This is a genomic window from Micromonospora sp. CPCC 205539, assembly GCF_036906815.1.
Taxonomy (GTDB): domain Bacteria; phylum Actinomycetota; class Actinomycetes; order Mycobacteriales; family Micromonosporaceae; genus Micromonospora.
In genome coordinates this window covers 1-44,523 of the sequence record NZ_JBAKHW010000044.1, presented here as the reverse complement: position 1 = coordinate 44,523, position 44,523 = coordinate 1, and the positions used below count along the sequence as shown (strand labels likewise).

The window sequence follows — 44,523 nt, the reverse complement described above, 5'->3', positions numbered from 1 at the left end:
GGGCGGGGAGGGGCGGGGGGCGGGCGTCGAGGGGCGGGGAGGGCGGGGCGGGCGGGGCGGTCAGGGCACTGGCACCAACTCTGGGGTGGGTGCCGGCGGCTCGGTGGGGGTTGGCGTCTCGCGTCGACGCAGGAAGCGCGGGGCCCACCAGTTGGCGTCACCGAGCATGGTCATCAGCGCCGGCAGCACCACTCCCCGGATGATCGTGGCGTCCAGCAGGATCGCCGCCGCGAGGCCGATGCCGAGCTGCTTCATGTCGATGGTGCTCAGCGTGGCGAAGATCGAGAACACTCCGACCATCACGATCGCCGCACTGCTCACCACGCCGGCCGACGAGGTGATCCCGTACGCCACCGCGTCCCGGTTGGACCTGCCGGCCCGCATCCCCTCCCGGATCCGACTCACCACGAAGACGTGGTAGTCCATCGAGAGGCCGAAGAGCACCACGAAGAGGAACAGCGGCAGCCAGGACACGATCGCGCCCATCGAGGTGAAACCGAGCAGTCCCTCCGCCCAACTGCCCTGGAAGATCAACACCAGCAGCCCGTACGCGGCGCCCGCGGAGAGCAGGTTCAGCGCGATGGAGCTGGCCGCCACCACCACCGATCGGAACGTCAGCACCATGACCAGGAACGTCAGCACCAGCACGAAGCTCATCACCAGCGGCAACTTGTCCCGGACGTGCTGTGCGTAGTCCTGGCTGTCGGCCACGCTGCCGCCGACCGCGTACTCGATGCCCGGGATGGCCCGCAGCTCGGCCGGGACCAGGTCGTCGCGCAGCTTGTCCAGCGACTGCACCGACCGGTCGTCGCGGCTGGCGTACGGGGTCGCGACGTCCAGCACCGACACCCGCCGGTCGGCCGACACCTTGATCTTCGGGCCGTCCGCCTCGGCCGGGGCGAACAGCGGGTCACCGGCGGCCCGGCCGGCCAGGTCGGTGAGCGCGGCGCGGACCCGGTCGGCCTGTTCGGCCGGCGCCCGGACGGCCACCACGTGATTGGTGCCGGTGCTCGGGAAGGCGGCGGTGAGCCGGTCGTACGCCTGCATCGCCGGGGTGGTGCGCGGTAGGTCCTCCATGCCGGGGAACTTCAGCTTCATGCCGAGTGCCGGCGCGGCCAGTGCGAGCAGCAGCCCGACCGAGATGACCAGGGTCGGCACCGGGGCGCGCAGCGCGGGGCGGAGCACCGCCGGCCAGAAGCGCGGTCCACGCTGCTCGCCGTGCCGGCCGGTACGCGGCGCGGTCAGCCGCCAGAGCAGCGGCACCCGGGGCCGGTCGACCCAGCGGCCCAGCTTGGCCAGCAGGGCGGGCAGCACGGTCAGCGAGCCGGTCACCGCGACCGCGACCACCAGGATCGAGCCCACGGCGAGTGACGAGAAGACCACGTCACCGGCGAGCAGCAGACCGGCCATCGAGATGATCACGGCGAGGCCGGACACCACCACGGCGTGCCCGGACGTCTCCGCGGCGATCTCCACCGCGTCCAGGCCGGAGCGGCCCTTGGCGCGTTCCTCCCGTTCCCGGCGGACGTAGAACAGCGAGTAGTCGACCCCGACCGCCATGCCGATCAACAGGATCACGGGGGCCGTCGTGTCGGTGGCCGGCACCAGGTGCGAGGCGAGAGTGGACAGACCCATCGCGGCGGCGACCGAGGAGAGCGCCAAGAGCACCGGCACGCTGGCGGCGATCAGCGCGCCGAACGCGATGATCAGGATGGCCAGGGTGACCGGCAGACTGAGCAATTCGGCACGCTGGAAGTCCTTGCCCAGGGTGTCGTCGAGGGCCTGGCCGATCGACGGTCCGCCGACCTGCTCGACACGCAGCTGCGGATGTGCGGCCTGCACACCGGCGGTCGCGTCGCGTAGCGGCTGCACCCGGTCGGAGGCGGTATCCGGGTCGCCGGACATGGTGATCGGCAACAGCAGCGCCGCGCCGTCCCGGGCGGGGACCGGCTGACCGATCTCGGCGACCCCGGTGACGGTACGCAGCCGGGCCGCCGCATCGTCGGCCGCCGCCCTGGCCGCCGCCGGGTCCAACGCGCCGCCCCGAGCAGTGATCAGGACGTTCTCCACGGCCGGGTCGGTGAAGGCGCCACCGTCCACGATCAGGCCGGCGCGGCCCGCCTCGCCGATCGCCTGGTCGCCGCTGGTGGCCTCGTTGAGGCCGGCGGCGTTGCCGCCGACGAAGCACACCGCCACGAACACGGCCCAGAGCGCGATCGCCCGCCACGGGTGCTCGGCGCTCCACCGCGCCATCCGCACCGTCACCGGTCTAGCCCCCATCTCGGGTCCCCCTGTCACGTCAGCCCCCTGTCAACGGTGCTGACGCTAGGGACGTGACGAGGCGATCACATCGGGGATCGGCCCCGGCCATCCCCGGAACCGGCCCAGCCAGGAAGGAGGGTCGGCCGGAGGGGCACGACGGGCATCAACCCGCGAATCGGACGGACGCCGGGGTCGACCCCGGAGCGTTCGGCCGCGACCCGCCGGCAGGGACCCGGAGATGGGTCGGGGTCATCCCCGAAGGGACCCCCGAGGGCGGGGCTGGCAGGTCGGGCAGCTGTACGAGGAACGGTTCATGAACGCCTCACGGCGGACCGGCGCGCCGCAGCGCCGGCAGGGCTCGCCCTCCCGGCCGTAGACGTTCAACGCCCGGTCGAAGTAGCCGCTCTCGCCGTTCACGTTGACGTAGAGGGCGTCGAAGCTGGTGCCGCCCTGCTTGATCGCCTCGCCGAGCACGTCGCGGACGTGACCGAGCAGGCGCTGCGCGGCCGGGCCGGTCAGCGCGTCGGTGGGGCGGCCGCCGTGCAGGCCGGCGCGCCAGAGCGCCTCGTCGGCGTAGATGTTGCCCACGCCGGAGATCAGGGTCTGATCGAGGAGGGCTCGTTTCACCTCGGTCCGCTTGCGGCGCAGCGCGGCGACGAAGGCCGCGTCGGAGAACTCCGGGTCCATCGGGTCCCGGGCGATGTGCGCGATCTCCTCGGGCAGCTCGGCGCCACCCTCGCTGACCGAGAGCCCACCGAACGTGCGCTGGTCGACGAAGCGCAGCTCCGGCCCGTCGTCGGCGAAGCGGAACCGCACCCGCAGGTGGGTCTCGTCCGGGGTGCCGGGAGGCTGGAGCAGCAGCTGACCGGACATGCCGAGGTGCCCGATCACCGCGTCGCCGCTGTCCAGCGGCAACCACAGATACTTCCCCCGGCGGCGGACGTCCACCACGGTCCGGCCGGCGAGCACGTCGGCGAAGTGCACACCGCCGGGGATGTGCCGGCGGACCGCGCGGGGATGCCGGACCTCCACGGAGGCGATCCGCCGACCCACGACCCACTGGGCCAGCCCCTGCCGGACGGTCTCCACCTCGGGCAGCTCAGGCACCGCTCAGCCCCGCCTCCTGGTCGTCCGTGGCGGCGGTGGGCTCGGTGCGGGCGGGCCGGCCATTGCCGTTGTCGGTGTGTGGGCGGGCGACGCCACCGGTCGGGCCCGTGCCATTGACCGGGGACTGCTCCGAAGCGACGTCGGCCGGCATGACCTCCGCCACGTGGTCGGCCTGCTCGGCCTGAGCCGCCTGCTCGGCCGGGTCGGCCTTGCCGTCCTGCTCGGTCTTGTCCTGGTCGGCCTTGCCGTCCTGCTCGGCCTTGTCCTGATCGGCCTTGTCGTTCTGCTCGGCGAGCATCCGCCAGGCCGCCTCGGCAGCCCGCTGCTCGGCCTCCTTCTTGCTGCGACCCTCGGCGCCGCCGTACCGGTTGCCGGCCACCACCACCCAGGCGGTGAACGTCTTGAGGTGGTCCGGTCCGGTGCCCTCGATCCGGTACTCCGGCACGCCGAGCCCGAGCGCCGCGGTCAACTCCTGGAGGCTGGTCTTCCAGTCCAGGGCGGCGCCCCGGCCGGCCGACTCGGCCATCAGCGGGTCGAAGAGTCGGTGGATGACGATCCCGGCGGTGTCCAGCCCGTACTGGAGGTAGATCGCGCCGAGCAGCGCCTCCAGGGTATCGGCGAGGATGCTCGCCTTGTCCCGGCCGCCGGTGGTCTCCTCGCCCTTGCCGAGCAGCAGGTACGCGCCGAGGCCGTCCGGGCCGAGGCCACGGGCCACGTCGGCGAGCGCCCGCATGTTGACCACGCTGGCCCGCAACTTGGCCAACTGCCCCTCGGGCAGGTCCGGGTGGTTGTGGAAGAGCGCCGTGGTGATCACCACGCCGAGCACCGAGTCGCCCAGGAACTCCAGCCGCTCGTTCGTGGGCAGGCCACCGTTCTCGTACGCGTACGAGCGGTGGGTCAGCGCGCGTTCCAGCAGGTCGGGTTCCAAGCTGACGCCGAACGCGGCTTCCAGGTGACCGACGGACGCCCGCCGCCGCTTGTCGTTGCTCATGATGTGCGTACCTCGGTGTCGGTGATGCGGTCGGTGCGGTCCGTCGTGGCGTCGCCGTCGAGCAACGCGCAGATCAGGTCTGTGGCACGCCGCCGCCACAGGTGGGCGGCGAGGGCGATGCCGGAGGCGACGTCGTCGGCCTGGGCGGCGCCGTGGCAGACGACCACCGTCCCGGCGACGCCGAGCAGAGCGGCGGCGCGGGGGGCGCCACCGCTGGCCGGCGGGCCACCGGCCATCGCGTACGCGCCCTCGATCGCCTTGAGCAGCACGTTACCGGTGAAGCCGTCGGTGACCACCACATCGGCGCGCGCGCCGAGGGCCACGTCGTACCCCTCGACCAGGCCGACGTAGCGCGCCCCACGGGGCAGCGGCTCGGCGGCGAGCAGTGGGTCGGTGGCCCGGCGGACCCGGTCGCCCTTGCCGGCCTCGGTGCCGACCGACAGCAGCCCGACCCGCGGTTCGGCGATGGAATGCGCCACAGCGGCGTACGCGGCGCCGAGCACGGCGTGCCGGACGAGGGTGGCCGGACGGGGCTCCAGCGAGCCGCCGACGTCGAGCAGGACGACCGACCCGGCGACGGCGGGCAGGGTGGCAGCCAGGGCGGGATGGCGGATCTCCGGCCAGCGGCCCAGGCCGAGCACGGCCGCGGTGACGGTGGCTCCGGTGGCACCGGCGGAGACCAGCGCGTCGGCGGTCCCGTCGCGGACTGCGGTGACCGCGGACCGAACGGTGCTCTCGGCGCGGGCGGCGCTGGGATGGTCGGCCATGCCGACAACGTCCCGGACGGGCCGGACCGTGATCCGGGCACGCTCGCTCGGATCGAGGGCAGCGATCAGCCCGTCGGCGACCTCGGTCGGGCCGACGAGTAGCAGATGCAGGTCGGGATCAGCACGCACGGCCCGCAGAGCGCCGTCAACCACGACGGCGGGAGCGTCGTCCCCGCCGAGGAGGTCAACGGCGATCCGCGCGGTGCCCGGCTCCACCGGAACGCCGACCGGAGTGGGCCGGGCGGTGTCGGAGGGAGCCGGGGCACCGGGCGAATGCCAGGGTGCGCGCGCCGCCCGACCCGGGGTCGGGGGCGTCACTCGGCGTCCAGGTCAGACCTCGATGACCTGGCGGCCGTTGTAGGTGCCGCAGACGGAGCAGGCGGCGTGCGGCAGCTTCGGGGACTTGCACTGCGGGCACGCGACGGTCGCGACCACGGTCGCCTTCCAGTTCGCCCGGCGGGACCGGGTGTTGCTGCGCGACATCTTGCGCTTCGGGACGGCCACGGTTCTTACTCCTCTGTACGGGTCAGTTGCGACAGGCCCGCCCAACGCGGGTCGATCTGCTGGTGACTGTGGTCGGCCGGCAGATCGTCCCAGTGCGCCCCGCATTCGGGGCACAGTCCAGGGCAGTCCTCCCGGCAGAGCGGGTTGGTCGGCAGCGTGAGCACCAACGCGTCCCGCAGCGCCGGCTCCAGGTCGATCAGATCGCCCTGCATCCGGCCCACCTCGTCCTCGTCGGTCGTGGCGTCCGTGGTGCTGTCCTCATATGCGTACAGCTCCTGGATCGTCACGGCCTTCGAGTCGTCGATCTCGCGTAGACAACGGCCGCACTCGCCCTGAACGGGACCGGTGATGGTCCCAGTAACGAGCACGCCCTCGGACACCGACTGCAACCTCAGATCGAGGTCGAGGTCCGCGCCCTCCGGCACGCTGATCAACTCCACACCGAGGTCCGCCGGTGCCGGCACGACCCGCTGGACCGTACGCAACGCACCAGGTCGGCGCGGCAGCTCCCTCGTGTCGAGGACCAGCGGCGACCTGGGGTTGAGTGTCGATGGCGAGTGTTTGGGCATAGTCAGACTCCGGCCGGTGAGAGGCCGACAAAAAGGTTACCTGGGCGACCGCCGGACCGTCGAACCGGGGGCGACGCCGGACCCGAATGTCGGCTGGTGAGGTGCCGCTCAGAAGGGTAGCGGGCGTTCCGCCTCATCCCCAGCGAAGGTGCCGATCTCCCGCAGTGCGTGCATCTTGTCCCGGCCGCGCTCGATCGAGGCCAGCGCCCGGGTGAGGAACTGCTCGAAGTTGGCCAGGGCGGTGTCGACGTAGTCGTCGACCTCCTCGCGCAGGCGCTGGGCCTCGGCCCGCGCCTCGGCGATGATCCGGGCGCCCTCGTGCTCGGCGGACACAGTGATCTCGTTCACCGAGACCAGGCGGGCGTGTTCTGCCTCACCCTCGCTGATGATCCGGTCTGCCTCGCGCTTGCCGGCGTCCATGATCTTGTCGCGCTCCTCGAGGAGTGCGGCGGCGCGGCGCAGGTCGGCGGGGAGGTCGGCGCGCATCTCGTCGAGGATCGCGATCACCTCACCCCGGTCGAGCATGCAGTTGTTCCGCGACATCGGGACGGAGCGGGCCTGCTCCACCATGGCGATCAGTTCGTCGATGCGATCGAGCGGGTCCACCGGTACCTCACTCCCCTGTCGTTCGTCGGCCGACCTCAATGATGCGGGCTACGGCCGGTTCCCCGCTCGACCAATCATGTCGTGCCCGAACCACACCTGCCTGATCCACCCCGGCCCGGCGCGTCGCGTTGCCGTCAGCCCGCGCCGATCTTGCACTTGTCGCCGGGGCGAAGCGCTCAAAAGGGGCGATCGAGCGACCGGAACTGCAAGATCGCGGGAGAAGGGGCGCGGGAGGGTCAGTGCCGGGGGCCCAGGCGGGACTGGAGGGCCTCGCGGACCCGGTCGGGGACGTGGGCGGAGATGTCGCCACCCCACTTGGCCACGTCCTTGACCAGACTCGAGGAGAGGAACGAGTAGAGCGGGTTGGTCGGCATGAACAGCGTCTCGACCCCGGCCAGCCCGATGTTCATCTGGGCCATCTGCAACTCGTAGTCGAAGTCGCTGACCGCCCGCAGGCCCTTGATCAGCACGCTCGCCTGCTGGGCCCGACAGAAGTCGACCAGCAGCCCACGGAACGACTCGACCCGTACGTTGCCGTACGAGGCGGTCACCTCGCGGAGCATGTCGATCCGCTCCTCGACAGTGAAGAGGCCACTCTTCGACTGGTTGATGAGCACGCCGACGATCACCTCGTCGAAGAGCCGGCTGGCTCGGCCGATGATGTCGAGGTGTCCATTGGTGACCGGATCGAACGAGCCGGGACACACCGCACGTCTCATGATCGGCGACCGTACCAAAGGGTGGTCTCCCCGTAACGGCGACTGCGCTCGGCGGTGATCCCGTCCACCCATTCGACCGGGCCGCTACGGGTGGACCGCTCCACCACCACCAGCGCGTCGGCCGCCAGCCAGCCACCGTCGACCAGCGCGGCCAGCAGCGCGGTGATCTCCTCGGCCGGGACGGCGTACGGCGGGTCGGCGAAGACCACGTCGTACGGCCCACCATCCGGACCGGCGGCCAGTACGGTGGCTGCCCTGCCGGTGACGAGACGGGCGGCCGAGCCGGCCCGCAGCGTCGCCACGTTCTCCCGGATCACCCGGGCCGCCCGGGGGTCGGACTCGACCAGCAGCACGTGCCGGGCACCTCGGGAGAGCGCCTCCAGCCCGACCGCACCGGAGCCGGCGTACAGGTCGGCGAAGCGGGCACCATCGAGATCGACCTCGGCCTGGACGGCGCTGAACAGCGCCTCGCGGACCCGGTCGGAGGTGGGTCGGGTGCCGGCGCCGGGCGGCGCGGCGATCCGTCGGCCGCCGAGCGTGCCGGCCACGATCCGGGTCACCGTCTCCTCCTGCTCATGCCGACGACGCTACGCGACCCATCGGACCTGCCGGACGACGCGGTCCGTACCAGCGTGGCGATGACATGATCACGTTTCGTATATCAATGATCTCAAATTCATAACACTCCTCTTAGCGAAGAATGAGCGCTGTAACACGCGAGGCGATCTCGCTAGGGTCGGCCGGGTGCCGGCGGCAAACCGCCGGCCCTCGGCTCGGGAGGGCACCCCTACATGCGGACGTGCAGTTGACCGTCCACTGTCGCTCCCGTGCCACGCCCCTGAACGCTTCAGCACTCCAGGAGTACCCGTGATCCGTCCCAAGCTGTCGCTCAGGCGACCGCTGGCCGTCCTGGGAGCCGCCCTCATCGGCCTCACCGGGGTCGTCGCGGTGGCCACCCCGGCCAGCGCGCACCACACGACTATCACCGCTACCGCCGACTGTGACCGGCTCACCGGCGAGCGCGTGATCACCTGGAAGGTGGTAAACAGCGAGGACAACAAGGACGCGACGCTCCAGAAGGTCACCACCGAGCCCGATGCCCCGGTGAACGTGCCCGTCGAGGGTGCCGCCCCGGTCGCGCTGGAGGGCACCGTCATCGCCAAGAGCGGCTCGGTGACGGCCGTCGAGCGAGTGCCGGGCAACACCGCCAAGGCCACCCTCAAGGTGTACGCCGAGTGGCTGGTCGACGGTAAGAAGACCGCGTCGAGCACCAACGATGGCGAGATCAACCTCGCTGCCGACAAGGCCTGCGCCCCGGCTCCGACGTGTGTCGACGCCGACAAGGCCACCTACAGCCACACCTTCGACGGCCCGAAGGGCACCGCCACCGTCAAGCTCGAGGGTGACAAGCCGCTCTGCGGCGAGGGCAAGCAGTGGTTCACGCTGGTGTCGTACTTCGCGCCGCGGCCGCAGTTCGCCACCCCGCAGTACGTCTACGGCACGCCGGACAGCGACTGGATCGGCGGCACCCAGCGCGAGATCACGCTGAACGTCGAGATCCCCAACTGCCACACCCAGGTTGACCTGATCTGGGGTGACAAGGAGCAGGTCATCGACCCGCTGGTCGAGGGCGGCAAGCGGTACGACAACAAGAAGCTCGGCTCGCCGGGCGCCCCGGGCAACCGGTCCAAGGGCCCGCAGGGCTGGTACAACGGCGGCGACAAGAGCTGCACCACGCCGGCCACGACCTTCGCGTCCAAGTGCGACGGTTCGGTGGCGGTCTCGCTGACCAACGACGGCAAGACCAGCAAGTACCCGGTCGAGTTCGAGGTCAAGGGTGAGAACGGCTTCACCAAGAAGGTCTCCGTCGAGGCCGGCAAGGCCGACAACAGCATCGTGGTTCCGGCCGCTGACGCCGGCAAGATCGAGGTGCTGGTCGACGGCAAGGTGCTCGACAAGGGCACGTACTCGTGGCAGCGCCCCGAGGACTGCCCGCTGCCGGCCGTCACCACCAAGGCCGACTGCAAGAACTTCACCCTCACCGTGACCAACCCCGAGGGTGGTCTCCCGGTCAAGGCGACGTTCACCTACGAGTCCAAGACCGAGACCCGTACGGTCGCGGCCGGTGGTTCCGAGACGGTGACCTTCAAGGCCGGTAAGGCCAAGTCGGCGCTCGTCGCTCTGCCGGACCTGGACCTCGAGCTGGAGGCGGTCTACGCGCCGAAGGACTGCGGTGGCACCGGCGGCGGCGGCCCGAGCCTCCCGGTCACCGGTGCGGCGGCGGGCGGCATCGCCGCCGGCGCGGTCGCCCTGCTGATCGCGGGCGCGGTGCTCTTCGTCATCGCCCGTCGGCGTCGGGTGACCTTCACCGCCTGACCTGACCTGCGCTGAACCCGAGGGCGCGTCGACCATCCGGTCGGCGCGCCCTCGGTCATTTTCCGCTCGGCGGTCACCGTCGTCACGGTTTAGTCACGGGCTGCGGTCGGCACCCCCGGACGGGCAGCACCGATACACCACCGTCACTACCGTCAGTTGACGAACCGGCCCGCCGGCGTCCGATCCCAGCCCGCACCGACATGGCCGGCTCTTCCCGTGAGGCACCGCCACCACGACAGGAGAGCCCATGAGCAACCACCCAGCACTGGCCCGCCGCACACTCGGCGTCCTCGCCACCACGCTCCTCGCCTGCACCGGGGCGCTCGCCGTGGGTGCCCCGGCGAGCGCCCACCACACCGCCGTCCAGGGCGAGGCGAGCTGCGTCAACGGCAGTTACCGAATCCAGTGGACGGTCCGCAGCGAGAGCGCCCCGCCCGATGCCACGCGCTTCCGGCTCGTGTCGGTCGCGTCCAGGCCGACCGGCAGCAAGGTCAGCGCCATCGCGACCAGCCCGGCAGGCCAGTTCCCCCACTCGGTGGCCGATCCGGTCGTCGGCGTGCAGACCGTCCCCGGCAGCGCCACCGAGGCCCGCCTGACCGTCCGCGCCCAGTGGGACAACGGCCACACCGAGGACAGCACCCACGAAGGTGTCGTGGCGCTCGCCGGCACCTGCGCCGACAAGGGAGGCCCGACCGGGCCCACGGCGACCTTCACCTCGGTCTGCGCGAGCGCGATCGACGTGCGCCTGACCAACCCGCCGAAGGCACCCGCGACCCAGATCGTCCTCGCCTCGGTCCCCGCCGGCAGCTTCTCGCAGACCGTGGCACTGGGTTCCGGCGAAAAGAAGACCGTGCGCTTTCCGGTCGAGGGCTGGGACGGGGTCAGCGTGACCGTCGCGGGCACCAGCGAGCCGCTCGCCACGTACCGCTGGCAGGACCCGGGCAACTGCGCATCCGCCAGGGTCACCACCCGCTCCACCTGTGACACGTTCACGGTGGTCCTCACCGACCCGCCCAACGGCGACAGGTGGACGGTCACCTTTCCCCCCCGCGTACGGGAAGGCCCGTAAGCGGACCGTCAAGCCCGGTCAGACCATCGAGGAGACCTTCGCGGGCCGGGAGGGTCAGACCGTCACCGCCGGGTACGACTACTGGGACCCGGAGGCCGACGTCTTCGGCCCGTGGGAGTGGGAGCAGCCCGCCGACTGCGGCGGCAGCGGTGGTGGACTGCCGACGACCGGCGCACCCGCGGCCGGCATGGCGGCCGGCGCCGGCCTGCTGCTGAGCGCCGGTGGCGCGCTCTACCTGTTGGCCCGCCGCCGCCGAATCCGCTTCAACGCCTGACCGCAACCGCAACCGTGCTGACGCTCGGTCCGCCCGTTGTCTCGCGGGTCGGACCGGGCGTCAGCCCTTCTCCAGGTACTCCGCGCGGTCCTCGTCGACCAGGGCCGTGACCGACGCGGCCAGCGCCGGATTCTGCGTGAGCTCCGGATCCGCCTCGACCAGGGCGATCGCCTCGGCGCGGGCGTCACGGATCAGGTCGGCATCGCGCAGCAGGGACAGCAGCCGCAGGTGCGAGCGGCGCCCGGACTGGGTGGCGCCCAGCACGTCGCCCTCGCGGCGTTGCTCCAGATCCAGCTCGGCGAGCTTGAACCCGTCGCTGGTTGACGCGACCGCGTCCAGCCGCTCCCGGGCCGACGAGCCCTCGGCGGCCTCGCTGACCAGCAGGCAGAGCCCGGCGGCGGCACCCCGGCCGACCCGGCCGCGTAGCTGGTGCAGCTGGGAGACACCGAACCGGTCGGCGTCCAGCACGATCATCACGGTGGCGTTCGGGACGTCCACGCCGACCTCGACCACGGTGGTCGCCACCAGCACGTCGATGTCACCGGCGGCGAACGAACGCATGACCGCATCCTTCTCGTCGGCGGGCAACCGGCCGTGCAGGACGCCGATCCGCAGCCCGTGCAGCGGCCCCTCGGCCAGCAGCGGAGCAACCTCGCTCACGGCCAGCGGCGGCCGGCGCCCGTTGTCGTCCTCGGGCGGTGGCTCCTCCTCCGAGCCGGGGCCGTCGCCGATTCGCGGGCACACCACGTACGCCTGGTGCCCGGCGGCCACCTCCTCGCGGACCCGGCGCCAGGCCCGGTCCAGGAAGGCCGGCTTCTCGGCGGCCGGTACCACGTGCGAGGCGATCGGCGAGCGGCCCCGGGGCAGCTGGGAGAGCGTGGAGATCTCCAGATCGCCGTAGACGGTCATCGCCACCGTGCGCGGGATCGGGGTGGCCGTCATCACGAGCACGTGCGGCGGCTGGTCGGCCTTGGCGCGCAGCGCGTCGCGCTGCTCCACCCCGAACCGGTGCTGCTCGTCGACCACCACCAGGCCGAGGTCGGCGAAGTCCACACCCTCGTAGAGCAGCGCGTGGGTGCCGAGCACGATGCCGGCCGCACCGCTGGCCACCTCGGCGAGCGCACGGCGGCGGGCCGCCGCGCCCAGCGAGCCGGTGACCAGCTCCACCCGGGTGGCGTGCTCGGCGGAATCCAGCTCGCCGGCCCGCCCGAGCGGCCCCAGCAGGTCGAGCATGCCGCGGTGGTGCTGCGCGGCCAGCACCTCGGTGGGCGCCAGCAGCGCCGCCTGGCCGCCCGCGTCGACCACCTGGAGCATCGCCCGCAGTGCCACCACCGTCTTGCCCGAGCCCACCTCGCCCTGCAACAGCCGGTGCATCGGGTGCGGGGCGGCCAGGTCCGCGGCGACCTCCACACCGACGTCGCGCTGGCCCTCGGTCAGCTCGTACGGCAGTCGGGCGTCGAACGCGGCCAGCAGGCCACCGGCACGAGCCGGGCGGGACCGGGCCGGCCAGTCGGCGGCGCGGTGCTTGCGCTGCACCAGGGTCAACTGGACGGCGAACGCCTCGTCCCACTTGAGCCGCCGCCGCGCCCGGTACAGCTCCTCCTTGCTGGACGGCCGGTGGATCTCCCGCAGCGCGGTGCCGAGGTCGACCAACTTGCGGCTGGCCCGCACGCTGGCCGGCACCGGGTCCTCCGGTGGGGTGAACGTGTCCAGCACGATCCGTACGCAGCGGGCGATCACCCAGGTCGGCACCGCCGCGGCGGCCGGGTAGACGGGGATCAGCGCGCCGGCGAACTCCTCGATCTCGTCGCTGACCGCGGCCTCACCCTCGCCACCCTCGCCGAGCAGGACGTACTCCGGGCCGTTGAGCTGACGCTTGCCCCGGAACTCGGTGACCTTGCCCGCGAACATGCCCCACCGGCCCGGCCGTAGCTCCCGCTCGCGCCAGGCCTGGTTGCCGAAGAAGGTCAGCGTCAGCAGCCCACCGGAGCCGTCGCCGACGGTCACCTCCAGTAGGTTGCCCCGGCGTTGGCGCATCGGGCGCACGGCGGTGCGCTGCACCTGGGCCAGCACGGTGACCTGCTCGCCGACGTCCAGGGCGCGGATGTCGGTGTGCTCGCCGCGCTCGTCGTAGCGGCGCGGGAAGTGGTAGACCAGGTCACCCGCGGTGAGCAGGTCGAGGTGGTCGGCCAGTGCCTTGGCCGTCTTGTCCCCGACCAGCTTCTTCAACGGGGTGTCCACCGTGGCCGCTTCGCTCATTCGATCCCCACCAGGAGCGGATAGTAGGGCTGGCCGCCCGGGTACGCCTGCACCTCGACGAACGGCCAGCGCCGCGCGACGTGCGCGCGGACGGCGTCGGTGAGCCCGGTCGGGGCGTCCAGCCCGGCCAGCAGGGTGACCAGCTCCCCACCGCCGCCGAGCATCTGGTCGACCACGGCCGCGCACGTGTCGGTCAGGTCGGTGCCGATCAGGTGCACCTCGCCCTCGACCAGTGCCAGCACGTCACCGGGGCGGCACGGGCCGGCGACGGTGAGCGCCTCCCGGCTGGCGTGGCAGACCTCGGCGTACCGGCAGGCGCCGGCCGCCTCGGCCATCGCGATCACGTCGTCCTCGAAGCGGCGGCCGCCGTCGCGGACCGCGAGGGCGGCCAGCGCCTGCACGGGCGAGCGGGTCGGCACCACGCTCACCTTGATGCCGTGCCGGTGCGCCTCGCGGGCGGCGGCGCTCGCCACCGCCTCGGTGTTCGGGTCGTTGGGCAACACCACGACCCGGGCGGCGCCGGTGGCGCGGACCGCCTCCAGCAGCTCGCCGATGGAGGGATTGCCCGGCACCACCGTGGCCCCCTCCGCCGCGAACAGCCCGGCGATCCCGGCGCCGGTGGCCACCACCACGGCGGCCCGGCCGTCGGCCGCCGGGCCGGGGGACGGCGCCGGCTGGTCGGCGAAGCGGGTCACCGAGATCCGGTACGGGCGGCCGGCGGCAACCCCCGCCTCGACCGCCGCACCCACGTCGTTGACGTGCACGTGCACGGTCCAGGTGGCTTCCGGCTCGCGCCCGTCGCCGACGACGACCAGCGAATCGCCCAGCGCGTCCAGCGTCCGTCGCATCCCGGCCACCGCCTCGGCCCCGGCGTCGAGCAGGAACTGCACCTCGTAGGCGTACTCCGTGGAGCCGGTCTCGCGGGCGACCGTGGCCGCCGGACGGGCGGCACGCGGCGCGGGCGCGGGTTGGGCGGCGCTCTCGCCGGTGAGCACCTCGACCAGGGCGTCGAGCAGCACGCAGAGCCCTCGACCGCCCGCGTCGACGACGCCCGCGCGTGCCAGGGCCGGCAGCTGCTCGGGCGTGTGGGCCAACGCCTCGGCGGCGGCCCGCGCCGCGGCCCGCGCCACGGCCGGCAGGTCGTCGCTGGCCGTACGCTCGGCGGCGTCGGCGGCCGCGCCGACCACGGTGAGGACGGTGCCCTCCACCGGCCGGGAGACCGCGGAGTACGCGGCGGTGGTGGCGGCCCGCAACGCGGTGGTGAACTCCCGGCCGCGCACCGCCGGCACGGCGGCGACGGCGTCCGCGAAGCCGCGCAGGATCTGCGAGAGGATGACGCCGGAGTTGCCGCGCGCGCCGAGCAGGGCGCCCTGGGCCATCAACCGCAACGCGCGACCGTGCGCGGTCGACCCGGCGTCGGGGAGCGTGTCCAGGTCCATTGCGAGGGCCTGCTGGGCCGAGGTGAGGGTGAGCACCATGTTGGTGCCGGTGTCGCCGTCGGGCACCGGGTAGACGTTGAGCTGGTCGATCTCGCCCTGGTGGCGCTTCAGCGCGGCCAGCCCACCCGCACACCAGCGGCGCACCGCGGCGGCGTCGAGGGTGTCCAGCACGGGCAGAAGCCTACTGGCGCGCACCGACACCCGCCGGGCTCGGCCGGCGTGTCCCCCCGCCCCGGGTCGGGCGGCGCGGGCGGGCGCCTCCGGTACGGTTGGCGGCGGTCCAGCCCGCCGTCCGGCGGGCCGACCCACCACCCACCGGCGGTTGCCGGACCGGGCCGGTTGGCCGGGTCGGCTGGTCATCGGGTAACCTGACCAGGTTGCCCGGGCAGCACCTGCCGGCGACCTCATGAACGTATCAATCCCAGGAGTATCCCGTGGCTAGCGTGTGCGACGTCTGTGGCAAGGGACCGGGCTTCGGCCACAACGTGTCCCACTCGCACCGGCGGACCAACCGCCGCTGGAACCCGAACATCCAGTCGGTGCGTACCCCGGCCGGTGGCGGCAACACCAAGAAGTTGCAGGTCTGCACCTCGTGCATCAAGGCCGGCAAGGTCACCCGCGCCTGACGCGGCAGCACCCACCTTCACGTTCGGCTCAGCCGGTGGACCACTGCGGTCCGCCGGCTCTGTCGTGTCCGCGCCAGGTCGCTGACGACTAGCCGACGCGGCCACCGCCGGCGGCCCGCCGCCCGGTTAGGGTCGCGCTGCGCCGTACGTCGGGTCCGGCCGGGTGAAGGAGCGTCGGGTGCGACTGGACCTGGGCCGAGACGAGCTGGTCATGATGGGCTCCGCGCTGGACCTGCTGCGCGGCCTCGGCGAACTGCTGCCCGCCGGCAGTGTGGTCCTGCTGGAGGAGCCTGACCTGATCCGCCGCAACGACCTCGACCGGCGCTGCGCCGCGCTGCCGATCGTCTCCCGTCTGGTGGCCGCCGAGTACCAGACCGGCCTCGACCCGGCGGCGCTGCTCGCCCGGGAGCCGGGGCTGGCCGACGCTCGGCTGGTGCTGCCGGGCCAGGAGTACGGGGTGGTCGCCGCGGCAGGGCTGGCCGACGCGCTCGGCCTGCCCGGCGCCGGTGTCAAGGCCGCCGAGATCTTCACCGACAAGCACCAGATGCGGCTGACCGCCGCTGCGGCCGGCCTGATCAACCCGGCGTTCGCGCTGGTCGGCACCCCCGCCGAGGCGACCGCGTTCGCGCGGCGGCAGGGCGGGCGTTGCGTGCTGAAGCCGACCCGCCGTGCCGGCAGCCTCGGCGTCCAGATCATCAGCGATCCAGCGCTGGTCGCCGCCGCCTGGGCCGCCAGCGCCGACCCGGGGGCGACCCCGGACGCCACCGATCGTGGCCTGCCCACCGCCGTCCTCGCCGAGCAGGTGCTGACCGGCACCGAGCACAGCGTCGAGCTCCTCGTGGCCGACGGCGACGTGCACTTCGGCAACGTCACCGACAAACGGGTGCTGGCCGGCGGGCGGCCCGTGGAGACCGGGCACACGGTGCCCTCCGCGCTGCCGGAGGACGCCCGGCAGGAGCTGCTCGACGTGGCGGCTCGGCTGGCCGTCGCGGCCGGCTTCCGCACCGGAGTGCTGCACAGCGAGTGGATCCGTACCGCCGACGGCCCGGCGCTGGTGGAGTGCGCCGCCCGGCTGCCCGGTGATCTGATCAGCGCACTGATCTCGGTCGCCTACGAGTGCGGCTTCGTCCCCGCGTACCTGCGGGCGCTGCGGGGGGAGCGCCCGGCGCTGCCGGCCCGGCCGACCGGCGCGGCGGCGGTGGAGTTCCTGCTCGCCCCACCCGGCACCGTGACCGCCGTGGACGGCGTGCGCGCGGCCCGCCGGGTGCCCGGCGTACTCGACGTCGGTCTGGGCGTGACGGTGGGCGACCGGGTGGTGGAGGTCACCTCGTCGACACGGCGCAGCGGTCAGGTGCTGGCCTGGGGCGCCGACCCGGCGGAGGCGACCGGCGCGGCCGCCCGGGCCGCCGGGCTGATCCAGATCACCACCGGCTCGGCGCCGGCACAGGGTCAGAGGGTGCGGCCGAAGGAGACGCAGCCCTCCGAGTCCTTGTAGAAACCGAAATTCGGGATCCGCTCGTAGCCCGCGGCGGAGTAGAGGGCGATCGCCTCGGGCTGCTTGTCGCCGCACTCCAGGACGATCCGCTTGCGACCCTGCTCCCGGGCCGAACGCTCGACGGCCGCCAGCACCGCGCGGGCGACACCCCGGCCACGGGCCGCCGGGGCCGTGTACATCCGCTTCAGCTCGGCGGTGTCCGCGCCGTGGCTGCGCCAGCCACCACAGCCGACTGGCTCGCCGGCCAGGTAGGCGACGAGGAACGCGCCGGCCGGCGGTTCGAACTCGGTCGCGGCCACCGGGGTCTCGTCGCCGCTGCCGCCGTAGCGGACGCCGAGGTCGGCCAGCGTGGCGGTGATCAACTGCTGCGCCACCGGTGCGTCGAACCGCACGGCCCGGATCTCGATCTCACTCACGGTGTCCAGGGTACGGCGGGCATCCGACCTCACCGGAAGTGGTCCCAGCCGGCCGGGCCGTCGAAGGGCGCGCCGTCGACCGTCACCCCGGCACCGGCCGTGACCAGGCCGATCGGCCGCCAGTCCGCCGGCAACGCCACCGCCGGGGGGAAGGTCGCGGCCAGCGCGTGGTCGTCGCCACCGGCCAGGATCCAGGTGTACGGGTCGACGCCGAGCGCGTGCGCCGCGTCGGCCATCTGCCGGGGCACCTCGAACGCGTCGCGGCGTACGTCGATCGCCACGCCGCTGGCCCTGGCCACGTGCCCGAGGTCGGCGAGCAGCCCGTCCGACACGTCGATCATCGAGGTGGCGCCGAGCCGGGCGGCCTGAGGACCGGCCGGGTACGGCACCTGCGGCCGCCGGTACGCCTCGACCAGCAGCCGGGGGGTGCGGAAGCCCCGGGAGAGCACGGTAAGCCCGGCTGCCGCGTATCCGGTGCGGCCAGCCAGCGCCAGCACGTCCCCGGGGCGGGCACCGGAACGCACCACCGGGGCCCGACCGCCGAGATCGCCCAGTGCGGTGACCGCGACGGTCAGGGTGGGGCTGGCCGACATGTCCCCGCCGACCACGCTCGCGCCGACCGTCGCCGCCTCCGCGGCCAGCCCGTCGGCCAGCTCCTCGGCCCAGCCGGTGGTCAGGTCCGCCGGCATGCAGAGGGCGACCAGCAGGGCGGTCGGGGTGGCGCCCATCGCCGCGATGTCGGCCAGGTTGGCTGCTGCCGCCCGATGCCCCACGTCCCGTGCCGAGGACCAGTCCCGCCGGAAGTGCCGCCCGTCGACCAACACGTCGGTGGACGCGGCCACCCGGCCGTCCGGTGCGGCCACCAGGGCCGCGTCATCCCCCGGTCCGAGCAGGGTCGTCGGCCCGTACGACAGCCGGGCGGTGATCCGCCCGATCAGCCCGAACTCGCCGATCCCGGCCACGCTGGCACCACCGCCGGCGTTCCGCCCGTCCTGCCCGGCACCGCCGCGCTCGCTCACCGCTGCTCCTTGACCACCGATAGGGATCAGACCTGCTCCGTAAGGTAGTTTCACCCTTCGGGCCGCTCCCGGGCGGCGACGGACGGAGGTCGAGTCGTGGTACAGGCGTACATCCTCATCCAGACCGAGGTCGGCCGTGCACGTGACGTGGCCGGTCTCATCGCGGACCTTGCCGGCGTGGTACGCGTCGACGCCGTCACCGGGCCGTACGACGTGGTCGTCCTCACGGAGGCGAACACCGTCGACGAGCTCGGCAAACTCATCGTCAGCAAGGTGCAGATGGTGCCCGGCATCACCCGCACCCTCACGTGTTCGGTGGTGCGGCTGTAAGTGGACGACAAGACGACTTCCTCGGCAGCTCTCGACGACGACCGGCCCGTCGGGCCGCGCGACGCGGTCGACGAGGCACGCGAGCCGGCTGACGATACCCGGGACGGGTCCGACCCGGCCGCCGACGCGCCCGCCGTACGGGACCGGACCATGCGTGGTGCCGCCCTGGTGGCCACGCTGATCGCGCTGCCGGTGACGCTGCTGGTGGCCATGTTGGCCTTCGCCAAGCTCTCCCCGGACGAGCCGGCCGCCAAGCCGAGCCCCAGCGCGTCCACGCCTCGGGTGCAGTCCACCGCCCCGGTCGAGATGGCCGCCCCCGCACTGGCCGCCCGCCCGGCCACGGTCTGCCGCGCCCTGCTCTCCCAGTTGCCGCAGACCGTCCGCGATCTGGCCCAGCGTCCGGTCACCGCCGGCCCGGAGCAGAACGCCGCATACGGCGAACCCGCCCTCACCGTGGCCTGTGGCGGCACTCAGCCGACCTTCTCGGCCACCGACGAGGTCTGGACGGTCAACGGGGTCTGCTGGCACCTGGTCGAGCAGGCCGACACGGCCACGCTCACCACCGTCGACCGGGAGACGCCGGTCACGGTGCACGTCCCGCGCGCCTACGAGCAGCCGCTGCAGTGGGTGCCGCCGGTGTCCAGCGCGATCGTGGCCGCGGTGCCCTCCGGCGGCAAACCTCCCGCAGGCTGCCTGCGCTGACCCTGATCGGCGCCGGGCCCGGATGCGGGCCCGGCGGCCGTCATGGCCCGGTGCCGTGGGTTGCTCGGTTCCTGGCGTTGCCGGTGGCTCAGTGCAGGCCGATGCCGCGGCGCTGCGCGGTACGGATCAGGCGGTTCACCAGCTTCGGGTACTCCAGGCCGGAGGCCGCCCACATCCGCGGGAACATCGACGTCGGGGTGAAGCCCGGCATCGTGTTCATCTCGTTGAGGTAGACGTCCAGCTCGGGGGTGACGAAGAAGTCGACCCGGGCCAGACCGGCGCAGTCCAGCGCGGTGAACGCGCGGGTCGCGTAGTCCTGCACCTGGCGGGTCACCTTGTCGGGCAGCCCGGCCGGGATGTCGTACTCGCAGGAGTCGTCGAGGTACTTCGCCTCGAAGTCGTAGAAGTCGTGGTCGGCGACGACCCGCACCTCGGCCAGTACGGAGGCCTCGGGCGCCCCACCGGCCTCGCCCTCCAGCACGCCGACCTCGATCTCACGGCCGATGATCGCGCTCTCGATGATGACCTTCGGGTCGAACTGCCGGGCGGCGGCGACCGCCGCGTCGAGCTGCGCCCAGTCGGTGACCCGGCTGACGCCGAAGGATGACCCGCCCCGGGACGGCTTGACGAAGACCGGCAGGCCGAGCCGCTCCTTGTCCGGTTCGCTGAGCGTCATCCCGCTGCGCAGCACCGCGTACGGGCCGACCGGGATGCCCTCGATCGTGCAGAGCTTCTTCGTGAATTCCTTGTCCATGGCGGCGGCGGAGGCGAACACGTTCGCCCCGACGTACGGGATGCCGGCCATCTCCAGCATGCCCTGGATGGTGCCGTCCTCGCCGTACGTGCCGTGCAGCACCGGGAAGACCACGTCCACGTCGGCCAGCGCCCGGGGGCCCTCGGTCGGGTCGAGCACCATGAGCCCGTTGCCGGTGGGGTCGGCGCGCAGCACGATGTCCGCGCCGGACTCGGCGGTGATCTCCGGCAACTGCCGGGCGTTGATCGCGAGCTGCAGCGGGTCGCCGCTGGTCAGCACCCACTGACCGGCCCGGGTGATGCCGACCGGCACCACCTCGTACTCGTCGGGGTCGAGCGCGCCGAGCACACTGCCGGCGCTGACACAGGAGATGCCGTGTTCCGGGCTCCGGCCGCCGAAGACGATCGCCACGCGGGTCTTGCCTGGGGTGGTCACTCCGGTCACCTCTTCGTACGCGACTGCGGCTGGTCGTGCTCGCCGGTGGCGCTCACGCGGTTGACCTTACTGTGCGTGGCGGTGAGGCGCGGCGTTACCCGGCGAGCCACGACCTGACACGCAATCGGTCAACGGAGGATATACGGTGCGTGACGGGATTGGTGGGGTCAGTCCCGGGAGTGCCGACGGCCGACGGCGATGACCTTGACCCGCTGCCGGCCGGCGCGGACCATGCCCAGCGCCATGAAGGCCCCGGCGATCCGGTCGGCGGCCTCGCGACTGCTGGCGCCGACGACCTGCCGGCGGCGCTCGGGAGTGGTGCGCTCGTTGCGCTCGATGCCGTCGACGGAGCGCACGTCGGTGAGCACCACCAGGAAGCGGGTCATTGCAGGCCGTCCGGGTGCACGGCGGGGGGCTCCGGACCGGTACGCACGTCGTCTCCTTCCGGCGGGCCGGGATGGCGGTGGCACGCGACGATCGGGTACGGGGGAGAAACCCGATCGCCGCGCGCCCCATCCCCTCCGGTCGCTCACCACCACCGTCGCCACGACAACCGGCGGTGAGGACGCGATAACAGATTGACACGTGTAGAGCCGTGAATGCAACTCTCATCGACGTTCTCTCATGCACACGTTCCCACAAATGTGTGCGACCATCGATGCATGGCCCCCAAGACCGCTCGCGCACGCCGACTCGGCATCGCCCTGCGCCACCATCGGGAAGCAGCAGGGCTGACGCTGGAGACCGCCGCAGCTGAGATCAACAGCACCCGCAGCACCCTCTCCCGGTACGAGAACGCGCAGACGCTCATCAGCCCGGCCACCGTGCGCGCCCTGCTCACCTCGTACGGGGTGGGTGCCGACGAGGTGGCCGCTGCGGTGGACCTCGCCAAGGACGCCCGCAAGCCGGGCTGGTGGGTGTCGTACTCGTACCTGCTGGACCGCCGCACCATCGACTTCATCGCGCTGGAGGCCGAGGCCATCGGCATCGCCAACTTCGAGCCGTCGGTGGTGCCCGGCCTGCTACAGACCGCGGACTACATCCGTGAGGTGATGCGCGGCGGGCCCCACACCCTCGGCGACGACCTGGTCGAGCAGCGGGTCAAGGTCCGACTGGACCGCCAGCAGCGACTCACCGGCGACAACCCGCCCATCTTCGACGCGATCATCGACGAGGGCGCGCTGCTGCGCCCGGTCGGCAACCAGTCGGTGATGGACGGGCAGCTTCGCCACCTGGTCAAGATGGCCGAGCTGCCGAACATCTCCGTCCAGGTGATCCCACTGACCGCCGGCTACCACCGGGGCACCCGAGGCTCGCTGCACATCCTGGAGTTCGCCGACCCGGAGGACCCGATCATCGCCTCGGTGGAGACCGTCGCCGGCCAGATGATCCTCGACCGCGCCGGCGAGACGCGTACCTGCGCCAAGATCATGGAGCATCTCCGGAGCGTGGCGCTCAGCCCGGCGGACAGCCGCGGCATGCTCCTGTCAGTCCTGAAGGGACGGTAGGACCGATGACACCGACGATCACAGCGGCGCTGGCCGCGGCGGCGTGGCGCAAGAGCAGCCGCAGCGGCGACGAGGGTGCCTGCGTGGAGGTGGCGACGATTCCACCGATGGTGGCCGTCCGTGACTCCAAGGACCCGACCGGTCCGGCCCTGCTGTTTCCGCCGGCCGCCTGGGCCGCCTTCGCCCAGGCCCCGCCAACCCGGTAACCGGACGGAGGCGGCGACCGGACAACGCGGCCCGAGACGGTGACCGGACGGCACGGCCCGAGACGGTGACCGGACGACGGCACGTTCCCGAGGCTCGGGTGACGATCAGGTGCCGGGGCTCAGGCGACCAGCGGGCGGGGCTCCGGCACGGCACGCAACGCCTCCAGCGCGGCGATCGCCACCCCTCGGGCGCCGGCCATGTCCCGCTCCGGCACGAGGGCGAAGGTGGCCACCGCCGCCTGCTCCTCGCGGAGCACGGTGTGCTCGCGCACCGTCGCCAGGAACCAGTCGCGGAACTCCGGCGCCGCCTCCACCACCCCACCGCCCACGAAGTACGCGTGCGGGTCGGTGAAGTTGGCCGCCAGGGTGAAGAGCCGGCCCAGCGCCATCGCCTGCTGCGTGAAGAGGTCCCGGGCCAGCGCGTCCCCCCGCTCGCCGTAGCCACGGACGAGTTTGGCCGCCCGGGCCACCGGCTCGGCGGCAAGCGGGTGGTCCGGGTACCGGGTCAGCCAGTACGGCAGCAGGTTGCGCTCGATGCCGGTCAACGAGGCGACGCTCTCGACGTCCCCGGTGAAGCCGCAGGCGCAGGTCGGCTCGGGCTGCCCCGGGCCGATCAGCCCGGTCAGCGGGATGTGCACGTGGCCCAACTCTCCGGCCATCCCGGCCGCGCCGGCGATCACCCGGCCGCTCTCGACCACGCCACCGCCGAGCCCGGTGCCGACGATCGCGGAGACCGAGGATCGGGCCATCGCGTCGGCACCGAAGTGCACGTGGTGGGCGTAGAGGGCGGCGGCGTTGCCGTCGTTGTGGTAGATCACCGGCAGGCCGAGCCGCCGCTCCAGCGCTCCCCGGACGTCGAAGCCGCGCCAGGCCGGCTGGGAGAAGTTGGTGGACCCTCGCGACGAGATGACGCCAGTGGCGCTGGCCGGCCCGGGAGTGTCCAGCCCGACCGCGCGGACCAGCTCACGGGGCACGCCGGTCTGCGCCAGAGCGCCGTCCAGCGCGCGGGCCAACGCCTCGATCGCCGCCTCCGGCCCGGCCTGCACCTCGCTGGGGATCTCCAACAGCCCGTCCACCAGGAACCGGCCGTCCACCGTCAGCACGGTGGCGTTGTTGCTGGTGCCGCCGTTGTCCAGCCCGACGACCACCGGCACCCCTGCGCTGCCCACCGAAACCGCCTCCCGCCGTCGTGAGTGTGAGCCGAGGCTAGTGCCAACTCCGCTCCCCCGCCACGCCCGACCACCCCGACCGCGCGAGACACCAGTTGGCACTGCCTCCCAAACCGGAGACGGACCGGCCGCCAGCCCGCCCCACCGAACCCCACCCCGCCGCCACCCCGCAGCCATTACGCCGATCATGGAGTTGTGGTGAGCGACAAAGCGGTTCTTATGGCATCGAAGAGGACGCCACCACTCCAAGATCGACCGAGGCCCCCGGGCCAACCCCGCAGCGCCCGGTCGATCAAGAGGTTTGCGTCACCGTCGGGGCCGGATTTGACCAGAACCTCTTGATCACCGGCCCGAAGGGGGAGGGAGGGCGGGGGTGCGGGAGGGGGTGCGGGGGTGCGGGGGTGGGGCGGGGGGTGGGCTTAGCCTGGGTTTTGGGCGGTTACTGCGGTGGCGTCCAGGTCTTCGTCGTGTCGCACCTTGGGCACCAGCCCGACCGCACTGAGTGCCGCGCAGAGCGCGTCCACCTGCGCGTCGCCGACCTCCACTGCGAGGTGTCCGCCCGGCGCAAGCCATCGGGCCGCGCCGTCGGCCACCCGGCGGAGCACCGCGAGCCCGTCCGGGCCGCCGTCGAGCGCCACCGGGGCCTCGTGCAGCCGCGCCTCGGCGGGCATCAGCGCCACCGCCGCGGTGGGCACGTACGGGGCGTTGGCGACCACCAGGTCCAGCCGTCCACGCCAGTGCGATGGCAACGGGGCGAACAGGTCACCCTCGAACACCTCGGCGGCCAGCCCGGCGAGGTTACGGCGGGCGCACGCCACGGCCGCCGGGTCGATGTCGGCGGCGGCCAGCCAGCGTGGCGCGAGCCGGTGCGCCAAGGCGACGGTGGTGGCCCCGGAACCGCAGCAGAGGTCGGCCACGGCCGGCGCCGGGCCGGTCACCGCGGCGGCCGCCTCGACCAGCAGAGCTGTCCGCCCGCGCGGCACGAAGACGCCCGCGGCGACGGCGATCCGCAGGCCACAGAACTCGGCCCAGCCGAGCAGGTACTCCAGCGGTTCGCCGGCCACCCGGCGATCGGTCAGGTCGGCCAGCGCCGCCGGGGTGTCCGCCGCGGCCAGCAACAGGTCGGCCTCGTCCTCGGCGTAGACGCAGCCGGCGGTCCGCAGCCGGTGGACGAGGGCGGGTCGGTCGGTGGGGAAGGGTGGTGCCATGGGAAGCCTCCGGGAACGCTCGCCGGCGCTCCCGTGGCCGCTAGAGCGGCGTGGACACGGGAGGAAGCGCCGGTCCTGCTGGCTGGCGGATCGGACTCACCTCCTCCGGTCGCGGCCCACGGTCGCGGGCCGCCGACACGATAACTCAGACCGGCCCGGCGGCGTCCAACGCGGTGGCGATGTCGGCCACCAGGTCGACGGTGTCCTCCACGCCGCAGGAGAGCCGGACGAAGCCGGGGGTGGTGTCGTCGCCCCACTGCGCCCGACGGTCCGCCGTGGTGTGCAGGCCACCGAAGGAGGTGGCCGCCGCCACCAGTCGGGCGGCCTCCACGAACCGGCTCACCCGGTCGGCGTCGCCGAGGTCGAACGAGAGCACCCCGGGCATCCGACGCATCTGCGCCGAGGCCACCGCGTACGCGGGATCCTCCGGTCGCCCCGGCCAGCGCAGACCGGTCACGTCCGAGCGGGCGGCGAGCAGGTCGGCGACCGCGGCGGCGTTCGCGGTCTGCCGGGCCAACCGCAGGTCGAGGGTGGCCAGCGACCGGTGCGCCAACCAGGCGTCGAACGCGCCCGGGACCGCGCCGGTGGCGTTGCGCCAGACCGTCACGGCGTCGATCAGCTCGGCGGACCGGCTGGCCAGGTAGCCCAACAGCAGGTCGGAGTGGCCGGTGAGGGCCTTGGTGCCGGAGGCGACCACCAGGTCGGCGCCGAGGTCCAGTGGGCGCTGACCGAGCGGGGTGGCCGTGGTGTTGTCCACCGCGAGCAGCGCGCCGGCGGCGTGCGCCCGCTCGGCGAGCGCGGCCACGTCGACCACGTCGAGGCCCGGGTTGGCCGGGGTCTCCACCAGCACCAGCCGGACGCCCTCCAGCGACGGGTACGGCCCGACCGTCGGCACGAAGAGCACCCGGACGCCGAGCGCCTCCAGCACGTCGGTGGCGAACGCCCGGACCGGGAAGTATCCGTCGGTGGGCAGCACCACGGTGTCCCCCGGGCGCAGCAGGGTGAGCAGCAGCCCGGTGATGGCCGCCTGGCCGCTGGCAAAGACCCGGCAGTCACCACCCTCCAACTCGCCCACGGCCGCCTCCAGCAGCCGCCGGGTCGGGTTGTCGGGCCGGCCGTAGCCGTTCGGCGCGCCGGCCGGCCCCTGCCACGGGTCCAGGTGGTACGGCGCGGCGAAGACCGGCCCGGGTAGGAACGGCTGCCCCGGCGCCGGCTCGGGCAGCCCAGCGCGCACGCTGCGGGTGCCGTCCCCCAGATCGCTCATCAGATCCTCACTCGTACGACTCGGGTTTGGCCGTCCGGCTCATCAGGGTGTCCACGGCGAGGCGCGGGTCCATCCCCTCGTGGCAGATCCGCTCGACCTGCTCGGTGATCGGCATCTCGACACCGTGTGCCCGGGCCAGGTCGCGGATCGCCAGGCAGCTCTTCACGCCCTCGGCGGTCTGCCGGGTGGCGGCCTGGGCCTGCTCCAGCGTCTCGCCCCGGCCCAGGTGCTCGCCGAAGGTGCGGTTACGAGCCAGCGGGGACGAGCAGGAGGCGACCAGGTCGCCCATGCCGGCCAGGCCGGCGAAGGTGATCGGGTCGGCTCCCAGCGCTACGCCCAGGCGGGCCGTCTCGGCCAGCCCCCGGGTCATCAACATGGCCCGGGTGTTGTCGCCGAAGCCCATCGCGGTGGCGATGCCGTACGACAGGGCGATCACGTTCTTGACCGCGCCACCCAACTCGCAGCCGATCACGTCGTCGTTGGTGTACGGGCGCAGGTACGGCGTCCGGATCGAGGACTGGACGAGCGTCGTACGGTGGCTGTTCGTGCCCGCGACCACGGTGGCGGCCGGCTGCTCGGCGGCGATCTCCGGGGCGAGGTTCGGGCCGGACACCACCACCACCCGGTCCGCGGCCACCCCGGCCGTCTCCACGATGACCTGGCTCATCCGCTTTGTGGTGCCGAGCTCGATGCCCTTCATGAGCGACACCAGGGTGGCGTCCGGGTGCAGGTGCCCGGCCCACTCGGCGAGGTTGCCCCGCAGGGTCTGCGACGGCACGGCCAGCACCACCAACTCGGCGCCGGTGATCGCCTCGACGGCGTCGGTGGTGGCGGTGACCCGGGCCGGTAGCAGCAGGTCCGGCAGGTACTCCGGATTACGCCGGTCGCCGCGGATGCTCTCGGCCACCGGGGCACGGCGGGCCCAGACCGTCACGTCCCGCCCCGCGTCGGCGAGGATCTTGGCGAACGCGGTGCCCCAGGAGCCGGCGCCGAGCACCGCGACATGCCCGCTCATGCTGCTTCGCCCTGCTGCTGGACGGCCGGCCGGGCCGGGCGTTCCCACAGCGGCGGCGGCGTGCCGCCACGGACCTCGGCGAGCATGTCCCGCAGCCGCAGCATGATGACGTCCGTCATCTCCTCGAGGGTGGTCCGGGTCGGTGCGGCGCCCGCCCACCGGCTCAGGTCGATCGGCTCGCCGGCGACCACGGTCACCGGGATGCGCGGTCGCGGGTTGAGCCGGCTGGTCCGGGGATCGAAGATCTGCTCCGGGCCCCACATCACCAGCGGCACCACCGGCGCGCCGGTGGCCAGCGCCAGCCGTGCGGCGCCGGTCTTGCCCTTCATCGGCCACAGCTCGGGCTGCCGGGTGGTGGTGCCCTCCGGGTAGATCACCACCGCGCCGCCCTCGTCGAGCGCGGCGATCGACGCGTCCAGCGAGCGGACCGCGTCCACGCTGCCCCGCTCGACCGGGATCTGCAGGCACCGGTGCAGGATCCAGCCGACCACCGGCACCCGGAACACGCTGGCCTTGCCCAGGAATCGCGGCCACCGCCCGGAGTCGTAGATGAAGTGCGCGGAGACGAGCGGGTCGGCGTGCGAGATGTGGTTCGCCACGATGATCGTGCCGCCGTCGCGGCCGAGGTGCTCCTGCCCCCGCCAGGTACGCCGGGTCCAGACGGTCATCACCGGCTTGACCAGCCCGACGGCGAACCGTTGCCAGAACCCGAGCCTCCGCCGTGCCACTGCGCCTCCTCGTCCCGTCGCGAAACCCCGTCCGCGACACCCGCAGCGGAAATCATGCCTGCTCGCCCCCGGTACGGCCAGCGAGGGTCCCAACGTCCGACTGGCAGGATTGTTCGCGTGAGTCAGCCGAGGTGGGCCGTGGTGGTGCCGGTGAAGCGTCTGGCCGCGGCCAAGAGCCGGCTGCGGGGCGCGCTGCCCGGCGTACCCCATGAGGAGTTGGCTCTGGCGCTCGCGGCCGACACGCTCCGCGCGGTGCTGGCCTGTCCGGTGGTCGCCGAGGCGCTGGTGGTCACCGACGACGCCCAGGTGGCGGCGACGGCCCGGGCCGTCGGCGCGCGGGTGCTACCCGACGAGCCGGACGCCGGCCTGAACGCCGCGTTCCGGCACGGCGCGGCGGGCGCGGCAGCCGGCTGGGTGGTCGGGATCACCGCCGACCTGCCGGCGCTGCGCCCGGCCGAGCTGGCGGCGGCGCTGCTCGCCGCGCAGACCGACCGAGCCGGGGTACGCCGCTTCGTGCCGGACGCGCCGGGCACCGGCACGGTGCTGCTCGCGGCGCCGCCGGGCGTCGGACTGGACCCGCGGTTCGGGGTCGGCTCGGCGGCGGCCCACGCGGCGAGCGGAGCCCTGCCGCTGATCGGCGACTGGCCCAGCCTGCGCCGGGACGTGGACACCGCCGCGGACCTGGCCGCTGCCGCCCGGCTCGGGCTGGGAGCGCGCACCGCCGCACTGATCGACGAGGGCCGCCCGGCCCGCGCCGCCGGCTGACCCACCCGGTGTACGGTGCCAGCATGCAGGGCACGGTGGCCACCTACGACGCGGCGACACGCAGCGGCCTGCTGCTGCTCGACGACGGCACCGAGCTGCGCTTTCCGGCCCGTGCCTTCGATGCTTCCGGGCTGCGGCTGCTCCGGCTCGGCCAGCGGGTCCGCATCGACATTGATTCCGACGGCGAGGTCGTCCGGGTGACATTGCCGACGATGAGCTGAACCTGCGAGGCCAAGTTCATTTTGCGTTAACCGGGATCGGGAGATTATGGGCGGGTGAGCACCCCTCGCGAGAGCCCGGCCAGCCCGTCCGCCCTCGACCCCGCCGGCCCCCGTAACGGCGCCCGCACGCGCGGCACCGACGGCCGGTTCGTCCCGTCCCGTGCCGAACGCGCCGGCGCCGCCCGCGCGGACGCGCTCGATCCCGACCCGGCCGAGTCGTCCTCGGGGCTGGACGAGGTCCTCGACCCCGCCGTTCCGACGGAGACGGACGGCCCCGCGGCGGGTGGAGTGCGCTCGACCCGGCCGGACGGGTCGTCGGCCGACGGCGAGCCCGACGAGGAACCAGCGCCGCACCCGCCGCTGCCGGAGGACCGGTTCCTCAACCGCGAGCTGTCCTGGCTCGACTTCAACGCCCGGGTGCTCACGCTCGCCGAGGACCAGCGCACCCCGCTGCTGGAACGGGCCAAGTTCCTGGCCATCTTCGCCAGCAACCTCGACGAGTTCTACATGGTGCGGATCGCCGGGCTGAAGCGGCGGCTCTCCGCCGGCCTGCCGGTCCGCGGCGGGGACCGGCTGCCGCTGCGGACCCAGCTGGAGCTGATCGCGGAGCGCACGGCCGCGCTGGGCGCCCGGCACGCCGCCTGCTTCGTGGACGACGTCCTGCCCAAGCTGGCCGACGAGAGCATCCGCATCCTGCGCTGGGGCGAGCTGGGCGACGCCGAGCGGGAACGGCTGCGGACCTACTTCCGGGAGCACATCTTCCCGGTGCTGACGCCGCTCGCGGTGGACCCCGCGCACCCGTTCCCGTACATCTCCGGGCGGTCGCTGAACCTGGCGGTGGCGGTTCGCGACCCGGATGGCGGTTCGGAGCTGTTCGCCCGGGTGAAGGTGCCCAACAACGTTCCCCGGTTCGTCCGGGTGGACCGGGACCAGCCGGGTGTACGGATGCTGCCGGTGGAGGACCTGATCTCGGTGCACCTGGGGCAGCTGTTCAGCGGCATGCAGGTGGTCGAGTGCCACCTGTTCCGGGTCACCCGCAACGCCGAGGTGGAGGTCGACGAGGACCGCGACGAGGACCTGCTCCAAGCCCTGGAGCGGGAGCTGGCCCGACGCCGGTTCGGCCCTCCGGTCCGGCTGGAGGTGGCCGCGTCGATCTCCGACCACATGCTGGAGCTGCTCGTCCGGGAGTTGGACATGGACGACCAGGACGTGCTGCGGGTGCCCGGCCTGCTGGACCTTTCCGCGCTGTGGCAGGTGTACGGCGAGGCGGACCGGCCGGACCTCAAGGACCCGCCGTTCGTGCCGGCCACCCACCCCCGGCTCGCCGAGGGCGAGGTGCCGCGCAGCGTCTTCGCCACCCTGCGCGACGGGGACGTCCTGGTGCACCACCCGTACCACTCGTTCGCCACCAGCGTGCAGCGCTTCATCGAGCAGGCCGCCGCCGACCCGAACGTGCTGGCCATCAAGCAGACCCTCTACCGGACCAGCGGCGACTCGCCGATCGTCGACGCGCTGGTCGACGCGGCGGCGGCCGGCAAACAGGTGGTGGTGCTGGTGGAGGTGAAGGCCCGCTTCGACGAGGTGGCCAACATCGGCTGGGCCCGCACGCTGGAGCGCGCCGGGTGCCACGTGGTGTACGGGCTGGTCGGCCTGAAGACGCACTGCAAGACCGCGCTGGTGGTGCGGCAGGAGGGCAACCAGATCCGCCGGTACTGCCACATCGGCACCGGCAACTACCACCCGAAGACGGCACGACTGTACGAGGACTTCGGCATGCTCACCGCCGATCCGGAGATCGGCGCCGACCTCACCGACCTGTTCAACGTGCTCACCGGCTACAGCCGGCAGACCGCGTTCCGCCGGCTGCTGGTCGCACCGCAGGGCATCCGCAGCGGCCTGATCGAGCGCATCGAGCGGGAGATCTCGCATGTCCGGCTGGGCATGCCCGGCCTGGTCCAGTTCAAGGTCAATTCCCTGGTGGACGAGGAGTTGACCGACGCGCTGTACCGGGCATCCCAGGCCGGCGTCCACGTCGACCTGCTCATCCGGGGCATGTGCACGCTGCGTCCCGGGGTGCCGGGGCTCTCGGAGAACATCCGGGTCCGCTCGATCCTCGGCCGGTTCCTGGAGCACTCCCGGATCTTCCGGTTCGGCAACAACGGGCAGGCCGAGTTCTGGATGGGCTCGGCGGACCTGATGCACCGCAACCTGGACCGCCGGGTCGAGGCGCTCGTGCAGGTGAGCGACCCGATCGCGCGGGCCGAGCTGGACCACGTGCTGACCCAGGCGATGAGCCCGGACGTGGACGCGTTCGAGCTCGCGGGCGACGGCTGCTGGTCCCGGCGGAGCGGCCCGGACGAGGCGACCAAGGACCACCTCCAGGAACTCCTGCTGCGCCGCGTCGGTGGCACGGCGGGCTGACCAAGGTCGGCATAGGCTGACCTGATGGTGGAGGAGGAACAGAAGTACGAGGTGGACGAGGCCTTCGTGCTGCCGGACCTGGGCGCCACACCGCCGGCCGGCGGACGGGTCCGGGCCCTGCCGCCGGTGACGCTGGTGGCGCGCTACCTCGACACGGTCGACCTCCGGCTGGCCCGGGCCGGCGCCTCGCTGCGCCACCGCAAGGGCGACGAGCTGCCCTGGACGGTGAAGCTGCCCACCGGCACGCCGGGCGTCCGGCACGAGATCTCCCGTCCCGGGCCGGTCGGGCAGCCGCCACCGGAGCTGGTGGAGCTGGTCACCGCCCTGCACCGGGGCGCGCCGCTGGCGCCGGTCACGGTGCTACGCACCGTCCGGCGCGCCCACGAGGTGTGCGACAAGGCCGGTGCGGTGCTCGCCGAGGTGGTCGACGACCAGGTGACCGTGCTCGACGGCTCGGGCGCCACCACCGGCGCCTTCCGCGAGGTCGAGGTGGAGCTCAAGGCCGGCAACCGCAAGCTGCTCGACCGGGTCGGCGCGGTGCTGCGCGACGCCGGCGCCCGCAGCGGGTCCTTCACCCCGAAACACGTACGGGCTCTGGGCACGGCGGCACAGGCCGACCCGGACCTGGTCGCGCCGGCCGGGTTACCGGCCGACCCGACCGCCGGAGACGTGGTGACCGAGGCGATCCGCAAGGGGGTACGCCGGCTGCTGACGCACGACCCCCTGGTTCGGCTGCGCGTCCCGGTCGGCGACGACGACACCGCCGTACACCAGATGCGGGTGGCCTGCCGGCGGCTCCGCAGCGATATGCGCACCTTCGGGCCGCTGCTCCGGAAGACCTGGGCGCGTCCGTTGCGCGCGGAGCTGCGCTGGCTGGCCGACGTGCTCGGCGCGGCCCGCGATGCCGAGGTGCTCCGTGAGCGGCTGCGACGCACCGCGTCCACCGACCCGCTCAGCTCGCTCGACCCGGCCGCGGTGGACCGACTGGACGAGGCCCTGGCCGACCGGCAGCGGCGGGCGCTCGCCGCCGTCGACGAGGCGCTGCGCTCCACCCGGTACCTGGCCCTGGTCGACGCCGTGGTGCTGGCCACCCGCGCCCCCCGGTTCACCCGCCGGGCGACCGCTCCGGCGGCGCGGGCGCTGCCCAAGCTGGTGAGCCGCCCGTGGCGGCGGCTGACCGGGCCGGACGGCGTCGACGGGCTCGACCCGCTCGCACCCGACACCCGCTGGCACGCCGTACGTAAGGCGGGCAAGCAGGCCCGGTACGCGGTCAACGCGGTGGCCCCGGCACTCGGCAAGGCGCCGCGACGGCTGTCCGGCGCGTTGGCCGGGGTGCAGGACGTGCTCGGCGAGCACCAGGACGCCGCCGTGGCCGCCGAGACCTGGCTAGAGATCGCCGCCGAGCGGCCGGACGACCACGAACTGGCCGTCACCGCCGGGCGGCTGGCCGAGCGGGAACGCGAGACGGTACGCGGCATGCGGTCCCGGTTCCCGGCCGCGTGGCACCGCGCCACCCGGCGTCGACGGACCCAATGGCTGCCGTGACCGGCATCCGGGCGGCCGGTGGGGTGGCCTGGCGGCCGTCCGTCGACGGCGTGCAGGTCTGTCTGGTGCACCGCCCCCGCTACGGGGACTGGACGCTGCCCAAGGGCAAGCTGGAGCCGGGTGAGCACCCGTTGGAAGCGGCGGTACGCGAGGTGGCCGAGGAATCCGACGTACGGGGTGTGCCGCAGGTGCGGCTTCCCTCGGTGCGGTACCGCAGCGAGGGTCAGCCCAAGGTGGTCGACTACTGGTCGATGCGGGCGGTGGCCAGTGGTGGCTTCCAGCCCGGCACCGAGGTGGACGACATGCGCTGGCTCCCCGTGGATGACGCGATCCGGCTGGTCAGCTATCCGCACGACGCCGAGGTGCTGGCCGCGTACGCGGCGCTGCCACCGGTGACCGGGACGGTCGCCCTGGTGCGGCACGCGCACGCGGGCAAGCGGGCCACCTGGACCGGCCCGGACACCGGCCGACCACTGGACGCCGAGGGGTGGGCTCAGGCGTCCACGCTGGCCGGGCTCATCGCCCTGGTCCGGCCGACCCGGCTGGTCTCGGCCTCACCGCGCCGCTGCGTGCAGACGCTGGATCCGACCGCCGCGCTGCTCGACCTGCCGATCGAGATCTGCGGTGACCTGGACGAGCCTCAGCCGGGCCAGCAGCCCGACGAACAGGTGCTCGCCACCGCCGCCCGACTGCTCGAGCTGGGCGTGGCCGGCGGGCAGGTGGCGGTGTGCAGCCAGGGCAAGGTGCTGCCGGGCGCCTTGGAACGGCTGACCGGTCGCGCCGACGAGGACTTCACCACGCCGAAGGGCGGCGGCTGGCTGCTCGCCTTCACCACCGACCGACTGCTCGCCGCCGACCGCCTGTGACCGCTGCGGTCAGCGCGGCGGGAGGGTGAGGGTGACCGCGACCGGCAGGTGGTCACTGGCCGTGCCGCGTGGCGCGACCGGACTGCCGGGGACCAGGCCGGGCGAGACGAAGACGTGGTCGATCTGCTGGCGCGGGTCGTCGGCGGGGCTGGTGGTCAACGGTCGGCCGGCTGCCAGGGCGTCGACGAGGCCGGCCCTGGTGAACTGCTCGAACGCCTCGTCGCCCGGCTCGGTGTTCAGATCGCCGGCCACCACCAACGGCCGGCCGGCCGCGTACCCGATGGCGAAGTCGGCGACCGCGCGGGCCTGGACCACCGGGCCCTGGTCGGGCGGCGGTTGCAGGTGGGTGCTGACCACGGCGGTACGGACGCCGTCGCTGAGATTCAGGGTGACGGCGAGGGCCTGCGCGCCGGTGGGCGCCCCGACGGCGGGCAGCGGCAGGGTCCGCAGATCCGTCATCGGCCAGCGGCTGAGCACTGCGTCGCCCCAGACCGGGTCGGCTGCCGGCCCGAAGACGTAGGGCATGCCGAGCCGGTCGGCCAGCAGGTCCAGGGTGTCGTGGCCGCCGTTGAGCAGCCATCCCCGGTCCACCTCGCTGAGCAGCACCACGTCGGGCGTCTGCCGTTGGACCGTGTCGGCCAGCCCGTCCAGGTCGAACCGACCGTCCAGCCCAAAGCCCATCCGGATGTTGTACGCCACCACGGTGAGCTGCTCCGGCGGCCCGTCCCGGTTGCTCGACACGTGCAGCTCGTCGAGGGACAGCGGCGCCAGCAGGGCGAGCGCGGTGACGGCGGCCGTGGTCCGCAGAGGTGGCAACGGTGTCGGGAGCGGAATGTCGGCGGGACGGGTGGCCAGGGCCACGGCGGCGACCAGCGCGGCGACCACCACCGGCACCGCCGCGTTGGGGTAGCCGAGGTCGTAGGCGGAGTAGTAGCCGACCGCCCCCAGCGCGAAGACGACCATGCCGGCGGCGACGGCGTACCCGCGACGGCGCGCCCACCCGACGCCTCCTGCCTCGACGATGTCGGCCTCGCCGGCGCCCTCGGTGCGGCCCGCGTCCTGGCTGAGGGCCAGGCAGGCGCCGAGACCGACGGCGGTGAGCAGGATGGCCGGGACGAGGAGGTCGCCCCGGTCGAGGGCGAAGAGGACCGCCCCGACCAGCAGTGTCGCCGGGCCGAGGACACGGCCGATCCGACGGGGCGGGCGGGTCAGCGCGGGCAGCAGGAAGCCAGCGACCGCCACCGGCACCGGGGCGAGGCCGAACAGCGGGTCGAGGGCTACGCCGTTCCCGGCGAACAGGTAGGAGGCTCCGGTCCGAGCCAGCGCCGGGGAGAGCGCCACCATCCCGGCCAGCAGCAGCACCGGCCCGGCCAGCAGCCAGGCCCGGGCACCGCCGGGGCCGACCGGCACGGAAGGCGGCAGTGCCACGGCCAGCAGGAAGAGCGTCACCGCGACCGCACTGACCAGCCAGGCCGTCGCGTCCCCCCGCCAGACGAGGTCGTACGTGTCCAGCAGGGCGTGTCCGGCCGCGTTGACCGTCAGCCCCAGCGCGAGCCCGGGCACCGGCTGGTCGGTGCCGGCGGCGGTGCCGACCAGCCAGACCAGCCCGGCGAACAGCCCTGCGGTGGCCAACCAGAGCTGCGGACGCCCGCCGGGAGCGGCGGTGAGCGCGAGCCGGGCGGCGGCCAGCAGCACGGCCGCCACGATCGTGACCGGGCGAGCGCCCACCCAGCGGATCAGCGCCGGGGCGGCCAGGGCCAGCACGAACCAGCCGAGGGCGAATGCGCCCATCAGCTCGGCCGGGGTGGACGCGGCCTGGCCGAAGATGGTGATGATGCCGGGCAGCCAGACCCGCAGCACGTCGATGAGCAGGAGGACGCCCAGCGCGAGCGATCCGGTGGTGAGCAGGCGGTGGCGCACCGGTGCCCTCTTCCCGTCGTTGGACCGGCGGAGGGGGCCGGCACGGCGATTCTGCGCGTGGCGGCCGACCCGGTCAACGGTCCGGGTACGCCGAAGGGCGCCCACCCACGGGTGGACGCCCTTCGCGAGGGTCGGTCAGCGCTTGCTGGCCGCCTTCTTGGCCGGTGCCTTCTTCGCTGGCGCCTTCTTGGCCGCCGCCTTCTTGGTCGCCGTCGCGGTGGTCTTCTTCGCCGCGGTGGACTTGGACGCCGCGGTGGTCTTCTTCGCCGCGGTGGTCTTCTTGGTGGCGGCCGTCTTGGTCGCCGTGGTCTTGCTCGCCTTGGCCGGGGCGGTCTTCTTGGTGGCGGCCGTCTTGGTCGCCGTGGTCTTGCTCGCCTTGGCCGGGGCGGTCTTCTTGCTGGCCGCCTTGGCGGCGGTGGCCGTGGTGCCGGCCGCCTTCGTGCCGGTGGCCTTGGTGCCGGCCGCCTTCGTGCCCGTTGCCTTGGTGCCGGCCGCCTTTGCGGTCGTCGTGGCGGTGGCGGTCTTCTTCGCCGCCGCCGTGGCCTTCGGCACCTTGCCGCTGGCCACCATCTCCTTGAACCCGGCGCCCGGGCGGAAGGACGGGACTGACGTCTTCTTTACCTTCACCGCCTCGCCGGTACGCGGGTTGCGCGCTGTTCGCGCACCACGCACACGCTTTTCAAAAGCTCCGAATCCGGTGATCGCCACCTTCTCGCCCTTGGTGACCGCCGCCTGGACCTCAGCGAGGACCGCGTCGAGCGCGGTCGCCGCCGTCTTCCGGTCCCCCAGGCGAACGGCGAGCGCCTCGATGAGCTCGGCCTTGTTCACGACTTCCTCCCGATTGTGCAACTGACTCGTCGCGAGCCATTCTGCGCGCACGGTATGCCCTGTGCTGCCGGGACACAAACATTCGGTCGAAAAAAGCCCTTGTGTCGTAACGGATTCACCCCCACCGGTTGGCCCGGTGAGGGTGAAATCCGATGTACAGGCCGGTCTACGGCTATGCCACGGAGGGCAGGAACGGCGCTCGACCCGCCTCGTACGCGTCGATGTCGGCGGCGTGCCGAAGGGTGAGTCCAATGTCGTCGAGGCCCTCCAGCAAGCGCCAGCGGCTGAAGTCGTCGAGCGGGAACGACCAGTTGGCGGCCCCTGCCCGGAGCTGTCGGGCGGTCAGGTCGACGGTGATCGGGGTGCTCGGCTCCGCCTCGATCAGGTCCCACAACTCCTCGACGGCGCTCAATTCCAGCTCGACCGGCAGCAGGCCCTCCTTGAGTGCGTTGCCGCGGAAGATATCGCCGAAGCGCGGGGCCACCACCGCGCGGAAGCCCCAGTCCCGCAGAGCCCAGACGGCGTGTTCACGGGAGGAGCCGGTGCCGAACTCCGGACCGGCGATCAGGATCGACGCACCAGAATACGATTGATCGTTGAGCACGAATGCCGGATCTTCCCGCCAAGCGTTGAACAGCCCGTCGGCAAAGCCGGTCCGCGTCACCCTCTTGAGGTACACGGCCGGGATGATCTGATCGGTGTCCACGTTGGAACGGCGCAGCGGCACCGCCGTGCCCGTGTGGGTGGTGAACGACTCCATCTCCTGAAGTCCCTTCTACAGGTCGGCGGGGGCGGCCAGCCGGCCGACCACGGCGGTGGCGGCGGCGACCGGCGGGGAGACCAGATGGGTACGCCCACCCCGGCCCTGGCGGCCCTCGAAGTTGCGGTTCGAGGTGGAGGCGGAGCGCTCACCGGGCTTCAGCGTGTCGGGGTTCATCCCCAGGCACATCGAGCAGCCGGCGAACCGCCACTCGGCGCCGGCGTCGGCGAAGACCTTGTCCAGACCCTCGGCCTCGGCCGCCTCGCGTACGGCGGCGGAGCCGGGCACCACGAGCATCCGGACGCCGTCGGCGACCTGGTGGCCGCGCAGCACGTCGGCGGCGGCCCGCAGGTCCTCCAGCCGGCCGTTCGTGCAGGAACCCACGAAGACCACGTCGATGGGCAGCTCGCGCAGCGGGGTGCCGGGGCGCAGGTCCATGTACTCCAGCGCGCGCCGGGCCGCGGCGCGCTCCGAGTCGGTGACGAAGTCCTCCGGGTCCGGCACCGGCGCGCTCAGCGGCGCGCCCTGCCCCGGGTTGGTGCCCCAGGTGACGAACGGCGTGATCCGGCTGGCGTCCAGGGTCACCTCGGCGTCGAAGCGCGCGCCCTCGTCGGTGGGCAGTGTCCGCCACCAGGCGACCGCCGCGTCCCAGTCCGCGCCCTGCGGCGCGTTGGGCCGACCCTTGAGGTACGCGAAGGTGGTCTCGTCCGGTGCGATCATGCCGGCCTTGGCGCCCCATTCGATGGACATGTTGGCGATGGTCATCCGCCCCTCCATCGAGAGCGCCTGGATCGCCGGGCCGCGGTACTCGACGATGTGCCCGCGACCCCCGCCGGTGCCGACCTGGGTGATCAGCGCGAGCACGAGGTCCTTGGCCGTGACTCCCGGGGCGAGCTCGCCGGTGACGTTCACGGCCATGGTCTTCGGGCGGCTCTGCGGCAGCGTCTGGGTGGCCAGCACGTGCTCCACCTCGCTGGTGCCGATGCCGAAGGCCAGCGCGCCGAACGCGCCGTGGGTCGCGGTGTGCGAGTCGCCGCAGACGATGGTCAGGCCGGGCTGGGTGAGCCCGAGCTGCGGACCGATCACGTGCACGATGCCCTGGTTGTCGTCGCCGAGCGGATGCAGTCGCACCCCGAACTCGGCGCAGTTGCGGCGCAGCGTTTCGATCTGCGTACGCGACGTGGGGTCCGCGATGGTGAGCAGGTCACCTCGGCGGGACCGGAACGCGGGATCGGCGTACCCGGTCGGGGTGTTGTGGTCCTCGGTCGCGAGGGTCAGGTCGGTACGACGCACCCGGCGCCCGGCGAGCCGCAGCCCGTCGAACGCCTGCGGGCTGGTCACCTCGTGCAGCAGGTGCAGGTCGATGAAGAGCAGGTCCGGCTCACCAGCGGCGGACCGTACGACGTGCGCGTCCCAGACCTTCTCGGCCAGGGGCCTCGGCTCAGGAGTGACTCCCACCATCTGGACATCCTAAATTCTGGGAGGTAAGTTTCGGCTTGTGGGACACAGTATGAGCGGTGTCGGCGTCCTCGACAAGGCGGTGGTCATCCTGGCCGCCTGCGTGGACGGCGCCAGCCTGGCCGAACTCGTTGACCGTACGAAGCTGCCCCGGGCCACCGCGCACCGGCTGGCGCAGGCACTGGAGATCCACCGGATGCTGGTCCGGGACACCCAGGGCCGGTGGCGTCCCGGCCCCCGGTTGGGCGAGCTGGCCAACGCCGCACCGGACGTCCTGCTGACCGCCGCCGAGCCGCTGCTGGCCGCCCTGCGCGACGCCACCGGCGAGAGCGCTCAGCTCTACCTACGCCGTGCCGACGAACGGATCTGCGTGGCGGCGGCGGAGCGCGCGAGCGGCCTGCGGGACACCGTTCCGGTCGGCTCGGTGCTGCCGATGACCGCCGGTTCCGCGGCGCAGATCCTGCTCGCCTGGGAGCCGCCGGAGGCGGTCATGCCGCTGCTGCCGCGCAGCAAGTTCACCGGCCGCACCCTGGCCGAGGTCCGCCGCCGCGGCTGGGCGCAGAGCGTCGCCGAACGGGAGGCCGGTGTGGCGAGCGTCTCCGCCCCGATCCGGGACCGCACCGGCCGGGTGATCGCCTCGGTCAGCATCTCCGGCCCGATCGAGCGCCTGGGCCGCCGCCCCGGCGAACGCCACGCCATGGCCGTAGTAAGAGCCGGCCAACGCCTCTCCGGCCTCTAGAACCAACGCCCACCAAGCCCTGCCCTGCCCTGCCCTGCCCTGCCCTGCCCTGCCCCGCCCCGCCCCGCCCCGTCGATCATGGAGTTGCCGTGGGCGACAGAGCAGTCGTTATGGCGCAATTCCGGCACCAAAACTCCATGATCGACGAGGGGTCGGGTCGCCAGTCCCGCGATCTTGCACTTGCTGCCTCAACAAAGTGGGCATTCCACACGTACCGGGGACCGAAAGTGCAAGATCGGCAGAGCCAGGATGGGGCGGAGCCGGGATGAGGCGGGGCCAGGATGAGGCGGAGCCAGGATGGGGCGGGGCCGGGAGGGGTCGTGGACCCGTTGAGAGCCGTGCAGATCCTCCACCTGGCAACCCTCGGCCGCCCTTGTTGAAGGCATGACCCCACCGCCACCCGTATCGCCTTGGTGATCAAGAGCTTTGCGTCACGACACGCCAGATCCGATGACGCAAAGCTCTTGATCACGCGGTGCTGCGGGGCGGCGCGGGGACGGGGACGGAGCGCCGGGACGGAGGGCGGGTACGAGAAAGCGCGTCTCGCAGAAGCGAGACGCGCTTTGTTTGTAGCCCCGACCGGATTCGAACCGGCGCTACCGCCTTGAGAGGGCGGCGTCCTGGGCCACTAGACGACGGGGCCAGAACTTTCCTGCTTCACCGCCCTGACGAGCGGTGCGGTTGTAGTCTAGCGGCACCGCTCGCGGGACACGACCACGGGGTGCGCGGGCGCTGGAGCGAACGAAACAGCCCGCCTCACCGTAGTGAGACGGGCTGTGCACTGTTGTAGCCCCGACCGGATTCGAACCGGCGCTACCGCCTTGAGAGGGCGGCGTCCTGGGCCACTAGACGACGGGGCCAGAACTAATTTCGCTCCTCCACCCTCGCGGGCGGAGGAGCTGCACTCCATCGGAGATCACCCTCGACCCCGTAGGGACGAAGTCGAACTCCGTCAGAATCCAGCGTCCGGGATTCTCGCGAATCCCAGCTGCGCTGGGGTACCAGGACTCGAACCTAGACTAACTGAACCAGAATCAGTTGGGCTGCCAATTACCCCATACCCCATTGGCCCCTTGCGGCGCCGGGAAGGAACATTACCCTCCCGGTGCCGACAGGCCAAATCCGATCCCCCCGAAGCGGCTGCGAGCTGCGGAAACGGGGGCATCGGACGAATCAGGCGACGGGCACGACCGGGTTGCTGAGCTCGCCGATGCCCTCGATCCGCACGGTGACCGTATCCCCCTCGACGAGAGGGCTAACCCCCGCCGGCGTGCCGGTGAGCACCACGTCGCCGGGCAGCAGCGTCATCACGTGCGAGATGTACGACACCAGGCCCGGCACGTCGAAGACCATGTCCTTCGTCCGGCCGAGTTGGCGGACCTCCATCTCCTCCGGGTTGCGACCCACCTCACACCGAATCTCCAGGTCGGAGACGTCCAGACCGGTGGTGATCCACGGACCGATCGGGCAGAACGAGTCGAAGCCCTTGGCGCGCGTCCACTGCCCGTCCGAGCGCTGGAGGTCCCGGGCGGTGACGTCGTTGGCGCAGGTGTAGCCGAAGATGGCACGTTCGGCGGCGGCCCGGTCGGCGCGGCGCGCTCCCGGCGCCCCGATCACCACCGCCAACTCGGCCTCGTGCTCGACCTGCTTGGAGAAGATCGGCAGCCGGATGGCGTCCCGGGGGCCGATCACCGAGGTGGACGGCTTGAGGAAGAGCAGCGGCTCCTTGGGCACCTCGTTGCCGTGCTCGGCAGCATGGTCGGCGTAGTTACGGCCGACACAGACCACCTTGCTGGGCAGGATCGGCGAGAGCAGTCGGACATCGGAGAGGGCCCAGCGGGCCCCGCTGAAGGTGAGCTGGCCGAACGGGTGGCCTTCGATCTCGGCGATGGTCAGGCCCTCCGGCCCGGCCTCCGGCTCGCCCTCGACGGCCCCGAACGACATTCCCTTGGCATGAGCGAAACGAGCGATACGCACCTGGCCAATCTAGCCCCGTCGAGGGGTCAACCGGCCAGGACCGGCGCGCGGGTGTGCTCAACCCGTCAGCGCGGGGCACCCTACCCGCATTGGCGGCGGCCGGGGCGGGCTTCCCGACTTCGTACCCGCACGGAGGGGCAGCGCACCTAGCGTCGGCTCCGGAGGTTCGTTCGTATGCCTGCATCGACACGACACCACAGAGCCCTCGCAGTGCTCGTGCACTGCCTCGGCATCCTCGCCGCTGTGCCGGCCCTGCCGTCGGCGGCTCCGGAGGCGGCGGCCGCGCCACGACCACCGGCCGTCACGCCACAACCCGCGATGAGCACGCCACAGCCCGCACGGACCGCGCCACCACCCACGACAGTCATGCCAGCACCGGCGCGCGCCAACCCGCCGGTGGCGGTGGCGTTGACCGCGGAACCCACCCCACCCTCGGCGCCGCCGGCGGTGGCACCACCGTCCCGGGCCCCAGCGTCGGCACCGCCGGCACGGGTCACGGTGGCGGTCGCTCCGGAGAGCAGCCCGGCACCGCGGTACCGGATCCACGTCCGCAACGTGAGCAGCCTGCCGGTCGACACCACGGTGCGCCAGGAGTTGCCCGCCGGCTCGACGCCCACCGCGATCAGCGCCGGCGGCCAGGCCACCCGTGGCGGGGCGGCCGCCGAGGTGACCTGGCGGTTGAAGCTGCCCGCGCACAGCACCACCACGCTGGGCACCGCGCTCACCGCGACCGCGCCGGGTCAGCCGATAACCGCGCCGGCCTGCGCGTTCACCAGTGACGGCAGCCGGCCGTACGACTGCGCCACGGCCACCTGGCACGCGGCGGCGGCGCCAGCGGCCGAGGCCAAGCAGGCGCCGCCCTGGCAGCGGATCCCGGTGCTGCTGGCCGGGCTGGCCGCCCTGCTGCTGCTCAGCGCCGTCGTGCTCGTGGTGTGGCGCCTGCGGCGCGGGCGTCGGGTGACGGCCTCCGCTCTGGCCTCTGCGGAGGGCACCGACGGAGGACGCGGCACGATCTATCCGCGCCCGGCGGCACCGGTTCCGACGACGCGTCGTCGTACCCCGCCGGTCTGGTTGTTGGTGGGTGCGGCCGTGGTCGTGCTGGCCGGCATCCTGGGCGCGGCCGGATGGACGGCGACCCGCCAGGTCGCGGCCATCGACACCGACAAACAACCGACCAGCGGCGCGTGGATGGGCACCGGGATGTCCGGCCCGGTGGGCGTGCCGCTCCGCGAGTCGGCGTTCGAGTTCACCGTGTACCGGATGTCCTGCGGCACGGCCGGCAGCGTCGGGCGAGCCGACGGCGGCGGTACGGCCGGGCGACGGTGCCAGGCCACCGTGGGCGTGCGCAACGTCACCGGTGCGCAGCAGCCGTGGCACGGCCAACTGCAACGGGCCTACCTGCCCGGCGGGCGCTGGGTGAGCACCGACGAGTCGGCCACCCGGGCGGCGAACCTGGGCCGGGACGTCTTCGCCGACCCGATGGCCGCGGGCACCCGGATGGTGCTTCCGCTGGTCTTCACCGTCGACGGGCGGGACCCGCCCCGGCAGTTGGAGCTGCGCAGCGGGGTCTTCTCCGCCGGCGTGCGGGTGGACATGCCCTGACCGGTGGGCGGGCGGCGGTCGTACCCTGGGGTCCGTGACCGCCGCCCTCGCCCCCGCCGTGCTCGACGTGGCGGCCTGGCAGGCCCGCCGCCGGGCCCACGAGGATCGGGCGGACGCCTGGCTGACGCCCCACCTGGCCCGTCGGCGCCGTGGCGAACGACACCCGGTGGCCGACTTCCTGTTCACCTACTACTCGCACCGGCCGGCCCAGCTCCGTCGCTGGCATCCGGGTGCCGGGGTCGAGCTGCGCGGCGCGGACCCGGCCGACTTCGGCCGGGACTACCGGGCCACCGCCGCCGGGGTCACCCTCGACACCGAGGGGGTACGCGCGCGACGCGGCGAGTCGATCGTCTGGATCCGCTCGTTGCTGGCGGCGACCGCTGGCCGGCCGGCGCACTTCGGATGCTTCGGGATGCACGAGTGGGCGATGGTCTACCGGCAGACGCAGGAGGAGCTGCGGCACAACGCCTGGCCGTTGCGGCTGACGCCGGAGCGGACCGCCGCGGTCGTCGAGGAGCGCGGTGTGCGGTGCAGCCACTTCGACGCGTTCCGGTTCTTCACCGCGCCGGCCCGACCGTTGAACCTGCTCACTCCGACCCGGGAGACCCAGCACGCGCACGAGCAGCCGGGCTGCCTGCACGCCAACATGGATCTGTACAAGTGGGCGTACAAGCTGTCCCCGCTGGTCAGCTCGGAGTTGGTGGGCGACGCCTTCGCGCTGGCCCGGGACATCCGCACGCTCGACATGCGGGCCAGCCCGTACGACCTGGCGGCGCTGGGCTATCCGCCGGTGCGGGTGGAGACCGCGGAGGGTCGGGCGGAGTACGCCGTGGCGCAGCGCGGCTTCGCCGACCGTGCCGCAGTGCTGCGCGACCGGCTGCTCGCGGCCGTCCCGGCCTGACCCGGGGCGGCGGGCTCAGCCGACCGGGCGGGTACGCAGGCCGTCGATGAGCAGCGCGACCACCGCGGCCAGGTCGTCGTCGAGACCCGGCTCGTTCCATTCGGCGCGGTGGGCCGGGTGGTGGAACCGCGCGGTGGCCTGCAACAGCGCCCGCCCCGCCACCGCCGGGTCGGGCACGCTGAACTCTCCGGCCGCCACCCCGTCCGCGACGATCAGGCTGAGCTGACCGGCGAGGACCTCCAGGTGATTGGTGACCACGCCCTCGGAGAGCTCGGCGAGCTGGTGGAAGTTGGCAAACAGCTCCGGGTCCTCCCGGGCCATCCGGCGCTTGGTGCCGCTCAGCTCGGCCAGCCACCGGCGTAGCCGCTGCGCAGCCGGGCCCGCGCTGGTTGCCACCTCGACCAGCGGCGTGGAGACGCGGGCCAGCCAGCGCTCGGCGACCGCCTCGCGCAGTGCGGCCTTGCTGGCGAAGTGCCGGTAGACGCTGCCGTGGCTGACGCCCAGCGCGCGGGCGACGTCCAGCACGGTGGCCTTGGCCGGCCCGTACCGGCGCAGCACCTCCTCGGCGGCGTCCAGGATGCGGTCGGCGGAGAGGGCGGTGGTGTCGCTCATCCGCCCAGCCTCCCTGACCGCGCGTACGACCGTGGCGCGACCCCCGGCCGGCGGTCGCGGCACGGGCGGACGGTCATGCCCGCTCGCTGTC

General features: G+C 73.0%; 42 protein-coding genes, 3 tRNA genes and 1 pseudogene. 17 read left to right on the top strand and 29 right to left on the bottom strand.

Annotated elements, in window-relative coordinates; all coding sequences use genetic code 11:
• Positions 1–60 precede the first annotated feature (60 nt).
• From V6V47_RS28020 to rsmD, 9 genes and pseudogenes are all read right to left on the bottom strand, one after another.
• On the bottom strand, positions 61–2,280 hold the full coding sequence (locus V6V47_RS28020; protein WP_334631371.1) for an MMPL family transporter: 2,220 nt from the start codon (positions 2,278–2,280) through the stop codon (positions 61–63).
• Between the two features lie 231 nt (positions 2,281–2,511).
• The gene (gene mutM, locus V6V47_RS28015) at positions 2,512–3,369 is read right to left on the bottom strand and encodes a bifunctional DNA-formamidopyrimidine glycosylase/DNA-(apurinic or apyrimidinic site) lyase (protein WP_334631370.1); all 858 of its coding nucleotides are present in this window, start codon (positions 3,367–3,369) and stop codon (positions 2,512–2,514) included.
• A 274-nt stretch (positions 3,370–3,643) separates the two neighbouring features.
• Positions 3,644–4,360 (bottom strand): annotated as a pseudogene (gene rnc / locus V6V47_RS28010) (ribonuclease III); the annotation flags it as partial.
• Entirely contained in the window at positions 4,357–5,343 is a 987-nt protein-coding gene (locus V6V47_RS28005) for a phosphate acyltransferase (RefSeq protein WP_334631373.1), read from the bottom strand. The gene V6V47_RS28005 and the pseudogene rnc, both read right to left, overlap by 4 nt.
• Before the next feature lie 114 nt (positions 5,344–5,457).
• Positions 5,458–5,631 (bottom strand): 50S ribosomal protein L32, encoded by a 174-nt coding sequence (gene rpmF / locus V6V47_RS28000; protein WP_074317731.1) that lies wholly within the window; start codon positions 5,629–5,631, stop codon positions 5,458–5,460.
• Between the two features lie 5 nt (positions 5,632–5,636).
• Positions 5,637–6,200, bottom strand: coding sequence for a YceD family protein (locus tag V6V47_RS27995; RefSeq protein WP_334631369.1), 564 nt, complete (start codon positions 6,198–6,200; stop codon positions 5,637–5,639).
• Between the two features lie 108 nt (positions 6,201–6,308).
• The gene (locus V6V47_RS27990) at positions 6,309–6,806 is read right to left on the bottom strand and encodes a hypothetical protein (protein ID WP_334631368.1); all 498 of its coding nucleotides are present in this window, start codon (positions 6,804–6,806) and stop codon (positions 6,309–6,311) included.
• Positions 6,807–7,042: 236 nt separating this feature from the next.
• The gene (gene coaD, locus V6V47_RS27985; protein ID WP_334631367.1) at positions 7,043–7,525 is read right to left on the bottom strand and encodes a pantetheine-phosphate adenylyltransferase; all 483 of its coding nucleotides are present in this window, start codon (positions 7,523–7,525) and stop codon (positions 7,043–7,045) included.
• The gene (rsmD, locus tag V6V47_RS27980) at positions 7,522–8,085 is read right to left on the bottom strand and encodes a 16S rRNA (guanine(966)-N(2))-methyltransferase RsmD (protein WP_334631366.1); all 564 of its coding nucleotides are present in this window, start codon (positions 8,083–8,085) and stop codon (positions 7,522–7,524) included. Before rsmD ends, coaD begins: the two co-directional genes overlap by 4 nt.
• 307 nt (positions 8,086–8,392) lie before the next feature.
• Here rsmD and V6V47_RS27975 point away from each other — a divergent pair, with 307 nt between their 5' ends.
• The 3 genes from V6V47_RS27975 (at position 8,393) to V6V47_RS27965 (ending at position 11,244) form a co-directional block, all read left to right on the top strand.
• On the top strand, positions 8,393–9,901 hold the full coding sequence (locus tag V6V47_RS27975) for a cell wall anchor protein (protein ID WP_334631365.1): 1,509 nt from the start codon (positions 8,393–8,395) through the stop codon (positions 9,899–9,901).
• A gap of 247 nt (positions 9,902–10,148) precedes the next feature.
• Positions 10,149–10,970, top strand: coding sequence for a hypothetical protein (locus tag V6V47_RS27970; RefSeq protein ID WP_334631364.1), 822 nt, complete (start codon positions 10,149–10,151; stop codon positions 10,968–10,970).
• Positions 10,882–11,244 (top strand): LPXTG cell wall anchor domain-containing protein, encoded by a 363-nt coding sequence (locus tag V6V47_RS27965; RefSeq protein ID WP_334631363.1) that lies wholly within the window; start codon positions 10,882–10,884, stop codon positions 11,242–11,244. The genes V6V47_RS27970 and V6V47_RS27965 overlap by 89 nt, the downstream gene beginning before the upstream one ends.
• A 60-nt stretch (positions 11,245–11,304) precedes the next feature.
• Here the strand turns inward: V6V47_RS27965 and recG are convergent, their stop codons facing one another.
• Positions 11,305–13,503, bottom strand: a complete 2,199-nt coding sequence (recG, locus tag V6V47_RS27960) for an ATP-dependent DNA helicase RecG (protein ID WP_334631362.1) — start codon at positions 13,501–13,503, stop codon at positions 11,305–11,307.
• Entirely contained in the window at positions 13,500–15,113 is a 1,614-nt protein-coding gene (locus V6V47_RS27955) for a DAK2 domain-containing protein (protein ID WP_334631361.1), read from the bottom strand. Before V6V47_RS27955 ends, recG begins: the two co-directional genes overlap by 4 nt.
• Before the next feature lie 263 nt (positions 15,114–15,376).
• On the opposite strand from V6V47_RS27955, the gene rpmB reads away from it, so the two are divergent.
• Positions 15,377–15,568 (top strand): 50S ribosomal protein L28, encoded by a 192-nt coding sequence (gene rpmB / locus V6V47_RS27950; protein ID WP_007456456.1) that lies wholly within the window; start codon positions 15,377–15,379, stop codon positions 15,566–15,568.
• 178 nt (positions 15,569–15,746) lie between these two features.
• Positions 15,747–17,063: an ATP-grasp domain-containing protein gene (locus V6V47_RS27945; RefSeq protein WP_334631360.1), complete on the top strand. Its 1,317-nt coding sequence runs from the start codon at positions 15,747–15,749 to the stop codon at positions 17,061–17,063.
• Here the strand turns inward: V6V47_RS27945 and V6V47_RS27940 are convergent.
• Positions 17,018–17,479, bottom strand: coding sequence for a GNAT family N-acetyltransferase (locus V6V47_RS27940; protein WP_334631359.1), 462 nt, complete (start codon positions 17,477–17,479; stop codon positions 17,018–17,020). The genes V6V47_RS27945 and V6V47_RS27940 overlap by 46 nt on opposite strands.
• Before the next feature lie 29 nt (positions 17,480–17,508).
• Positions 17,509–18,441 (bottom strand): thiamine-phosphate kinase, encoded by a 933-nt coding sequence (locus tag V6V47_RS27935; RefSeq protein ID WP_442934317.1) that lies wholly within the window; start codon positions 18,439–18,441, stop codon positions 17,509–17,511.
• Positions 18,442–18,594: 153 nt separating this feature from the next.
• Here V6V47_RS27935 and V6V47_RS27930 point away from each other — a divergent pair, with 153 nt between their 5' ends.
• On the top strand, positions 18,595–18,828 hold the full coding sequence (locus V6V47_RS27930) for an Lrp/AsnC ligand binding domain-containing protein (RefSeq protein WP_013284547.1): 234 nt from the start codon (positions 18,595–18,597) through the stop codon (positions 18,826–18,828).
• Positions 18,829–19,530: a DUF3515 domain-containing protein gene (locus tag V6V47_RS27925; RefSeq protein WP_442934316.1), complete on the top strand. Its 702-nt coding sequence runs from the start codon at positions 18,829–18,831 to the stop codon at positions 19,528–19,530.
• 88 nt (positions 19,531–19,618) lie between these two features.
• On the opposite strand, the gene V6V47_RS27920 is transcribed toward V6V47_RS27925, so the two are convergent.
• Entirely contained in the window at positions 19,619–20,719 is a 1,101-nt protein-coding gene (locus tag V6V47_RS27920; protein WP_334631357.1) for a D-alanine--D-alanine ligase family protein, read from the bottom strand.
• A 167-nt stretch (positions 20,720–20,886) separates the two neighbouring features.
• A complete protein-coding gene (locus V6V47_RS27915; protein ID WP_334631356.1) occupies positions 20,887–21,105 on the bottom strand; it encodes a hypothetical protein in 219 nt (72 codons plus the stop codon).
• A 276-nt stretch (positions 21,106–21,381) separates the two neighbouring features.
• Here V6V47_RS27915 and V6V47_RS27910 point away from each other — a divergent pair, with 276 nt between their 5' ends.
• Both V6V47_RS27910 and V6V47_RS27905 read left to right on the top strand, forming a co-directional pair.
• Positions 21,382–22,227: a helix-turn-helix domain-containing protein gene (locus tag V6V47_RS27910; protein ID WP_334631355.1), complete on the top strand. Its 846-nt coding sequence runs from the start codon at positions 21,382–21,384 to the stop codon at positions 22,225–22,227.
• Between the two features lie 5 nt (positions 22,228–22,232).
• Positions 22,233–22,433 carry a DUF397 domain-containing protein gene (locus tag V6V47_RS27905; protein WP_334631354.1) on the top strand — a complete coding sequence of 67 codons (201 nt, stop codon included), beginning with the start codon at positions 22,233–22,235 and terminating at the stop codon, positions 22,431–22,433.
• Between the two features lie 119 nt (positions 22,434–22,552).
• Here the strand turns inward: V6V47_RS27905 and V6V47_RS27900 are convergent, their stop codons facing one another.
• The 5 genes from V6V47_RS27900 to V6V47_RS27880 form a co-directional block, all read right to left on the bottom strand.
• Positions 22,553–23,602 (bottom strand): ROK family protein, encoded by a 1,050-nt coding sequence (locus V6V47_RS27900; RefSeq protein WP_334631353.1) that lies wholly within the window; start codon positions 23,600–23,602, stop codon positions 22,553–22,555.
• Between the two features lie 419 nt (positions 23,603–24,021).
• A complete protein-coding gene (locus V6V47_RS27895; RefSeq protein ID WP_334631352.1) occupies positions 24,022–24,810 on the bottom strand; it encodes a putative protein N(5)-glutamine methyltransferase in 789 nt (262 codons plus the stop codon).
• Positions 24,811–24,955: 145 nt separating this feature from the next.
• The gene (locus V6V47_RS27890) at positions 24,956–26,074 is read right to left on the bottom strand and encodes a cystathionine gamma-lyase (RefSeq protein WP_334631351.1); all 1,119 of its coding nucleotides are present in this window, start codon (positions 26,072–26,074) and stop codon (positions 24,956–24,958) included.
• 7 nt (positions 26,075–26,081) lie between these two features.
• Positions 26,082–27,089: an NAD(P)H-dependent glycerol-3-phosphate dehydrogenase gene (locus V6V47_RS27885; protein WP_334631350.1), complete on the bottom strand. Its 1,008-nt coding sequence runs from the start codon at positions 27,087–27,089 to the stop codon at positions 26,082–26,084.
• Positions 27,086–27,817 carry a lysophospholipid acyltransferase family protein gene (locus V6V47_RS27880; protein ID WP_334631349.1) on the bottom strand — a complete coding sequence of 244 codons (732 nt, stop codon included), beginning with the start codon at positions 27,815–27,817 and terminating at the stop codon, positions 27,086–27,088. Before V6V47_RS27880 ends, V6V47_RS27885 begins: the two co-directional genes overlap by 4 nt.
• A 117-nt stretch (positions 27,818–27,934) precedes the next feature.
• Between V6V47_RS27880 and cofC the strand changes: the two genes are divergently transcribed.
• The 5 genes from cofC to V6V47_RS27855 are packed head-to-tail and all read left to right on the top strand — an operon-like array spanning position 27,935 to position 33,635.
• On the top strand, positions 27,935–28,582 hold the full coding sequence (gene cofC / locus V6V47_RS27875) for a 2-phospho-L-lactate guanylyltransferase (protein ID WP_334631348.1): 648 nt from the start codon (positions 27,935–27,937) through the stop codon (positions 28,580–28,582).
• Between the two features lie 23 nt (positions 28,583–28,605).
• Positions 28,606–28,803, top strand: a complete 198-nt coding sequence (locus V6V47_RS27870) for a cold-shock protein (RefSeq protein WP_334631347.1) — start codon at positions 28,606–28,608, stop codon at positions 28,801–28,803.
• A 54-nt stretch (positions 28,804–28,857) separates the two neighbouring features.
• Positions 28,858–31,224: an RNA degradosome polyphosphate kinase gene (locus V6V47_RS27865; protein ID WP_334631346.1), complete on the top strand. Its 2,367-nt coding sequence runs from the start codon at positions 28,858–28,860 to the stop codon at positions 31,222–31,224.
• A gap of 24 nt (positions 31,225–31,248) precedes the next feature.
• On the top strand, positions 31,249–32,769 hold the full coding sequence (locus tag V6V47_RS27860; RefSeq protein WP_334631345.1) for a CYTH and CHAD domain-containing protein: 1,521 nt from the start codon (positions 31,249–31,251) through the stop codon (positions 32,767–32,769).
• On the top strand, positions 32,757–33,635 hold the full coding sequence (locus V6V47_RS27855; protein ID WP_334631344.1) for an NUDIX hydrolase: 879 nt from the start codon (positions 32,757–32,759) through the stop codon (positions 33,633–33,635). Before V6V47_RS27860 ends, V6V47_RS27855 begins: the two co-directional genes overlap by 13 nt.
• A gap of 9 nt (positions 33,636–33,644) precedes the next feature.
• On the opposite strand, the gene V6V47_RS27850 is transcribed toward V6V47_RS27855, so the two are convergent.
• The 4 genes from V6V47_RS27850 to leuC all read right to left on the bottom strand — a co-directional run bounded on the left by V6V47_RS27850 (position 33,645) and on the right by leuC (position 38,604).
• Positions 33,645–35,555: an endonuclease/exonuclease/phosphatase family protein gene (locus V6V47_RS27850; protein WP_334631343.1), complete on the bottom strand. Its 1,911-nt coding sequence runs from the start codon at positions 35,553–35,555 to the stop codon at positions 33,645–33,647.
• 135 nt (positions 35,556–35,690) lie between these two features.
• The gene (locus V6V47_RS27845; protein WP_334631342.1) at positions 35,691–36,383 is read right to left on the bottom strand and encodes an HU family DNA-binding protein; all 693 of its coding nucleotides are present in this window, start codon (positions 36,381–36,383) and stop codon (positions 35,691–35,693) included.
• 172 nt (positions 36,384–36,555) lie between these two features.
• The gene (gene leuD, locus V6V47_RS27840) at positions 36,556–37,143 is read right to left on the bottom strand and encodes a 3-isopropylmalate dehydratase small subunit (protein WP_334631341.1); all 588 of its coding nucleotides are present in this window, start codon (positions 37,141–37,143) and stop codon (positions 36,556–36,558) included.
• Positions 37,144–37,158: 15 nt separating this feature from the next.
• The gene (leuC, locus tag V6V47_RS27835) at positions 37,159–38,604 is read right to left on the bottom strand and encodes a 3-isopropylmalate dehydratase large subunit (protein ID WP_334631340.1); all 1,446 of its coding nucleotides are present in this window, start codon (positions 38,602–38,604) and stop codon (positions 37,159–37,161) included.
• A gap of 49 nt (positions 38,605–38,653) precedes the next feature.
• Here leuC and V6V47_RS27830 point away from each other — a divergent pair, with 49 nt between their 5' ends.
• Positions 38,654–39,340: an IclR family transcriptional regulator gene (locus V6V47_RS27830; RefSeq protein WP_110562481.1), complete on the top strand. Its 687-nt coding sequence runs from the start codon at positions 38,654–38,656 to the stop codon at positions 39,338–39,340.
• Positions 39,341–39,910: 570 nt separating this feature from the next.
• Here V6V47_RS27830 and V6V47_RS27825 read toward each other — a convergent pair.
• From V6V47_RS27825 to V6V47_RS27810, 4 genes are all read right to left on the bottom strand, one after another.
• Positions 39,911–39,983, bottom strand: a tRNA-Glu gene (locus V6V47_RS27825).
• 144 nt (positions 39,984–40,127) lie between these two features.
• Positions 40,128–40,200 (bottom strand) — tRNA-Glu (locus V6V47_RS27820).
• A gap of 133 nt (positions 40,201–40,333) precedes the next feature.
• Positions 40,334–40,405 (bottom strand) — tRNA-Gln (locus V6V47_RS27815).
• Positions 40,406–40,513: 108 nt separating this feature from the next.
• On the bottom strand, positions 40,514–41,317 hold the full coding sequence (locus V6V47_RS27810) for a fumarylacetoacetate hydrolase family protein (protein ID WP_334631339.1): 804 nt from the start codon (positions 41,315–41,317) through the stop codon (positions 40,514–40,516).
• Between the two features lie 174 nt (positions 41,318–41,491).
• Here V6V47_RS27810 and V6V47_RS27805 point away from each other — a divergent pair, with 174 nt between their 5' ends.
• Both V6V47_RS27805 and V6V47_RS27800 read left to right on the top strand, forming a co-directional pair.
• Positions 41,492–42,919 carry a hypothetical protein gene (locus tag V6V47_RS27805; RefSeq protein WP_334631338.1) on the top strand — a complete coding sequence of 476 codons (1,428 nt, stop codon included), beginning with the start codon at positions 41,492–41,494 and terminating at the stop codon, positions 42,917–42,919.
• A 34-nt stretch (positions 42,920–42,953) separates the two neighbouring features.
• Complete coding sequence (locus V6V47_RS27800) at positions 42,954–43,820, top strand: 3-methyladenine DNA glycosylase (protein ID WP_334631337.1); 867 nt, start codon at positions 42,954–42,956, stop codon at positions 43,818–43,820.
• 15 nt (positions 43,821–43,835) lie between these two features.
• Here V6V47_RS27800 and V6V47_RS27795 read toward each other — a convergent pair whose 3' ends face one another.
• A complete protein-coding gene (locus V6V47_RS27795) occupies positions 43,836–44,432 on the bottom strand; it encodes a TetR family transcriptional regulator (protein ID WP_334631336.1) in 597 nt (198 codons plus the stop codon).
• Positions 44,433–44,523 lie beyond the last annotated feature (91 nt).

Excerpts from the sequence above, each read along its gene's own strand:
- V6V47_RS27855 (WP_334631344.1), top strand. The coding sequence starts at position 32,757 with ATGGCTGCCGTGACCGGCATCCGGGCGGCCGGTGGGGTGGCCTGGCGG.
- V6V47_RS27890 (WP_334631351.1), bottom strand. The coding sequence starts at position 26,074 with ATGAGCGATCTGGGGGACGGCACCCGCAGCGTGCGCGCTGGGCTGCCC.
- V6V47_RS27915 (WP_334631356.1), bottom strand. The coding sequence starts at position 21,105 with ATGACCCGCTTCCTGGTGGTGCTCACCGACGTGCGCTCCGTCGACGGC.
- V6V47_RS27805 (WP_334631338.1), top strand. The coding sequence starts at position 41,492 with ATGCCTGCATCGACACGACACCACAGAGCCCTCGCAGTGCTCGTGCAC.
- leuC (WP_334631340.1), bottom strand. The coding sequence starts at position 38,604 with ATGGTGGGAGTCACTCCTGAGCCGAGGCCCCTGGCCGAGAAGGTCTGG.
- V6V47_RS27885 (WP_334631350.1), bottom strand. The coding sequence starts at position 27,089 with ATGAGCGGGCATGTCGCGGTGCTCGGCGCCGGCTCCTGGGGCACCGCG.
- V6V47_RS28020 (WP_334631371.1), bottom strand. The coding sequence starts at position 2,280 with ATGGGGGCTAGACCGGTGACGGTGCGGATGGCGCGGTGGAGCGCCGAG.
- V6V47_RS27910 (WP_334631355.1), top strand. The coding sequence starts at position 21,382 with ATGGCCCCCAAGACCGCTCGCGCACGCCGACTCGGCATCGCCCTGCGC.
- V6V47_RS27895 (WP_334631352.1), bottom strand. The coding sequence starts at position 24,810 with ATGGCACCACCCTTCCCCACCGACCGACCCGCCCTCGTCCACCGGCTG.
- V6V47_RS27970 (WP_334631364.1), top strand. The coding sequence starts at position 10,149 with ATGAGCAACCACCCAGCACTGGCCCGCCGCACACTCGGCGTCCTCGCC.
- V6V47_RS27795 (WP_334631336.1), bottom strand. The coding sequence starts at position 44,432 with ATGAGCGACACCACCGCCCTCTCCGCCGACCGCATCCTGGACGCCGCC.
- V6V47_RS27905 (WP_334631354.1), top strand. The coding sequence starts at position 22,233 with ATGACACCGACGATCACAGCGGCGCTGGCCGCGGCGGCGTGGCGCAAG.
- V6V47_RS27830 (WP_110562481.1), top strand. The coding sequence starts at position 38,654 with ATGAGCGGTGTCGGCGTCCTCGACAAGGCGGTGGTCATCCTGGCCGCC.
- leuD (WP_334631341.1), bottom strand. The coding sequence starts at position 37,143 with ATGGAGTCGTTCACCACCCACACGGGCACGGCGGTGCCGCTGCGCCGT.
- recG (WP_334631362.1), bottom strand. The coding sequence starts at position 13,503 with ATGAGCGAAGCGGCCACGGTGGACACCCCGTTGAAGAAGCTGGTCGGG.
- V6V47_RS27860 (WP_334631345.1), top strand. The coding sequence starts at position 31,249 with ATGGTGGAGGAGGAACAGAAGTACGAGGTGGACGAGGCCTTCGTGCTG.
- V6V47_RS27995 (WP_334631369.1), bottom strand. The coding sequence starts at position 6,200 with ATGCCCAAACACTCGCCATCGACACTCAACCCCAGGTCGCCGCTGGTC.
- coaD (WP_334631367.1), bottom strand. The coding sequence starts at position 7,525 with ATGAGACGTGCGGTGTGTCCCGGCTCGTTCGATCCGGTCACCAATGGA.
- V6V47_RS27870 (WP_334631347.1), top strand. The coding sequence starts at position 28,606 with ATGCAGGGCACGGTGGCCACCTACGACGCGGCGACACGCAGCGGCCTG.